This is a genomic window from Promicromonospora citrea (genome assembly GCF_013004695.1).
In the GTDB taxonomy this organism is placed as follows: domain Bacteria; phylum Actinomycetota; class Actinomycetes; order Actinomycetales; family Cellulomonadaceae; genus Promicromonospora; species Promicromonospora citrea.
Genome location: NZ_JABEMG010000017.1, coordinates 1 through 51,647, shown reverse-complemented (window position 1 = coordinate 51,647; position 51,647 = coordinate 1). Strand labels below are relative to the sequence as shown.

Here is a 51,647-nt window from a genome sequence, read left to right as displayed (position 1 = left end):
CTCTTCCGATCTCCCGGCGGCGCGGACCAGGAGGCGCCAGCCGAGCCGCCCGGGTGGCAGGCGGCCGCGGCGCCACTCCTTCTGCACGGCGTCGTCGAGGGTGGTGCCGCGCAGCACGTCGTGCAGCACCCGCTCGCCGACCGCCCAGCGGCCGAGCCCGTCGAGCTCGACGGGCAGGCCGTCGTCGAGAGGGTCCTCCTGCCAGGCCCGGCCGACGTCGAGCCGCTGCACGAGGAAGCCCCGGACCGGTGAGCGGTAGAACCTCAGCAGGTCGTCCAGCCCGACGACGTCGTCCGCGCCGCCGGCGACGCCGGGTCCGCCCGCGGGCGCCGGGGCGAGCGGCCCGTCGAGGAACGGGGGCGCCGGGGTGCGCGGGCCTGCGGCGGCGCGGGCGCCGGCCAGCGCGGCCCGGTCGAACGTGAAGGCTCTGCCGGGCACGAGGGCGCCGGGCTCGACGGTGCGCCGGTCGAAGGGCTGCAGCGGGTGCCGCACGGTCACCGCGGCCGCGACGGGGCGGCCGTCGGGGGTGCGGGCGGTCTCGTCCAGGGCGTCGAGCAGCTCACCGAGCGGGACGGCGGGCGGGCGCTCCTGGCCGGAGTACTCGTCAGCGCCGCTGTAGGTGATCACGAGGTGCTCGGTGGCGGCGAGGATCGCGTCGAGGAAGAGCTGGCGGTCCTCGCTGCGCGGGTCGCGCTCGCCGGTGCGGGGCTCGCGGGCGAGCAGGTCGTCGCCGTCGGTGGCACCGACGCGCGGGAAGACGCCGTCGTCGAGGCCCAGCAGGGCGATGACGCGGTGCGGGACCGACCGCATGGGCACGAGGGTGGCGACGGTGAGGGTGCCGGTACGGAAGTTGGCGCGCGTGGGGCGGCCGGCGAGACGGTCGGCGAGCAGCGCGCGCACGTCGGGCAGGCGCAGGGGCACGCCGTGGTCGGTGGCGTCGGTGCGCACGCGGGTGAGCTCGCGCCGCACCTGGGCGAGCTGCCACGCGTCCGCGGCCGGCACGGTGGTGAGCGTGGCGACGCCGTCCTCGAGCGTGGCGAGCCAGTGGCCGAGGGGGTGCTCGCCCGTGAGCGCGTCGGTGACGTCGCGCAGCCGCTCGACGAGCTCGGTGAGGCGTCCGACGAGCTCGACCTGCCCGCTGCCGACGTCGTCCAGCGGCAGGGTGCGCTCGAGCCAGGTGCCGGTGTCGTCGGACATCGCGACGCCGGCCAGCAGCCGGTCGACACCCTCCTGCCAGGTCCCGGTCGCGTAGTCGGCGAGCCCGACGTCGGCGCGGTGCGCGCCGTCGAAGCCCCACCGCACGCCCGTCTCGCGCGCCCAGGTCGCGAGCTGCTCGAGGTCGTCGTCCCGCAGCCCGAACCGCCGGCGCACGGGCCCGGCGTGGGCGAGGTCGAGCACGTCGCCCACGCCGGCCCGCCCGCCGGCGAGGTCGAGCAGGCGCACGACGACCGCGAGCAGCGGGTTGGTGCGGTCCAGGGCGCGGTCGGCGAGCCGCACCCGCAGCCCGTGGGCGGGGTGGCCCTGCGGCCCGACGACGTCGGCCAGGCCGAACGCGGCCGTGACCAGGGGCGCGTAGGTCTCGATGTCGGGGCACATGACGAGCACGTCGCGCGGCTCGAGGGTCGGGTCGTCGGCGAGCAGGCCGAGCAGCACGTCCCGCAGCACCTCGACCTGCCGGGCCGGGCCGTGGCACGCGTGCACCTGCACGGAGCGGTCCTCCGCGCCGAGGACGCGGGCGCCGCTGTCCCCGACCGTGTCGGCCCGCAGGTCGTCCTGCAACCAGGTCAGCAGGTTCGCCGGGCGGGCGGGCCCGGGGGCCGTGACCGGTTCGTCGCGCGGGTCGATCGCCGACAGGGTCCGCTGCAGCTCGCGCGTGTCGCGGCCGAGCGTGGCCAGCAGGCGGTGACCGACCAGCTCGTGCGAGCGGTCCTGCGCACGATCGATCGGGCCGGACGCAGGGCCGGACGCAGGGTCGGACGCCAGCGCCGACCAGAGCGCGTCCGACGGGTGCGGGAGCCACAGGTGCACGTCGCGGTGCTCACCCAGGGCGGCGACGAGCTCGACCTCCGTGGCGGCCAGGCGCGTGTGCCCGAACAGGGACAGGCGCTCGGGCAGGTCGACGGTGCCGGGGGCGGTGCGCAGCCGGTCGAGGACAGCGGCGTGGCGCACGTGCGGCGGGTCGGCGTCGACCCGCTCGGCCAGGGCCCGCCACAGGGGCGGCTGCCAGGCCAGGTCGGCCGGCACCGGGCGGCCGCACCCGTCGGTGTCCCTGCCCTGCGCCCAGTCGGCGACAAGCTGCGGGCGCTGCGCCGCGTAGCCCGCCATGAGGCGGGCGAGGCGACGTGCCACGGACAGCCGGCGGCCGCGCCGCAGATCGCCCTCCTCCCCGGGCACGCCGTGCCCCAGGTGCTGGGCGAGCAGCGCGGCCCACGGCTCGTCGAGGCTCGCGTCGATCGCGGTCAGCAGCGGCCAGGTCAGTGCGTCGGGCGCCCAGGGGTCCGTGTCCGGGCTCGTGCCTGCCTCGCCGCGCAGCCCCGCGACCTCGGCGAACAGCGACCCGGGCGAGCGCAGGTCGACCCCGGCGCAGACGCCGTCGTCCCGGCCCGGGGCCGCGCCGAGGCGGTGGCTCAGGCGCTGCGCGAGCCAGCGCTCGACGCCACGGGCGGGCACGACGACGACCTCGGTCGCGAAGGGGTCGGCCAGGGGGACGGCCAGCAGGTCCCCGAGCCCCTGCGCGAGGAGGTCGGTGCGCGGGGCCCGGTGGAGCACGACTGCCATCGGGCCAACGTATCGCTACGCCACACCGTCCGCGCGGTCCTCGGCGGCCGGCGTCCCCACGGCGGGCGCGGCCGCCGTCACCCGGTCGGCGACGACGGCGCACGCCGCCGCGGCGTACCGGCGCGGCGGCATGCCGTGGAACTCCCGGAACGCCGACGCGAAGTGCGACGGCGAGGTGTACCCGACCCGGTCGGCGACCTGCGCGATGGTCAGCTCGCCCTCCACGAGCAGCGCGGCGGCCTGGTCGAGGCGCAGGCGCTTGAGGTACTGGTACGGGCTGCAGCCCAGCGCCGTCGCGAACATCGCGGTGAGGGCCGACGGGCTCACCCCGACGTGCGCCGCCAGGTCGGCGACGGTCAGCGGCCGCGCCAGGTTCTCGCGGAGGAAGTCGGTCAGCACGGTGATGACGTCGTGGCTCGAGCTCTACCCGTCCGGCGTGCCGGGTCCCGCCGAGGCCGCAGGACGAGCCGTGCGCGCCCTCGTCGACGCGCTCCCCTGCGCACGCCCGGGGAACTGAGCCCGGCCGCCGCGTCAGGCATGCTGTACCCATGTCCGCAACGCAGCCCGCGCCCCGGCGCCTGCCCACGCCCCCCACGGTGATCACCGACGACAGCGAGGTGCGCTTCGTCTCCGGCACCGACCAGTTCGCGCTCCGTCTCAAGGACGGTCACCTGCACGTGCGCGCGATCGACGCCGACGGCGGCGAGGTCCAGCTCGCCGTGATCCCGACGTCGCGCAGCACCGTCAACCTGCAGATCGAGCGGCCCACGGCGTCCGGGCCCGTCCCGGTGGAGGGGCCGACGTTGCGCTGACGTCCGGCGTGCGGGCCGGCGCGCCGGTGCGACGTCACTCCCGGGCATCGCGCACGGTCGACGACGTCTACCCTCCGCACCACGCCCGGGGCGCGATGCCCGGGAGGAGCGGCTCACCGACGCCCTGGGCTCGCACTCCACGTCGGTGTCGCTGCTCGGGCGGCTCGCCCTGAGCAAGCCCGGCGACCCGCAGGACGACGTGACCTCGGGCGTCCCCGTCAGGCTGGCCGGCGGGGCGTGACGTCCGCGGCACAGGACCAGGGGCGCCCTGTCCTGACGTGACCGGCCGGGAGTCGCAGGCCGCTCAGTCCGGACCCTGCGCGATCGCGCGCAGGAACAGCGCCCGCTGCTCCTCGGCGGCCACGTCCCACCTGGGAGAGCCCGTCGCGGGGGCGTCGACGTCGAGCTCCACCTGCGCCACGGCGTGCCCCACGAGTTCGACTCGATCGCACCCGAGACGGACGTCGCCCGGCGGGCCGTCGCCGACCGGGTCCGGGCCCTGCGCTCGCTCTGAGCCGACGCCCCGGTTCCTGACTGCCGGCGCCCGCCGGCGGTCAGGAACCGCTCGTCAGAGCTCCAGCGTGTACCGCAGCACCGGCTGCCCCGACGGCGTGCGCCGCACCGGCCCGCCCGACGAGCGCCATCCCCTGCTCTCGTAGAGCCTGCGGGCCGGCACGTTGGACCCCAGCACGTGCAGGACGGCGCCGGTCACCCCGGTGACAGCGCGCGTGCGTCCGGTCACGGCGTCGAGCAGCCTGCCGCCCAGCCCTTGCCCCTGCGCCCGGACGGACACGGCGAGGAGGGCGAGGTAGGCGGAGGCGGGAGGGTCGCCGGCGTCGCCCCCGGTGCCCGGCCGGAGCATGAGCCCGAAGCCGGCGGGGCCGCCCTCGGCGTCGCGCGCGACGACCCAGGCCAGCGGCGGGTGCGACAGCTTGCGGGCGGCCCGTTCCCGCACCGAGGCCGGCAGGTCGGCGACCGCCGTCCCGTCCCGCTCGGCGACCGCCGCGACCCACAGGTCCAGGCACGCGTCGGTGTCCGCGGGTCCTCCGTCGTGGCAGCGCACGAACGCACCCTAGCGAAAGCCCGCTCCGCCCGGGGCGCGGGAGCCGCCACCAGAGCGTCACCGCGACGACCGCGTGACGACGCACACGACGAAGGACCCGACCGGCGTTCCCTTTGACCGGTGCACCGGAGCGACGTAGAGTGACTAGTACGTCTACATGAGAACGACGTCCACACGGGGCGACCCGCGCGGCCCTCGGCACACAGAGAGAGAACCACCATGCCCACCAAGGTCGAGATCATCATCGACAACCTCGAGTCCCCCGAGTCGTTCGAGGCCGCCCTCCCGGACATCCTCGACAAGGCCCGCGCCCTGCCCGGGATCCGCAGCCTCGAGTCGGCTCGGGTCTGGCCCAAGGAGGACGGCACCCCGACGCCGGCCTACCGCACCCTCGCCCTGCTCTTCGACGGCTACGACGAGGCGTCCGCCGCCACGGCGACGGCCGAGGGCGGCGCCTTCTTCGGCGCCGTGATCGGAGCGACCGGTGGCAAGATCACCGGCCTCTTCCTCGACGTGGAGGACACGGCGGGCCGCTGACCGCCGGGCAACAGGCGCCGGGCAACAGGCGACGGGCACCGGGCCTGCCCTGGCCCCGACGGCACGGCGGGCCCCCTGCGCACGCACGACGAGGCCCCGACCTGTCAGGTCGGGGCCTCGGCCCTACCAACCCGCCTCGTGCCGCAGTGCACTGCGCCTGACCTTGCCCGCGTCGTCCCGCACCGGCCGGTCCGTGACCCGTACCCGCGCGGGACGGCGCGCCGGGTCCAGCCGCGCGGCGGCGAAGGCCCGCACCTCGTCACCGTAGACGGTCGCGCCCCCGACGTCGACGACGGCCTCCACCCGCTGCCCGAGCTCGTCGTCGGGCACGCCGTACGCCACCGCGCCGCGGACCGCGGGGTGAGTCTCCAGGACGCGCTCGACCTCGACGGGGTAGACCTTCTCCCCGCCGCGCACGATGACGTCGTCGGCCCGGTCTGTGACCCAGAGCCACCCGTCGGCGTCCAGGTGCCCCAGGTCGCCCAGCGTGTCCCACCCGTCGGAACGCCTGCGCCCGGTGCTGCCCAGATAGCGGTAGGTCGGCTCGGCGCCGCGGCGCAGCCACACCTGCCCCGTCTCCCCCGGCGCCGCGTCGGACCCGTCCTCGCGCAGCACCCGTACCTCTGTCCCGCCGACGGGACGCCCGACGCTCCCCGGGCGCGCCAGCCACTGCGTGCCGGTGATCATCGTGAGGCCGTTGGACTCGCTGCCCGCGTAGACCTCGACGACGCGTTCCGGGCCGAGCCAGTCCAGCACGGCACGCTTGAGCGCGGGGGCGCACGGTGCACCCAGGTGCAGCACGGTCCGAAGGGTCCGGAGCCGCTCAGGGTCCCGCTCGGAGGCGGGCAGCCGCATGAGGCGGTGCAGCATCGTGGGGACCAGGAGTGCCCAGGTGACTCCGTGCCGCTCGACGGCGTCGAGCACGGCGCGCTCGTCGAACCGGGGCAGGATCACCAGCCGGTGCCCGGTGAGCAGCCCGCGGAAGGCGTAGGTGAACGTGGCCGAGTGCGTGAGCGGGCCGGCGACGAGCTGCGTGGCACGCAACGGCAGGAAGGGCGCGACCGGGCGCTCCGGGTCGAGCAGGGCGGGCGCGGTGGAGAGCACCACCTTGGGCCGGCCCGTGCTGCCGGAGGACGTCGGAGCCCTCCAGGAGCGCGCCCACGCGTCCGGCAGCGGCCCGGCGTCGGGCTCGTCGCGCGGGCCGGTCCGGTCGGGAAGGCCGCCGAGGACCGGCAGGCTGGGCACCCCGTCGGCCTCGAACCCGATGGCCAGCGCGGGCCGCGCCGCTGCCACCACCGCGGCCCGCTCCTGCTCGGTCAGGCCGCGGGAGACGGGCTGCGGCGTGGCACCGGCCTTCCATACGGCGACGCACGCCACGAGCATGTCGAACCCGTTGGGCAGCGCGACGGTGACCAGGTCGTCACGGCGCACGCCGCGTCCGAGCAGCACCCGCGCCCAGCGGGTGGCGGCCGTCTCGAGCCCTGCTGCGGTGAGCTCGCCGGCGCGCCCGGCGACGGCGACCACGCGGCCGGGGTCAGCCTCGGCGAGCCGGGTGACGATCCGTGAGATCGACAGTCTGGCCACCGTCACCTCCCCGCTCGACCACCCGCTCGTAGAAGAGCTCGTGGGCGGCGGCGGCCCGCGCCCAGCTGTGCCGCTCCGCCAGCGCCCGGCCGGCCGCCAGGTCCACGGGTGACGCCCCGGCCACGGCGGCGGCGAGCGCGGCGGCGATCTGCGGCACGTCGACGGCGTACGTCACGCGGTCGCCGAAGACCTCACGGGTGACGGGCAGGTTGCGGGCCACGACCGGCACACCGGCGGCGAGCGCCTCCATCGCGGCCAGGCCGAAGCCCTCCTTGGTGGAGACGAAGCCGAGGGCGGCAGCGGCGGCGACCAAGGACGGCACCTCGTCGTCCGCGAGCGTGCCCAGGACGACGGGGGTGATGCCGAGCTCAGCGGCCCGCCGGTCGAACGCCTCGCGGTAGGGGCGGTAGTCGAAGAGGGTCTCGCCACCGCCGAGGACCAGGCTCAGGTCGGGGTGGTCGGCGCGCAGCAGCGCGAAGGCCTCCAGCAGGTCGACCGTGCCCTTGCGGGGCTCGATGCCACCGAGGGCGAGCACGTACCGGCCGAGCCGGGCGCGCCATCGGGCCCGGTCGGCCGCGCCGTCGAGACCGGCGGCGCGTGCGAAGCGGGCGGCGTCGACTCCGTTCGGGATGACGGTGGGCGCGAGGCCGTAGTCCCGGGTGACCTCGGCGGCGACGGCCCCCGAGACGCACAGCCGAGCGTCCGGCCGGACGATCGCGTCCCGGTGGCACTCCACGAGGCGTGGCGTGGTGAAGTCGTCGAGGTGGTGCACGGTGCGCACGATCGGGGGCGATGCTCCGGGTCCGGTGGCGGACAGGGCAGCGAACAGGGCGTTGGCGGAGATGCAGTCCTGGGCGTGCACGACGTCGTGGCCCCCAGGTTCGAAGGCGGCCGCCATGGTCCGGATGGAGCGTTCGATGCGGTCGCCGACGGGCTCGTCGTCGCGCGCGTCGAACGGCACCACCCGGACCTCCACGGCCGGGTCGACGGCACGGAAGAACGCGGCGTCCCCGCCACGGCCCAGAGTCCACACGGTGACCTCGTGCCCGCGGTGGGCGAGCGCCTCGGCGAGGGCGAGGGTGTGCACGACGCCACCGCGGGGCCGGGTCGAGTAGGTGGTCAGTGCGATGCGCATCGTGCTCCGTTCAGGGGACGGTGGGGTCCGGGGCCGGCGTGGTGCGACGGGTGAGGGCGTAGGCGCTCTCGACCCGGTCACGCAGGTGGTCCATCGTGCGGCGGGCACGAGCGATGTCGGCCTCGATGTCGGCGGTCGCGACGGCGAGGCCACCCTTGGCCCAGGTCTTGGCCACGATCTCGCCTGCCGGGTCGACCACCTTGGCCTGGCCGAGGAACCGGAGCCCGCCGAGCACGCCCGTCTGGTTGGCGGAGACCAGGTAGAGCTGGTTCTCGGCCGCGCGGGCGCAGTCGTACAGGTCGAAGAGGTGGGCCTGGCGGTCGTTGCGCAGGCGGTCCGAGCGGTCGGTGACGCTCGCCGGCCAGGCGCTGAGGCAGGCGATGACCTGGGCGTCGTCCAGGGCGAGCGACCGCGCGGACTCGGGGAAGGTCTTGTCGAAGTCGATGAGCATGCCGAGCCGGCCGACGGGGGTGTCGAAGGCATCGAAGCGGGTCCCCGGCCGGTATGCCTGAGACTCGCCGAGCGGCAGATGCACCTTGCGGTGCACTCCGAGGAGGCCGTCGCCGTGCACGCAGACGGCCGTGTTGTACCGGACCTCCGTGCCGTCGTCGACGCGGACCCGCTCGGCGATGCCGAAGCAGACCACCATGTCGCCCGCCATGCCCTGGACCGCCGCGACCTCGGGCCCGTCGAGGTCGACAGCGGGCGGCAGCGAGTCGCCTCCGGGGTGGTACATGTCGTGCAGGTACCCGCCGATCGTGGCGTCCGGCAGGACCAGCAGGTCGACGCCGCGCTCGCGCGCCTGATCGATGATGCCGGGGAGCTTGGCGAGGGTGCGATCGACGTCGCGGCCGAAGTGCGCCGCGACAGCGCCCATGGTCGTCGTAGGCATGTCCGACAGCGTAGGTCGTCGGTCATCCGGCGGCGGGCAGCGGGATGGCGTCGGCGGGCCCGCCCCAGCCCGAGCCCGACCGCCAGGACGCGATCTCTGCCGCGACGTGGCCGGCGTCCTGCGCGATGCCGAGAAACCGGCCGGAGCCCCACGTGTGCAGCCACGGCAGGCCGACGAAGGCGAGGCCCGCGACCGGGCTCAGGCCCCTGGCGTGCCGGGGGTGCCCCTCGTGGTCGAGGACGGCGGGCGCCAGGTCGCCGAGCCACGACCAGTCCGCGCGGAACCCCACGGACCACACGACCGCGGCGAGCCGGGTCACGTCGAGCCGCTCCGGTTCGGTCTCCGGCCGCCAGACCGGGCGGTACCGGTCCTCGACGGGTGCGTCGATGCCCTGCTGCTCGATCCACCGGTCGATGTCGTCCTTGATGGACTCGGCGACGGAGTCGGCGTGGTCGAGGTCGTGGGCGAGCGTAGGAGCGAAGGTGAGCTCCGGGCCCGCGGTCACACCGTCGACCGTGCCGTCGGTCATGCCCGTGGCCCTGCCGTACAGGCGCATCCCCCGCCGCGCGAAGTCACGCAGGTCGATGTCGCGCCCGCCGTCGCGCCCGGTCACGTAGTGGTTGGTCGACTCCCGCTTGGCCAGGCCCCGGGCCGCGACGGGCACGTCGTACAGGCCCATCTCCGCGAGCCAGGTCATGCAGTCCTTGCCGCGGTACCGGCGGGCGACGCGCGGCGCCCGACCGACGGACAGGTGCACCTCACGGCCGGCGAGGAGCAGGTCCTCCGCGATCTGGGTACCGGACTGCCCGGTCCCGACCACGAGGACGGGGCCCTCCGGGAGGCGGTCCGCCGTGCGGTACTCGTGCGAGTGCACCTGCACGACGTGCTCGGGCAGGCCGTCGGCCCACGCGGGGACGACCGGGAGGTGGTACCCGCCGACGGCGGCCACGACGGCGTCGGCCGAGACCGTCCCGGCCGTCGTCGCGACGGCGAACCCACCACCCGCCCGGGCCGCGAGCCGGGTCACCGCGACCCCCTCCGCCACGGGCGCGTCGAACGTGTCGGCGTACCGGCGCACCCACGCGTAGACCTCGTCGCGCCCCATGAAGCCGTCGGGATCGGGGCCCTCGTACGCGTAGCCCGGCAGGCGGCACTGCCAGTTCGGCGTGACCAGGGTGAACGCGTCCCAGCGCCCGTCGCGCCACTCGTGCGCCACGGTGTCCCGCTCGACCACCACGTGGTCGACGCCGGCGCCGACCAGGTGGTGGCTCAGCGCCAGACCGGCCTGCCCGCCGCCGACGACGACCACCTCGTGGTGCGCACCGTCCACCACCTGCGCCGCCCTCATCGTGCGCCGTCCTCGGTGGGTCCGGCAGACACGGGTCCCGCCGAGGTGGTTCCCGCCGGCGCAGTCAGCGGCGGCTCCATCGCGAGCACCTCGACCTCGCCGTCCTCCTCGAACATCGACGCCGTCGTCCGGATCTCGGCCTCCTGCAGCGCGGCAGAAGCGCACCCCATGCCGTACCGGGCACGGACGCGGTCGCTCGCCTCCTGCAGGGCGCGGGAGGACCGGGCCACGAAGTCGGCCACGCGGTAGCGCCCGCCGACCTCGAGGTGGTCGTGCACCACCAGGCTCGGCGAGTAGCAGCTCGCCGTCGAACCGTCGGGCCAGCGGACCTCGAACGTCATCTCAGGCATGGGCGACCGCCTTCCACCCGGAGGACTGCGGGGTGTCCCGCTCGGTGACCGCCGCGTACACGTCCGGGCGCCGGTCGCGCAGGTGGAACATGCCGCCCCGCATGGCACGGAACGTGGCGTCGACGTCGATCTCCGCGACCGCGAGGCCTGCGCCCAGGAGGGTCGTGGCCAGCACGTTCCCGCCGGGGTCGACTATTTTGGCGTTGCCGACGTAGCGCAGCGAGCCGAAGGTGCCGGACTGGTTGGAGGCGATCCAGAACACCTGGTTGTCCAGCGCCCGCGCGGCGTCGAACAGGTTGAAGCGATAGGTCCAGCGGTCCTGCTGCAGGTCCTCCGCCGTCGCGGTACGGGCAGCAGGCCACGCCGACAGGCTCACCACGATCTCGGCGCCGTCCAGCGCGAGCGCCCGCGCGGCCTCGGGGAACGCCTTGTCGTAGCAGATCTGCAGGCCCACCCGCCCGACCGGGGTGTCGAACGCACGGTAGGTGTCGCCGGCGGCGTACGACATGTTCTCGCCCAGCGGCTGGTGCACCTTGCGGTAGGACCCGTAGACGCGGTCCCCGTCGAGGCAGACCGCCGCGTTGTACCGGGTCTCGCCGTCGTCGCCCAGCTCGCAGAAGCCGATGCAGACCACCGTGGTGCCCGCGAGCGCCTGGACGCGCTGGATCTCCGGCCCGTCCAGGCGGATCGCGGGCGGCAGTGAGCGGTTCGTCGTGCGCACCGTGTCCCCGTGGTTGCCGAGCGAGGACAGGTACCCGCCGATGGCCGCCTCCGGGAAGACGACGAGCTGGGCGCCCTGAGCGCGCGCCTCGCCCAGGAGCTGCTCGACGAGGGCGAAGTTCTGCTCGAGGTCTCGGGTGAAGTTGGCCGACACGGCGGCCGCGATGATGCTCACTGCGGGTCCTCCGGTCGGGTCAGAGGTTGTAGGTGGAGTTGATGATCGCGCCCTTGCGCGCGTAGTGGATCACGGCGTCCTGCACGTCGAGCGGGTGCGCGGGGATCACGCCCTCGATGAGGTCCTCCTCGCGGGCGCCGTGCAGCGAGAGGCCGAACCGGCAGCAGAACACGGTGCCGCCCTCGCCGATGAACGTCTTGAGGGCGTCGTTGATGTTCTGCTCGCCGGGGAAGGCGCTGTCGCCGGTGGTGGGGAACCCGCGCGTGTCGAGGGCGTTGATCGCGCCGGGGCCGTAGAAGTAGATGGCGGACTCGAAGCCCTTCCGCAGCGCACGGGTGGCCTGGAGGATGGCGACGAAGCTCACCGAGGACTCGTGTGCGATGCCGTGCACGAGCGTGAAGTACGCCTGGCCGGGCTCGGCCTGGTAGTCGGGGAAGATCTTGGTCGAGCCGTACAGGTTGCTGCCCTTGGGCAGCGACGGGTGCGGGATCTCCGCCAGAGAGGCGTCGATGCGGGCCTGGATCTGCTCGTCGAACGACATGTCTTCGTGCTCCTTGGTAGGTGGGTGCGGTCGTGCAGCCCTGCGGGTGGTGCAGCTGGAACGGGTCGTACGGATCAGGCGGGCCCGAGGCCCGTCGCGGCCCCGGGGACGGCGACGGTGGTCACGCCGTCGGGCCAGCGCAGGCGGACCCCGGGGTCGGTCGTCAGCTCGCCGCACTCGGCCGTTGTGGCGAGGGGCGAGCTCATCCGGCCGGCCCCCGGCGGGTCGGCGGTGACGACGGCGTAGCCGGGGAAGCAGGTCAGCCACTCCCCCGTCGCGGCGCCGGGCGGCGCGGGCACGGCGGCGACGTCGATGACGGCGCCGGTGCCCGACGCCTCGGCGAGCATCGCGGTCGTACCCACCATCCCGGCCATGCTCACGTCCTTGGCGGCGTGCGGGCGGGCCGCGCGGACGACGTCCGCCAGGTGCCGCAGCTCGGCCGACGTGCGGGAGGACGTGGAGTCCCACTGCCTGCCCTCGAACCCCCGGCGCCAGCGCCCGCTCAGGTCGGCGGTGAGGGACAGGGCGTGCCCGGCCCTGCCTCCCCCTCCGGGAACGGGTCGGTCGGTGCGGCCGAGTGCCGTGACCGACAGCGACGGCGGGACGCCGAGCTGGGTGTGCCCGCCGAGGACCGGTACGCCCCAGGCCTGCGACCCGCTGTGCAGGCCGTTGAGCACCCGGCGCGCGAAGGAGGCCGTGGGGGCGCCGAGCGCGTCGGTGAGGCCGACGGGCACCGCGCCCATCGCACCGAGGTCGTTGACGTTGACCAGCACGGCGCACCAGCCGGCCCACTCCGGGTCGCGTTCGACCAGGGCGGGCAGGATGGCGTCGCACGCGGCGACCAGGTCGGTGCCCGGCACCGGTGCGCCGTCGTCGCCGACGAACCCCGTGCCGCCCAGGGCGCCCGGGCCGGCGTGTGCGCGCAGCGGTTCGAGGATCCCGGCGAGCCCTGCCTTGGTGGCGGTCACGAGGTCCGCGATCCCGCTCATGGGCCACCGCATGCGCACGTGCGGCTCGCCGTGCAGGTCGTGTGCACCCCAGGCCTGCCAGCCCAGCCGTTCGAAGAGCACGCGGTTGCGGGTCTGGACGGTGGCCTCGAACCGCAGCACGCCCAGCTCTGCCGCGCGGGCGCACGCGGCCCGCACCAGCGCCGCGCCGATACCTCCCGCGCGACGCGCCCCGGGTGCGACGACGAGCCTGCTGCCGGTCCACCACCCGATGTCCCTCCCTGCCGCGTCGAGGGCGGCGGGCGCCGGGGCGATCCGGACGCCGCCGAGCACGCGGTCGTCGGCGTCGACCGCGACCAGCACCTCCGTGCGCTCGTCGTCGTCGACCCGGTCGCGGTCCTGGCCGGCGAACAGGCCCTGCTCCACGACGAACGCGTCGCGGCGCAGCGTGCGGTAGGCGGCCAGGTGGCGCCGCTCCGCGGGGCGGACGGTCCAGGCGGTGACGGCGGGCAGCGACCGGCCGGCGAGAGAGGGGACGTCGAGCACGTCAGCCGCCGACCGTCGCGAGCGCGCTGCAGGCGCCGCACGCGGCACAGCCGGCGGCCTGGTCCGACCCACGCATCCCCGCGTCCGCGAGCAGCCGGCTCACGCGGTGGGTCACGTCCGCGACCAGGGCCCGGTGCGGTGCGGGGACGTGATCGACGTCGGTCGCCAGTGTGCCGGCCAGGGGCCGGAACGGGACGACGAACGGGTACACGCCCATCGCGATGAGCTCGCCTGCGGACTCGACCAGCTCGTCCGGGTCCTCGCCGAGCCCTACGAGCAGGTACGTCGACACCTGGTTGTGGCCGAACACGCGCACCGCCTCGCGCCAGGCCGCGCGGTACTCGTCGAGCGAGACCGTCGCCTTGCCCGGCATCCAGCGGCGACGCACGTCGTCGTCCATCGACTCGACGTGGATCCCGATGGACCGCGCGCCCGCCTCGTACAGTTCGGTGACCGCGCGCAGGTCGGCGGGCGGTTCGCACTGCACCTGCACCTGCAGCTCCGGCACGGCTTCCTTCACCGCGCGGACGCACCGCGCCAGGTGCTTGGCCCCGCGGTCCCAGCCGTTGGAGGTGCCGGTGGTCATCACCATCTGCGAGACGCCGTCGAGCTCCCAGGCAGCCTTGGCGACCTCGGCGAGCATGGCCGGCGTCTTGACCGCGATCGTGGTCCCGGACCGCAGCGACGACTCGATCGAGCAGAACCGGCAGCGCTCGCTCTCGTCGTAGCGCACGCACGTCTGCACCACGGTGGTGGCCAGCACGTCCTTGCCGTGCAGGCGGGCGATCTTGTCGTAGGGGGTCCCGTCCTGGGTCACCAGGTCGTAGAATCGCGGGCGGACGACGGGTTCCACGTCCAGCCCGAGATCCGCGCCGTCGAGAGTCAGTCGGCCCTGCCTGACGAGGTACGGGCTGTCCGGGTTGAGCGGGATCGCGGCACCCGCGCCGCCGATGACGAAGTGTCCGTCGTCGCTCGGCCCCGCGCCGCCGGCACGGCGGACGGGGGCGTCGCTGCGCACCCCGAGCAGAGCGATGCTCACTCGGGTGGAGAGCTGATCGGTGGGCGTCATGCGAACCAGTACACGGGCCAGTTTTTGCCGACTGGTTTCATTCGGACGACGAATGCGTGTCGTGCTGTAAATCGTTGATCACGACCGTGTAGCCGGGAAGTATCGCCGCCAGTCGCCGCCCCGGGCGGGAGCCCGGAGCGGCGAGGCCCGCTCAGCGGCCGGCGCCCGCGAGCCACTCCTCGTGGCTCGTCGTCCCCAGCACGGCGTCGGGGCCCGGGACGAGGCTGTCGTCCGCCAGCCGGGTCCCGAAATAGGCCGCGTCCGGATCGGCGACGACCTTCCGCTCGTCACCGGTCCGGGCGAGCGCCGCGCCGATGAAGTCGGCCATGCGGACCTTCTCCGGCCCGCCCGTCTCGACGATGCCGTTCACCGGCTCGCCCACCGCGGCCCGGCCGACCGCGGTCGCCACGTCGTCGGAGGCCATCGGCTGGTAGTACGCCGTCGACAGGCGCACCTCGCCGTCGACCACCGACGAGCCTGCGATCGCCGCCGAGAACTCGAAGAACTGCGTCGCGCGGACGATCGTGTACGGGATGCCGGAGTCGGCGATCAGCTTCTCCTGGGCGACCTTGGCACGCAGGTACCCGCTGTCCGGCAGCCGCTCGGCACCGACGATCGACAGGGCGACGTAGTGCCGCACCCCCGCCGCCCGCGCCGCGGCGACCAGGTTGGTGGTCGACGTCACGAAGAAGCTCATGACGTCGTCGTCCGCGAACGACGGGGAGTTGGACACGTCGATCAGGACCTCCGCACCGGCGAGCGCCTCCGCCACCCCCTCGTTCGTGATCGTGTTGCAGCCGGTCTGCGGGGCCGCGGGGCGCGCGTCGTGCCCGCGCGCGTCGAGCTTCTCGACGACCTTGGAGCCGATCAGCCCGGTACCACCGATGACGACGACCTTCATGGGAAACACCTCTCTCGATCCGGATGGTGAGGTGCCGCGTGGTGTCGCGGCCCTCTGCCACCACTGACCGGAGAGGCGTCCCCGGTGTGACAGGTCGGTGTGACAGGTCGGTGCGACAGGCGTCAGGCAGCGCACTCCGTGCAGATCAAACTGCTGGTGCCGTCACCGGCCAGCTGGCTGCGGTGGTGCACGAGGAAGCAGCTGGTGCAGGTGAACTCGTCCTCCTGGCGAGGCAGCACGCGGATGGCGAGCTCCTCACCCGACAGGTCGGCACCCGGCAGCTCGAAGCCCTCGGCCACGTCGGTCTCGTCCGGCTCCAGGACGCCCGTGGCGCTCTCGGGGCGGCGCGCCTGCAGCTCCTGGATGGAGTCGTGCTCCACGCCCTCGTCCTCGACCGTCTTGCGGGGCGCGTCGTAGTCAGTCGCCATGAGTTCTCTCCATCAGGCACGTCGTCGGGACGCCGGGCTCGGCGCGGTCCCCCGATGCTGCCTCGTGACGCCTGAGCTCGCACCTCGCACCACCCGGACGCCGGCGCCGGCGCGGCTCGGACGCCGGTTGCGAGCGGGAACGGTCCTGCCATCGTGAGGAACGACCCAGTGACGAGACCCCCGGAGGATGGATCATGGCAACCGGAGAGACCGGATTCGATGACGTCACGTTCGACCTCATCTCGGTGCAGTACCACTCGCTCAAGGCGGGGCACGACTACGGGCAGTACGTGCGCGACGCGCGCAACGCCGGCGTCGACGAGATCGCCGAGTTCTTCGAGCAGGTGATGGCCGAGGACTCCGCGCGCGCCCAGCGATGCCACCAGTTCCTCGCCGAGCTCACGGCACGCGGGACGTCCGCGACGTCACCGCAGGGCTCGGACGAGGGGTAGGGCTGGTCAGGGTGCCGTCGGCCGGTCCGTGACGACCGGCCGACGGCTCGCGCCCCAGGACCTCATCGACCCGCCGTGACGTCCTCGACGTCCGGGTGGGCGTGGTCCTCGTGCACCGGCCCCGACCCCCGCGTGGCCCACAGGCTCGTCGCGGTGACGACGGCCAGCACCCCGACGATGACGCCGAGCGACGCCAGGGTCGGGATCTCCGGCACGCCGGCCCAGATGCCGTGCGCCCAGTGCAGCACGAGCTTCACGCCGATGAAGGCCAGGATCGTCGCCAGGCCGTACCCGAGGTGCACGAGCTTGCTCAGCGCCCCCTGGAGCACGAAGTACAGGGCGCGCAGCCCGAGCAGGGCGAAGGCGTTCGTGGCGAACACGAGGTACGGGTCGCTCGTGATGCCGTACACGGCCGGTACGGAGTCCACCGCGAAGACGACGTCGGCGGCGAAGACGGCGACCACCACCACGGCGAGCGGGGTGAGCATGCGCCGCCCCTGCTCCCGGACCGACAGCCGAGGGCCGCGGTAGTCGTCGGTGACGGGCATGAAGCGCCGGATCAGCCGGACGGAGCGCAGCGACGAGACGTCGACGTCGTGGGACCCGCCGCGGAGCTGGTCGACCAGGATCTTGACCGCCGTCGCCAGCAGGATGCCGCCGAAGAGGAGGAAGGCCCAGCTGAGGTTGGCCAGGACCGCGGCGCCGAGGGCGATGAACACCCCGCGGAGCACCAGGGCCCCGGCGATGCCGAGCAGCAGCACCCGCTGCTGCAGGGCCGGCGGCACCGCGAAAGCGGAGAGCAGCAGCATGAAGACGAAGAGGTTGTCGACCGACAACGACTTCTCGACGAGGTACCCGGTGAGGTACTCCACACCCGTGGGGGCGCCGAACACGGCCCAGACCCAGCCGCCGAAGGCGAGGGGCAGCGCGATGTAGAACGCGCTCCAGCCGAGGGCCTCGCGCATCGAGACCTCGTGGGGACGCCGCGTGATGAGGAAGTCCACGACGAGCAGGCCGACGACGGCAAGGATCGTGACGGCCCAGAGGGTCGGCGTGGCCACCGACGTCAGGGCAGGGGCAGGGACGGAAGCGATGAGGGACGAGAGCAAGGAGTCTCCAGGTCGTAGGCTCCGAGGTCTCCTTCGCCTCCGGGACGTCTGCACGTCACCGGCAAGGCCGCCGCCCGAGGTCGCTGGTGCGCCGTCATGACCGGACGATGTTCGAGAAGTACTCCCCCCGCGGCGTCGAGTCTACGGCACGTCGGGGTCGTGGTCGATGCGTGCGCAGGCAGTGCCGCGCCCGAGAGATGCCAAGGGCCCCGGACCGGATCGGTCTGGGGCCCTGCGTGGTGTCCGGAGGGGGACTTGAACCCCCACGCCCGATAAAGGGCACTAGCACCTCAAGCTAGCGCGTCTGCCATTCCGCCACCCGGACAGGTGGACCGTTCGGGGCGTTTCCGCCCTCCCGGTGCGTGGAAAAACATAGCACGCAGAAGCGGTCGGTTCCGAATCGAAAGGCGTGTGACCTGCGCTGCCCGCGTCCGGCGCGCGCCGGGGGCCGCTCAGGAGCCGCGGCACGACGCCGCTCAGCCCGGTTCGGCACCCGGTTCGGCGTCACGTGCGCTCCCCCGCGCGAGCACGCCGGAGACGAGCAGGTCCGCCATGCGGGCGGCGTCGTACCCGGTGCCGTCGCGCCCGCCGATGGACAGGTTGCCGATGCCCCGCATGAGCATCACGCCCGGCACCCGCCCCGACTCCAGGGGGCCGACGGCGGCGTCGAGCAACGCGTCGCAGACGGGAGCGAGCCGCTCCACGAAGTACCGGTGCAGGGCGCCGGCCCCCTCGTCGGCGCCGAGCACGCCCGCGAGGCCGTGCTTGGTGACGAGGAACTCGACGAACCCCGCGGCCCAGCGGCGCAGCGCCTGCCCCGGGTCCGCCTCCTCGGCGAGGAGGGCCGGGCCCGCCTCCGCGAGCGCCTCGACCTGGTGGCGGTAGACGGCGACGACGAGCTCGGGGCGGGTCGGGAAGTGCCGGTAGATGGTGCCCATCCCGACGCCGGCCTCCGCGGCGACGAGGCGCACCGGCGCGTCGACGCCGTGCGTGACGAAGACGGCGGCGGCGGCGTCGAGGAGCGCCTGCTCGTTGCGGCGGGCGTCGGCGCGGCGGGCGCGGCGGGGCGCCTGCCCGCCCGGGGCCGGCTCGGGGGTCTGCGGGGTGGTCGTCATGGGTCGCCTTCGTCGGGTCCGTCACAGGGGCTTGTCTAAGCGGAACAGCGCTCCGTACGATTCGGAACGGCGCTCCGATTCATTCTCGCGGGCGGAGGCCGCTCATGCAAAGGACGGCATTCCCATGACCACATCCACCACCACCGACTCCCCGGTCGTCCGCGCGCTCGACGGCGTGGTCGGCGCGGGCGACGCCGTCGTGTCCGTCGCGCCAGTGACCCTGGGCTCCCCCGGCCGTGCCCGGCCGCTGCGCGTCCGTGTCTCCGCGCCGGCGAGCGGGACCGGCCTGCCCGTCCTGCTGTTCTCGCACGGCAACGGCTGGTCGCACGAGGGGTACGCGCCTCTGGCGGCGTTCTGGGCCGCGCACGGCTTCGTCGTGGTCCAGCCCACGCACCTGGACTCGCGCCGTGACGGCATCCCGTTCGAGGACCCGCGCTTCGGCGAGGTCTGGTCGTCGCGCCGCGAGGACCTGGTCCAGGTCCTCGACCAGCTCGACACCGTCCTGGACGCCGTGCCGGGCCTGGCCGGGCGTGTCGACGCCAGCCGGGTCGCCGCGGCCGGGCACTCCTGGGGCGGCCAGACCGTGCAGATGCTGCTCGGCGCCCGCGTCCTGGACGACGCCGGCCGCCCCGGCCCCGACCTCTCGGACACGCGGGTGCGCGCGGGCGTGCTCCTGGCCGCCACCGGGCTGGGCGACGAGCTGGTGCCGTTCGCCCGGGAGCACTTCCCGTTCATGCGCCCGTCGTTCGCCGAGCTCGCGACGCCGACGCTCGTCGTGGCCGGTGACGCCGACCGGTCGCAGCTGTCCACCCGGGGCCCGGACTGGTTCACCGACGCCTACACGTACGGCCCCGGCGCGACCGACCTGCTCACGCTGTTCGGTGCGGAGCACGGCCTGGGCGGCATCGTGGGCTGGGACGCGGCGGAGACCACGGACGAGAACCCTGAGCGGGTCGCCGTGCTGCAGCGGCTCACCACCGCATACCTGCGCACCGCGCTCGACCCGGCGGACCCGGCGTGGACCCTGGCCACGGCGGCGCTCGGCGAGCTCGGTGGCGAGGTCGGGCGCGTCGACACCAAGGCGGCAGGCACGACGACCGACATGACGACCGGCACGACGACCGGCACGCCCGCGCGGGCGTGACGACCGGGGCGGGTGCCGTCGTCCACAGGACGGCGCCACCCGCCCACGCCCGTGTCAGCGGCACCTGGCACACTGGCCGCCATGACCGAGCCCGACGCCGCACCGACCGCCCCCGCGCTCGCCGTGGCGCCGACGCCGCTGGAGGTGCTGCGCACCGTCTTCGGCTACGAGGCGTTCCGTGGAGAGCAGCAGCAGATCATCGACACGGTCGTCGCGGGCGGCGACGCCCTCGTGCTCATGCCCACGGGCGGCGGCAAGTCGCTGTGCTACCAGATCCCCGCCCTCGTGCGTCGCGGCACGGGCGTCGTGGTCTCCCCGCTCATCGCCCTCATGCAGGACCAGGTGGACGCGCTGGAAACGCTCGGCGTCCGGGCCGGGTTCCTCAACTCGACCCAGAACCCCGACGAGCGCCGCGAGGTCGAGCGCGCGTACCGGGCGGGCGAGCTCGACCTGCTCTACCTCGCCCCCGAGCGTCTCGGCGTCCCGTCGACGGCCCGGCTGCTCGACGAGGGCACGATCGCCCTGTTCGCCATCGACGAGGCGCACTGCGTCTCCCAGTGGGGCCACGACTTCCGGCCCGACTACCTGCGGCTCGGCGAGCTGGCCGAGCGGTGGCCCGGCGTGCCGCGCATCGCGCTGACCGCGACGGCCACGCGTCAGACGCACGAGGAGATCGCCACCCGCCTCGCGCTCACCGAGGCCAGGCACTTCGTGGCGAGCTTCGACCGGCCCAACATCACCTACCGGATCGTCCCCAAGGACAACCCGTTCCGGCAGCTGCTCGACCTGCTGCGTGCCGAGCACGCGGGCGACGCGGGCATCGTGTACTGCCTGTCGCGCGCCTCGGTGGAGAAGACCGCGCAGCAGCTCGTCGAGAACGGTGTCCGCGCGCTGCCCTACCACGCGGGCCTGCCGTCCGACGTGCGGGCCGCCCACCAGGCCACCTTCCTGCGCGAGGACGGCGTGGTCATGGTCGCGACCATCGCGTTCGGCATGGGCATCGACAAGCCCGACGTCCGGTTCGTGGCGCACCTCGACCTGCCCAAGTCCGTCGAGGGCTACTACCAGGAGACCGGCCGCGCAGGGCGCGACGGCCTGCCGTCGACGGCGTGGCTCGCGTACGGGCTGTCCGACGTGGTGCAGCAGCGCCGGATGATCGCGGAGTCCGACGGCGACGCCGCCCACCGCCGCAGGCTCGCGGCCCACCTCGACGCGATGCTCGCGCTGTGCGAGACCGTGGAGTGCCGCCGTGCCCAGCTGCTGCGGTACTTCGGCCAGGACCACCCGGGCGGCTGCGGTGCGTGCGACACGTGCCAGAACCCGCCCCAGGCCTGGGACGGCACGATCGCGGCGCAGAAGCTCCTCTCGGCGGTCTACCGGCTGGAGCGCGAGCGCAACCAGCGGTTCGGCGTCGGGCACGTCGTCGACATCCTGCGTGGTAAGGCCACGCCCAAGATCACGCAGTGGCGGCACGACGAGCTGACGGTGTTCGGCGTCGGCGACGACCTGCCGGAGGCGCAGTGGCGGTCGGTGGCGCGCCAGCTCCTCGCCCAGGGCCTGCTCGAGGTCGACCCGGCGCACGGCACGCTGCTGCTCACCGAGGCCAGCGGCGACGTGCTGGGCCGACGGCGCGAGGTGCCCCTGCGGCACGACCCACGCCCGCAGGGCCGCACCACGAGCCGGTCGGGCGGCGCTCGCGCCGAGGCCGCGGCGCTCTCGGACGGCGACCAGGCCGTCTTCGAGCGCCTGCGTGCCTGGCGCGCCGCCACGGCCAAGGAACAGGGTGTGCCCGCCTACGTGGTGTTCCACGACGCGACGCTGCGGGCCGTCGCGACCGAGCGCCCCGCGGACCTGGACGCACTGGGCGGGATCAGCGGCGTCGGCCGGGCGAAGCTCGACCGCTACGGCGAAGGAATCCTGGCGGCGCTGCACGCGCCGGACTGAGGCACGCGCTCACAGGTCGCGCTCACAGGTCGTGCTCGGCCAGCTCGCGGAACTCGTCCGGCACGGCGCCGCCAGGGCGCAGGACCGCGGGCAGGTAGCCCACCGAGTCCGCGCCGAACCGTGTCCGGATCGCGTCGACCGACTCGTCGACAGCGCTGCGCGCCGCCCCGGGTCGGGAACCCGGCCGCCACGGGTCGGGCGGTTCCAGGTCGAGCTCGAGCTGGACCGCCGTCTGGTCCACGACGTTCGACACCGAGACGCCCAGCAGCGTGATCTCGCACGGACCGGCGTCGTCGATCGCCGACCAGGCCAGGCGTACCGCGATCTCGGTCAGGGTGAGCGTGGCGCAGACGGGCACCGGCAGCGTGAGCGCGCGTGTCGAGCGCCGCATGCCCGTGAACCGCACCGCGACCGTCACGGTGCGGCCCGCACGACCCTTGGCCCGCAGGCGCCGGGACACGCGGTCGGCGAGGTGCGCGAGCACCGCACGGACGCCGTCAGGATCGGGCGCCCGGCGGCTCAGGGCCGACTGCGCCCCCACCGAACGCGCGCGCCGGCTGGTCACGACCCGGCGGGCGTCCTCGTCGCGCGCCATCGCGCTGATCTTCTGCCCGACGCCGCGCCCGAGGATGTGCTCCACGGCCGACGACGGCGTGCGCGCCAGCTCGCCGATCGTCCGGATGCCGAGGTCCGCGAGCCGCTGCTCGTTCACCGGCCCGACGCCCCAGATCAGCTCGACGGGCAGGGGGTCGAGGAAGGCCCGCTCGCCGCCCGGGTCGACGACCACCAGACCGTCCGGCTTGGCCACCTGGGAGGCGATCTTCGCCAGGTGCTTGGTCCGCGCCGCGCCGACCGAGATGGGCAGCCCCACCTCGGCGCGGACGCGCTCACGGATCCGTGCGCCGATCGCGGCCGGCGGGCCGAACAAGTGCGTGGCCCCCGAGACGTCGAGGAACGCCTCGTCGATCGAGATGCGCTCGAGGGCCGGTGTGACGTCGGCCAGCACGTCCATCACCGCGTCGCCCAGCCGCTGGTACTCGCCGAAGTGGCCCCGCACGAAGACGAGGTCCGGGCAGAGCCGGGCCGCCCGCCAGCCCGGCATCCCGCCCTGGACCCCGCGCGCCTTGGCCTCGTACGACGCGGCGAGCACCACGCCGCCCCGAGGACCGCCGCCGACCGCGACCGGCCGCCCGCGCAGCGCGGGGTCCAGCAGCTGCTCGACCGACGCGTAGAACGCGTCCAAGTCGGCGTGCAGGATCGTGGCACCGGGCGCGGCACCGGGCAGGGCGGCCGACATACCACCATGGTACTCGAACGCGTGTTCGAGTCGATGTGCGGGCCGGCGGCGGGGACCGTCAGGGGTTGGCGTAGAGCTGCACGAGCACCCGGTCGAAGCGGCACGACTCGAGGTCCTGACGCGGGATCGTCCAGTAGACGACGCCCATCGGCACCCCGTACCACTGCGCGAGCAGGACCCAGTCCTCCGGGCGGGTCCCGGCCCCGGAGGGCCCGTGGCTCGCGGAACGGCGGGCCGGGTCGCCGTAGTCGTCGAAGTTGTCGGCATGGCCACCGAGCTGCCACTCGCCGCTGTCCTCGGTCAGCTCGGCCCAGATCTCCTGCAGCGTCTCCGCGAAGGGGTGCGCGGCCTCGATCTCCGGGTCGAGCGAGCACGCGGGAAGTGACACCGAGGGGACCAGCCGCAGGTCGGGGCTGCGGCGCAGCTCCTCGTCGACGGCCTGCGGGGAGTCGTACCCGTACGGCTCGTAGTCGGGCTCGACGTCGCGCTCCTCGACCGGCGCACCGGCGGGCACGTGCACGGCGCCGCCCTCCAGCAGGTCGTCCTCGAGCTCGAGGTTCGCGAACAGCAGCAGGTGGCCGTCCCGGGGCAGCGGCAGGTCGGTCGCGCCCGGGGCGATCGCCGCGAGGTCGAGCGTCACGACGAGCTGGTGCTCGGTCCGCAGGCCCGAGCCGTACACCGTAGCGGGCGTGGGCGCGTCAGGCGGCAGCAGCACCGGGCTGCCGAGCCGGCCGACCACGGTGCCGCCGCCGTCGGGCGCCGAGCGCATCGCCGGTCGCGCCAGCGCGAACCACCGGTCGACGTCGTCCTCCGGGACGCCCTCGTCGAGCGCCTGCTCGCGGAACCGGTCCAGCCAGCCCAGCGCGGCATGAGGCAGGCCGCGGACAGCGGCGGGCAGCACCTGTGCCCCTGCCGCGGCAGGTCCGTCCACCTCCTCGCCCACGGCATCCCCACCCACAACTTTCCCACCCAATGTGTTCATAGCGGGAGTTTATGGGCGTTCACGGTCCTGCCCGCGCAGAGGTACCGCGCCGGAGTCCCGTGGCTCCGGACGCCAGACGCTCCTACCCTGGGAGAGAGACCATTCCGCGACGACGACGTGGCGGTGACCCGCATGACCTGGCCCTTCCGAGCGCGCAGACCCGCGCCCGACCCGCTGGCCACCCTCCGGCTGCAGGTCCGGCTGGGTGAGCTCGCCGACGAGCTGCGCCGCATCGAGAACGACACCGACCTCTACGCACGCGCCCACCACTGGCTGGCGGTGCAGAGCGCGTACGACTCGCTCCTGCGCGAGGCGTGCCGCCTGGCCGGTCTGCCCGCCGACGTCGCCCCGCTGCGCGCCGGCGGCCACGCCGGGGCCGGCGAGCGGCTGCGGGAGGAGCTGGAGCTCAGCTCCCGAGGCTGGTCGTGGTGAGGCCCGACCCGCGGTTCGCCTAAGGTCGGGGCATGCTCCCCTGGCTCGAGATCGGCGGGTGGGTCGGTTCGGCCCTCGTCGTGCTGTCCCTCACGCAGGCACACGTGCTGCGCTTCCGCTGGCTCAACCTCACCGGCTCGCTCGTCGCGACCACGTACAACGCGATCCTCGGCATCTGGCCGTTCGTCGCCATGAACGCCGCCATCAGCCTCATCAACGTCTACTGGCTGTGGCGGCTCGGTCGCGAGCGGCACGACGCCGCCGTCTACGAGGTCGTCGAGGTCGCCCCCGACGACGCCTACCTGCTGCACGTGCTGCGCACCCACGCGGCCGACATCGCGCGGTTCGCGCCGCAGTTCGAGGCCGAGCCCGGTCCCGGCGAGGAGCGGTCGGCGTTCCTCGTGCAGCGTGGCGACGAGACCGTCGGTGTCGTGGAGGTGCGCGACGGCGGGGACGGCGACGCCGTCGTCGCGCTGGACTGGGTGACCCGGCGCTTCCGCGACCTGACACCCGGCGAGTTCGTGTACCGGCGCAGCGGCATCTTCGCGGCCAAGGGGTTCGACCGCGTGGTGGTGCCGCACGCGGCGCACGGTGACGAGGCCTACCTGCGCGGGGTCGGCTTCCGCCCGGAGGGCTCGTCCTGGGTGCGCGACGTCGCGGCAACCACGAGCTGACGCGCCCACGGCCGCGACGACCCGGCCACGACGACACGGCCACGAACCGGAGAGGGCACGCCCCGCGGCCCCGCCGTCGTCGTCACCGGCTCACCGCGGGCGATCCCCGCTCGGTGGCCCGCGGACCGACCCGACGCCACTCCTCGCCGTCGCGGTGTCCGACGTCGCCGCCCGCGTCCAGCAGCTCTCGGAAGTCCTGCGGGAGGCGGCTCTCCGGCGCCTCCTCCACCTGCTCCCCGTCGTACGGCTGCGCCGGCGGAACCAGTCCACCTGCGGCGATCAGCTCGTCGGCGCTCGCCGTCGGCCTCGCCGCGGTCACACCGCGATGCCTCCGGCACGGGACACGACGTCCTGCGGCGTGACATCGGCGATCCCGGGGAGATCATCCGGCAGGAGACCGGTCAGCACGGTCAGGAGGTCCTCACCGCCCGCGACGACGAGCCCGCCCCACGGGTGGTTGTCCAACGGGAGGACGGCGGCGAAACCCGCCGCGTCCGCGGCGGCGAGATAGCTGAGCGACGCATTCCGGTCCGCCAGCCCGCGATCGTCACCGGCGAGCCCGCCCAGAGCCAGCAGTCCGCGGTGCAGGATCGCCGTGGACGCCGCATACCAGGTGCGGGCGGAGGCGTCGTGCGCCAGGACGGCGAGCGCGGAGCCGCTGCCGCGAGCGTTGCGGGCCGCCGAGACGAAGTCGTGCAGGCGCCCCGACCCGGGGTCGAGCGCACCCCACTCGGACCGGACCCGCAGGCCGCGCGGTGTGGTCAGCGATGCCTCGGCGATCAGCTCCCGTGCGAGACCGTCGTACCGGTCGGCAAGACCGGCCGGACCCTCCGGAGCAGAGACGGGCGCGAACCACGAGCCCAGGCCGTACCAGCCGAACGAGCCCCACGCCGCACCCAACGACGCGAGCAGCCGTGGTTCGTCGTCGGGGTCTGCCGGCAGCCACAGCGCGGGAGGCAGGCTCTGCCACGTGTGCTCCGGCCAGTGGAGCAGCCTGCCCAGGGCGTCGCTGTCGATCCGCATGTCGGTCACCATATCCGCGTGTCTCCGTAGAAGTAGTGGCCCTCGGGCGCGTGGTAGTGCGGGAGCGCGTACTCGTTCGTGTCGGAGAAGTAGTGCCCGTTCGAGTGATGGTCGATCTGCACGAGATTTCCGTTGTCGTCGATGGCCTCCAGCCGCTCCCACGGCTCACCCTTGGGCCCTCTGATGTTCGGGTAGTTGCCGTACATGACCTGACTCTCGACCAGCGACTTGTCGCTGACGTTGTGCGCATCCAGCACGGCGTTCCGCGCGTCGTCCTGGGTCGTGAACCACTTGTCGGCCTTCTTCGAGACGATCTCGGTCGCGTCGTCGGCGACGCCTCCCGCGTGGTTGTTGTGGACCAGGACCGGGAGGTCTCCGGCCAGGACGTAGTAGGTATGGGTGTTCTCGACGTGGAAGTTGTAGACCTGCTCGATGTCGACCAGATCGCGCTCCTCGACCTCGACGGCCTGCACGGTCGCGGTCCCCTCGACAGTGACCAGGACGTCCCCCACACGCAGGTTGCCCGCCATCTGCCACCCACGATCCGGCGTCATGAACGGGTGCTCGGCCGTGGTCGAGACAACCTGCCCGCCGATGGTCAGGTGGTACAGCACCAGGGTCTGGTGCACGAACGTCTCGGCCACCAGCGCCAGCTCGTCCGTGCCGGTGTCCAGGTTGCGGGTCCAGACCTTGTCCCCGACCCGGATCTCCTCGATCGGCCTGGGACCGTCCACGGTCAGCACCGGGGTCCCGGCCACGAAGCAGGCCCCGAACCCGAGCTTGCACCACCCCTTCTTCATCCCCTGCTTGAACGCCCCCTTGGCGATGGACTTCGACAGCCCCATCGCAGCCTTCGCCGCACCACCCAGACCGATCAGAGACAACGCCGCACCCGCGATCGCGATCCCCGCCTCGGCCCACGACCGCTCACCCGTGGCCGCCAACGTGATGTTCGCCACCGCACTGACGATCGCCGCGACCGCCGCGATCACGATCAACACCCCCGCCAACGCCTGCCCCACCACCGGGATGAACGCCACCACGATCGCCAGCACCCCCGCGATCGTGGAGACCATGTCCGCGATATCCGCGATCGCCGCAACCAGCTTCGAACCCCAGTTGTCCCACCAGCTGTCATTCAGATCATCAGACGAGGTGATCTCCTCGATCCGATCCATCGCCGCACCCGCCGCCCGGTCCCGGTCCGAGACCGCCGACTCGATCGTCGACCTGGCCCCAGAGACCACACCCTGCGCCTGCGCGGCCTGATCACCCGCCTGGGACGCCTTACGCGCAAACTCCTGCTTCTCCACCGGATCCTTCGCACCATCGGCCAGCTCCTGCCACCGATCCCGCGACCCACTGGCAGCCTGCGCCTGATCCTGCGCATCCCGCGCCCGACCCAACGCCGCCAGAGTCTCGGCCTGCACCCGCTCCAACGCCCCCGCATACCCCACCAACGCCTCACCGGCGGCCACATACCGCGCATGCGCCTGACGGATCTCGCTGATGGTGTCCTCCTTGGCACCCATCAACGCATCCACCGCCTTGGACACCGTCCCGGCCACATCAAGACGACTCATCGCCCCCGCGGCGTTGTCGATCGAGCGGGCCACCTCCTGGTACTCCTGCCCACCCGCCAGCACCAGCACCGGATCACCCGGCGTCGGATCCGCATCCAACCCCACCGGCGACCAATCCGACGGCCTCACTCCTTACCCTCCATCGCCTTACCCAGCTCGGAGTCGACCTCGGTGAACGCCTGCGCCACCTGCGTCGAGGCCTCAGCCAGCTTGCGCAGGTTCTCGGTCATCTTCCCCCGCGTGTCATCCCACTTGTGCGCGAAATCGCGCACCACACCCGCCAGACCCTCATGACCCACCGCACCCGCGATCCGATCACTGTTCGCGTTCGCACCCTCGAACTCGTCCGCCACCACCGTCAGACTCGAACCCAGCTCCCGCACCGCATCCAGATCAACCCGCAGATCAGCCATCGCCAGCCTCCTGTCCGGTCCGACGCCACAGTGGCGCCCCCACCTCTTCTGGACGGAGAGTAGCGACGTCCTCGCAGGTCAGGCGATGGACAGAACTCCCCATCGGTCGGCCGGCGCTCAGCCGGCCAGCTCTCGCAGCGCCTCGACGACGAGAGCATGGTCGTCCTGCTGCGCGAGCCCCGAGACGGTCACGACGCCGACGATCCCGACGCCCCGCACGCGCACCGGCACGGCGCCGCCGTGGGCGGCGTACTCCTGCAGCGGCAGCCCGTGGTCGGCGTTGAAGTCGCCGCCCTTCGCGCGCGCCCGGAGCCCCACCAGGTAGGACGACGCACCGAACCGGTAGACCACCCGCACCTTGCGCTCGACCCACGTGTCGTTGTCGGGCGTCGTCCCGGGCCGTGCCGCGTGGAACACCTGCTGGGTCCCCTTGCGGATGTCGACGGTGACGGGCAGGTCACGCTCGGTCGCCAGCTCCACGAGCCGCACCCCGAGCGCCCAGGCCTGCTCGTGCGTGAACTCGGGCAGCACGAGTGCCGCCTCCTGGGCCTCGACCTCGGCGACGACGGCGGTCACATCAGCTTCGCTCATGCCCCCATCCTGCCCTGCCGAGGTAGTCACGTGGCGAAGTAGTACTACCTCGCCACGTGACTACCTCGGCAGGGTGGGTGGGGTCAGGGGGTGGTGTAGGTGGCGGTCACGTGGTAGACGCCGCCGCCCCAGCCGTCGGCCGGGAACGCGTCGGTCACGCGGACGTAGACCGCCTTGTCGTCGCCCAGGTACGGCGTGAGGTCGAGGGTGTGGTCGGCCCGGTTCGAGCCGTCACGGATCTCCTCGTCCTCCTCGAGCACCACGGTCCAGTCCTCGCCGTCCCCGCTCAGGGCGACGACGTACTGGTTGTCGACGGTGAGCGTCGCCTCGGCGGCGGTCGTCTCGGCCGGGAACGGGAACCGGTAGACGAACCGGCTCGTGCCGTCGGCGAACCGGCTGCCGGCCTGGCTCAGGCCCGACCCGCCCGCGTCCCACAGCCACGCGACCTCCTGCGTGCTGCCCGCGTCGAAGTCGACCACGCTCGCGACCTGCACGGTCGCGCGCGTCGTCCACGTCAGGCCCGGGCGCGACGTGACGGTGACGGTGAGCGGGTAGCTCCCGTCCGGGGTCCCGGCGGGGATCGTCACATCGAGCGGCACGGTCGCCCGGGCCGGCGTGCCGTCACCGGTGGTACGCAGCACGACGTGGCTGCGCGCGGGCCGCACCGCCCAGCCGCGGGGGGCCTCGACCCGCACGTCGACACGCGTCGGGCGGCGGTGGTCCGAGGTCGCGGCGACCTCGACGGCCGTCCGCACGGCCGACCGCGCGCCCGGGCTGGGCAGGACGGCGAGCTGGTCCGGGGTCATGGTGGCCGAGAGCGACCGGCCCGGGGCGTCCTGCGGCACGTCCGCGATCAGGGCGCTGAGGGCGCTGGCCTGGGTGCGCCAGTCGAAGACGTTCGGGTGCTCCGCGCTCGTGCCACCCGCCCAGCGCTGGCCGAGCCGCTCGGAGGAGTCGCGGTCGTTTGCCCAGACGGTCTCCGCCTGCGCGGCGGCGAACGTGCGGTACCGGTCGTCGCCCGTGGTGTCGGCGAGGTCCATGAGGTACCGCATGAAGATGCCCTTGAACTGCTTCTGGTTGTCGTCGCAGGAGCGGTCCAGGGCGTCGCACGACTCGGTGAGCACGCCGTCGACGACCAGCGGAGAGTCGAGCGCGGCGTCGGCCAGGCGCCGGGACTCGGCGAGCAGGTCGGCGTCGCCCGTGGCCCGGTACAGCTCCAGCGGAGCGCCGATCGCCAGGCCCTGGTTGTAGGTCCACACGGTGTCGCCGTTGCTCGCGCAGTCGTCGGTGAGGCCGTCGTTGACCAGACCGTCGTCGTTGATCATGCCGCTGGCCTGGTACCAGTCCCAGGCCTCGAGCGACCGGTCGAGCCAGGCGGTGTCACCCGGGATGCGGTTGTGCAGCTCTGCGGTGAGCCGCACCCACTGCCCGTTGGTCACGGCGTTCTTGTAGGTGCGCTCCTCGTTCCACCAGATACCGCCGCCGCACGTGCTCGGGTCCCAGAACCCGAGCATGAACTCGCCGATCGTCTCGGCCATGTCGAGGTACTTCTGCTCGCGGGTCAGGTCGTAGGCGGTGACCCAGTTGAGCGCCCACCATCCGGCGTCGTCGATCGCGCGGCTGGTGAAGTTGCCGTAGATCTCGTCGGTGGACCGCTCCCCCGCCGGGAACGGGCCCTTGTTGGTCTCGAAGCTGTGGTCGAGCTCGTCGACGTAGCTCCGGTCGCCCGTGCGCAGCATGTAGTCGCCCAGGGTCTGCAGCGCGACGGCGGAGTTCCACCAGCTCGACGGGAACCAGGCCTTCTCCGGGTCGTAGGAGTCGAGCAGCACCTCCGACGCCACGCGGGCGCGGGCGACGTCGGTCGCCGCCGCTATGTCAGCGCTGTCATCCGGGCGGCCACCAGGTGGTCCGGCGTACGCGGTGGGTTGCAGGCCTGCGATCACGGCCAGCGTGAGCGTCAGGGACATCAGGACGTGCTTGGTTCGACGCGACATCGACATCGACGAGCTCCTCCCCCTGGGCGCGCCACTGCCCCCAGGCTCGTGAATTCACCCAAAACCTACAGGAGGAATGAGCGGAATACACCCGTCTACGGCTGCGGATCCGCCGGGCACTCCTGCTCGGCGAGCGGCGGCGGGTCCGCGGGGCACTCCGCGACGGCCGGCGCCGCCGGCCGAGGGTCGGCGGGGCACTCCTCCCCCGCCGCGCGCTCCGGGTCCGCCGGGCAGTCGTCCGCCGCGGTGACCGCCAGCCGCCGGTCCGGGTCGAGCCGGGTCAGGACGGCGAGGGCGAGCCGCGCGAGCTCGCCGACGTCCCCGTCGTCGAGCCCGTCCAGGACCATCGTCGACACGGCCTGCGCGTACAGCGGCACCGCCGCGGCGTGCACCCGGCGCCCCTCGTCGGTGAGCACGGCGTTCGTCGCCCGGGCGTCCTCGGCGCACGGCGCCCGCCGGACCAGGCCCTTGCGCTCCAGGCCCGTGACGACACGGGACAGGCGCGGGAGCGTCGCGTTGGTGCGCGACGCGAGCGCGCTGAGGCGCAGCACGCCCTCGCCGGACTCCGCGAGCGCCTCGAGCAGCGTGAACTCGAACGACGTGAGGCCTGCCCGGTGCATCTGCTTGTCGAGCGCGGTCGGCAGCAGCTCGAGGAGCGCGTGCAGGCGCGCCACGGCCACGCGCTCCTCGTACTGCAGCTGTCGCTCGCTCATGTCCCCGACCCTACCAGTTAGTTGCACCTACAACCAAAGTGGTCTACAGTCTTTACTTGTAGGTACAACCATCACCACACCGGACACGAACGCAGAGGAGCTGCACCATGGCCCGCATCACGATCATCGGCACCGGAGCGATGGGGACCGCCATCGGCGGCGTCCTCGCCGAGGGCGGCAACGACGTCGAGCACATCCGGCACAGCGAGGTCGGGACGGCCCCGGTGACCGGCGAGATCGTCGTCCTCGCCGTCCCCTACCCCGCGCTGGCCGAGATCGCCGAGACCTACGCCGGCCAGCTCGCGGGCCGGACCGTCGTCGACATCAGCAACCCGCTCGACTTCGAGACGTTCGACTCGCTGGTCGTGCCCGCGGACGGCTCCGCCGCCGCAGAGCTGCAGGCCCGTCTGCCCGAGAGCCACGTCGTCAAGGCGTTCAACACCACCTTCGCCGCCACCCTCGGCGCCAAGGAGGTGGGCGGTCTGCCGACGACGGTCCTCGTCGCGGGGGACGCCGCCGCCGCCAAGGAGGCTCTCGCCGCCGCCGTCCGGGCGGGCGGGCTGACGGCGCTCGACGCCGGCCCGCTCAGCCGCGCTCGCGAGCTCGAGGCCGTCGGCTTCCTGCAGCTCACCCTCGCCGTCGGCGAGCTCGTCCCGTGGACCGGCGGCTTCGCCGTCGCCCGCTGAGCCGGGCTCGCCGCCCGAGACACCCGGCACACCCGCCCGAGATATCAGCACCCCCGACCTGGAGCACCCATGACCGACGCCCAGCCCGCCGACGAGCGGGTCCTGCCCTCCGACCTCGCCATGGACGCGGTGACGCTGCGCGTCGGCGACCTCGAGACCATGTCCGGCTACTACACCGGGGCGTTCGCGCTCGAGCCGCTCGAGGAGCGCGGCACCGGACGTACGGTGCACCGCGTGCTCGGGCGCGGCACGACGCCGATGCTGCGGCTCGCGCACACGCCGGACCTGCCGGCGGGCGACCGGCGGCAGGCCGGCCTGTTCCACACGGCGTTCCTGTTCGACGACGCCGCCTCGCTCGCGGCGACCGTCTACCGCGCCGCGCAGGACTCCAGGGGCCGGTTCACGGGCTCCGCCGACCACCTGGTCAGCGAGGCGTTCTACTTCACCGACCCGGAGGGCAACGGTGTCGAGCTCTACACCGACCGCCCGCGCGAGCAGTGGGTGCGCCGCGGCGGCCAGATCCTCATGGACACGCTCCGCCTCGACCCGAACGCGTACCTGCGCGGGCACCTCACGGAGGCCGACCTCGCAGCGGACCGCACAGCCAGGCCCCGCCGGTCGGGCCGGGTGGGGCACGTGCACCTGCAGGTCGGCGACGTCAGCACGGCGCGCCGGTTCTACGTCGACGCGTTGGGCTTCGAGGCCACGTACACGGACGTGCCCGGCGCGCTGTTCGCGTCAGCCGGCGGGTACCACCACCACGTCGCGATGAACACGTGGAACAGCGCGGGCGCCGGGCCTCGCGCCGCCGGGCTCGGGCTCGGCGAGGTCGCGGTCACCGTGCCCCGCCGGGACGACCTCGACGCGCTCACCGCCCGCCTGGGTGCGATCGGCCTGCCGTTCGCCGACGACGGCCGCTCCGTCACGGTCGACGACCCGTGGGGCACGCAGGTGACCGTGTCGGTGCCGGGCACCACCGTCGAGGAGCTGCTCGACCGCCTCACCGCCTGACCGGGCGTCTCAGCGCGTCGAGCTGCCCGGCACGAGCTCGGTCGGGAGCGTCACCTTGGTGACCTGTCCCCCGCCACGCAGCTGCTCGAGCACCAGGGCGACCGCCTCGCGGCCCATGCGCGTCTCGTCCTGCCGCACGTGCGTGAACCGGTAGCGGGCCTGGTCGTAGAACGCGTCGGGGTGGTCGAAGCACACGATCCCGAGGTCGTCGGGCACGCTGCGCCCTGCCCGTCGCGCCGCCTCGCGCAGCAGCACCGCGATGTTGTACTCCGTGGCCACCACGCCCGTGAGCCCCGGGTTGGCGCGGAGGAACGTCTCGAGCTCCGCGACGTCGTCGTCGGGCTTGACGCCGCTGCCCGGCACGGTGGACCGCACCCGCCGGAACTGGTGCGCGGGGTCGAACGGGACGTGCCGGGTCGCGTGCGCCGCGACGACGCCGTCGAGCCGGTCCTGCACCGTCGAGACCGTGCTCGCCGCCGACACCAGACCGATGCTCTCGTACCCCGAGGCGAACAGGACCTCGGCCGCCTGCCGGCCGGCCGACACGTTGTCGGAGCACACCGACGACACGGGCACCCCGTCGAACACCCGGTCGAGGATCGCGACGGGGAACGACCGCGCGACGAGCTCGAGCACGGCGGGCGGCACGTACTGCGACGAGCTGGGCTCGAGGATCAGGCCCTGCACGCCGTCCGCGACCAGGGCGCGCACGAGGTCGCCCTCGGCCGCGCCGTCACCCAGGCTGCGCTTGACCACCAGGTTGGCCGCCGTGCCCGACGCGTCGAGCAGACCGGCCAGCACGCGCGTGCCGAAGGTGTCGTCGAAGTCGGTGAGCACGCAGCCGACCAGCGGCGCGGGACCGCTCTGCTCGCCGGGACCCGCGGTCGCCGTCGTGCTGACGACCACCGTGCCGAGCCGCGGCCGCCGCGTGATGTAGCCGTCGGCGCGCAGCAGGTCCATCGCGCGCTTGAGCGTGATCGCGCTGACCCCGAGCTGCTTGGTCAGCTCGGCCTCCGGGGGCATCCGGTCGCCGACACCGTACGTGCCCGCGTGGATCTGCTCGCGCAGGCGCTCGTACACCTCGACGTACAGCGGTTGGCTCACGGATGCCCTCTCACCGGTGGATGACGTGCGGAGAATCTATCGCGCCGCCGCGCCGGTCACCGGGGCCACGGCCTCGAGCGCGGCGCGCAGCTCGAGCGCCATGACCGCGCTGAGCTGGGTCGAGTAGTGCACGGGCAGCCGTGCGGGCTCGCGCCAGTCGTCCCCGGCCAGCAGGTGGTCGCCGTGGCGACCGGTCCGCGCGAGCAGGTCGGTGCTCCTGCGGACGAAGGCGAGCAGGGGCGCGGCCTCAGGCGCGTCGTGACCGAGGCGGTCGAGCAGCGTGCCCAGGTAGCGGTAGAGCACGCCCTTGAACAGGCCCTCGTCGCCCCCGCCGCCCTCCTTGCCGACGACGCCGTCGGGCGCGAGCTCGCGCAGCGCCGTCGTCGCGGTGCGCACCGCGCGGTCGACCAGGTCCTGCTCGGGCGCGACGGCGTCCAGCGCCACCGCGGCGCCGACGTACAGGCCCTGGTTGTAGGTGAACCGCCACGGGGTGTCGACGCGCCCGTCACCCTCGCGGTTGATGCCGTCCTCGACGAACCCGTCCGGGCCGACGAGCGTGCGCGTGATCCAGTCGAACGACGCGCGCCCGTGCGCGAGGTACCGCGGCTGCGCGTCGTGCGCGTGCAGCCGCGCCGAGAGGATCACGAACGGCCCGTTGGCGGGCGTGTTCTTGTAGTACGGCTGCTGCTTGCGCCACGCCACGCTCGCCCCGAGCGTGTCGTTCCACCCGTGCTCGACGACGTGCTCCCAGATCGCGCGGGCGTCGTCCAGCGGCCCGCTGCGGCCCGTGGCCCGCGCCAGGCGCTCCAGCGCGAGGGCGTACCAGAGCATGTCGTCGAAGTAGTCGTTGAACAGCGACCCCCCGTTGCGGCCGCGCAGGTTGGCGTCGGTCGCCTCGGCGAGCGCCAGCCACGCGGGGTCGCCGGTGCGGTGGTAGGCGTCCAGGCGGACGTCGATGACGTGGGCCAGCCACCAGTAGTTGAACGTCGAGTCGTCGCCGGCCGGGTAGGTGTTGTGCAGCAGCTGCGGCTCGGGCGCGCCGAAGAAGTGGTCGAGGCTGCGCTGGGCCAGGTCGGCCGTCTCGGACCAGGGTCCGGGCGAGGGGGTCGCGTCGTTCATGGGCGGTGGGTGTTTCCTCACGTGCGAAGGGAGACGGGGGACGTGCGACGGGTGGGTCCGGTACCCGCCCGGGCCCCGAGGGGCGGTCGGGGCAGGCCGGGCGGGTACCGGGGTCTGCGGGCGGGGTGGCTACCCCGCGTTGTCGGCGAGGATGCGGTCGCCGAGGTCCTGGGCCTCCTGCAGCGCGGTGGCCGCGTCGGTCTCGCCCGCGAGGAACTTCTCGAGAGCGGGGATGAGCGCCTTGCCCTCGACGTCGGACGCGCCGGGGATGTTCGACCGCACCTGGGCGTACTCCATCGTCTCGATGAACGCCTTGTAGCGGTCGTCCTCGGTGAAGTAGGGGTCGTTGGCGGCCTCGATGTTCGCGGGGATCCAGCCCGAGCTCCGGGCGAACTCGACCCCGTTCTCGGGCTGGGTCGTCCACCACTTCATGAACTCCCAGGCGCCGTCGGCGTTCTTCGCTCCCGCGGGGATGACGAGGCCGAACCCGCCCATGCCGGCGCCCTGGTCACCGTCGGGGCCGACGGGCGGCTGGGTGATCCCGTAGCCCACCTCGGCCTCGTCGAGGGCGGTCAGCGCCCACGGGCCGTCGTACTTCATCGCGACGCTGCCCTCGGCGAAGGCGTCGACACCCTCGCCGAAGCCGGGCTCGTACACCCCGGCGTCGAGCAGGCTCTGCCAGAACTCGAGCACCTCGAGGCCCTCGGGGCTGTTGAACGCCGTCGCGGTGCCGTCGTCGGTGAACATCTGCCCGCCGGCCTGGCGCAGCCAGATGTTGAACAGGCCCGGGTCGTCCAGGGCGAAGCCCGCGACCGTGAGCCTGCCGTCGCGCCGGGTCGTGGCCTCGGCCGCGGCCTTGAGCGAGTCCCAGTCGGTGGGCGGCTCGACCCCGGCCTCCTCGAGCAGCTCGGTGTTGTAGAACAGCGAGCGGTTGTCGACCAGGAGCGGCAGGCCCCAGGTCTGGTCGTCGACGACGAGCTCGCCCATGGCCTGGTCGTAGAACTGGCCGAGGTCGACGCCGTCGGCCTCGATGTACTCGTCGAGCGGCGTGAGGGCGTTCTTCGGCACGTACAGGGGGGTGTTGTAGCGGTCCCACAGGACGACGTCGGGCACGCTGCCGGACGCGAGCGCCGTGAGGAGCTTCTCCTCGACGAGCTCCTGGCCCACGTACGTCACCTCGTACTCGTCCTGGGCCTCGTTGAAGGCGTCGGCCTGCTGCTGCAGCTGCTTGGCCTGCGCGCCGGACCAGGAGCCCCAGAAGGTCACCTCCTGCGGACCGTCACCGGACCCGCCGCCGTCCGACCCGCCTCCGCAGGCGCTCAGGGCCCCCGCGAGGACGGCCGCCGCGGCGAGCGCCCCGGTGATGCGTGCTGCACGCTTCATTGCTCTGCTCCTTTGCAGTGGTTACTTGCAGTCGCGTCGTGTCACTTGGTGCCCGAGTGGGCGAAGTTCTCGACGATGTAGCGCTGGGCGAGCACGAACACGACCAGGACCGGCAGGCTCGCGAGGATGGTGCCGGCCAGGAGGGGCCCGTACTCGGTCTGGTACTCGTTGACGTACCCCGCCAGGCCCACCTGGACGGTGAGCATCTGGGGGTCGTTGAGGGCGATGAGGGGCCACAGGAAGGAGTTCCACCCGGCCTGGAAGGTGAGCACGCCGAGCACGGCGAGGCCGGCCCTGGCCAGCGGCAGGTAGACGCTCCAGAAGATCCGGAACTCGCTCGCGCCGTCGATGCGGGCGGCGTCGCCGAGCTCGTCGGGCAGCGCCTGGAAGAACTGGCGCATGAAGAAGACGGCGAACGGGCCGGCGGCGAAGGGGATGAGCACGGCACCGTAGCTGTTGATGAAGCCGGTCCCGCCCTCGCCGAAGAGGTCGTTGCCGCCCGCGAGCGGGAAGTGCCGCAGGACGAGGAAGGTGGGGACCATGGTGATGATGCCGGGCACCATCATGGAGCCGAGGAACATCCCGAAGACGACGCCGCGGCCGCGGAAGCTGAGCTTGGCCAGGGCGTACCCCGCCAGGCCGCCGAAGAACAGGTTGGTCGCGACGCCGCCGAGCGCGATGATCGCGGAGTTGGCCAGGTAGCGGCCGAAGGGTCCGTCGGTGAACAGGGCGAGGTAGTTCTGGAGCGTCGGGGTGGACGGCAGGAGCTGGAGGTAGGACGAGAGGATCTCGCTCTCGGGCTTCAGCGACGTGGACAGGGTCCAGACCAGGGGCATCACGGTCGTGAGGCTGATGAGCACCACGGCGAGGACCCACACGACCTTGCCGACGACGGCGCGCGGCGTGGGCGGGCGGGGCGTGGCCTCGACGGGTGCGGCCGCACGGGCCGCGACGGCGGTCGCTGCGGTCATCGGTCGTTCTCCCGTCCGGTCACGCGGGCGTTGGCCACGGAGAAGACGAGGATGGCGAGGAAGAGCACGAACGACAGCGCCGAGGCGTACCCCATCTCCAGGCGGCCGAACCCGCGGTCGTAGATGTAGTAGACGAGCGTCAGGGTCGAGTTGCCCGGGCCGCCCTTGGTGAGCACGTAGGCCTGGTCGAACACCTGGAAGGCCGCGATGAGCAGCAGCGTGAGGATGAGGAACGTGGCCCGTGAGATCGCGGGGCGGGTCACGTGCCAGAAGACACGGAACGTCCCGGCCCCGTCGACGCGAGCGGCGTCGACGAGCTCGCCCGGCACGCCCTGCAGGGCGCCGAGGTAGATGATCATGTTGGCGCCGAACCCGGCCCAGACGCTCATCATGACGATCGCGACCATGGCCCACTGCGAGTCGTACAGCCACGCGGGCCCGTCGATGCCGAACCAGCCGAGCACGGCGTTGAGCAGGCCGTACTGCGGGTTGAGCAGCCAGAACCAGATGGCCGCCGTCGCGACGGTCGAGGACACCACGGGGATGTAGAACAGGGTGCGGAAGACGCGCGCCGTGCGGGTGCTGCGGTTCAGCAGCAGCGCCGTGCCGAGCGCGACGAGCAGGCCCGCGGGCACGTACAGCGCGGTGTAGAGGGCGGTGTTGCGGACGGCGACCCAGAAGATCGGGTCGTCGACGATCCGCGCGTAGTTGTCCAGGCCCACCCACTCGAAGTCCCCGATGACGGAGTAGTCGGTGAGGCTCAGCCCGATCGCCATGACGACGGGCAGGAGCAGGAAGACGGCGAACAGCACGACGGGGACGGCGAGGAAGACCCAGGCGCTGATCGTCTGCTGCCGGCGGGTGGCGCTGACCGGCGTCGCCCGCACGGGGGCCGAGGTGGCGCTCATCCGACGGCCCTCCGGTACGTCCGCAGCCCCGCGACCTCGAGCGCGAGCTCGCAGAACATGGAGTTGGCCCAGGAGAACCACTCGCGCGTGTACGTCCCCGGGTCGTCCACGTGGAAGGACTCGTGGACGGCGCCCGTGCCCGCGTCGGTCGCGAGGATCTGGCGCAGCAGCGCGGCGCTCTCGGCCGGGTCGCTCGCCGTCAGCCCCTGCACGGCCAGGGCGATGGGCCACACGTGGTCGGGCGGCGTGTGCGGGCTGCCGATGCCCGACGCCGCCGAGCCGCTGTACCAGTACGGGTTGGCGGGGCTGAGCACGAGCTCACGGGTCGCCGTGTACAGCGGGTCGTCCGGGGCGCACCAGCCGAACAGGGGCAGGGCGAGCAGGCTCGGGGTGTTCGCGTCGTCGGCGAGGAGGACGCCGCCGCGGCCGTCGACCTCGTAGGCGTACACCCGCTGCCCGGACGGTCCGGTCACGGTGCCGTGCTCGGCGATGCCCGCGACGATCTCGTCGCGGAGCGCGGTGGCCCGGGCGGCGAGCGGTGCGTCGTCGAGCACCTGGCCGGCCAGCTCGGCGAGACAGCCGAGCGTGACGGCGGCGAACGCGTTGCCCGGCACGTTGTAGCCGTACCGGCAGGCGTCGTCGCTGGGCCGGAACCCGGCCCACGTCATGCCCGTGACGGCGACCTCGGGCCCGCGGCCGTCGCGCACCAGCGTGTCGGACGGCGGGCAGTCGGTCCGCTCGAACGTGTACGGCGAGGCCGCGTGGTCCTGCTCGGTGCGCCACAGGTCGATCACGACCGACCCGACCTCGGCCAGCCGGTCGAGGTGGTCCGTGCGGCCGGTCGCGCGCCACAGGTCGTGGGCGAGCTGGAGCGGGTAGGCCAGGGAGTCGATCTCGTACTTGCGTTCCCAGACCCACGGGGACTGGCCGTCGGGCCCGCCCGTGCGGTCGCGGTGGCCCGCGCCGGTGGGACCGTCGTTGAACGCGTTGGCGTACGGGTCGCGCAGGATCGAGGCCTGCTGGCGCCGCGAGACGGCCGCGAGCGTGTCCGCGAGCAGCGGGTCGGAGCCCGCCAGGTGCAGGAACGGCGCGAGCTGCGTGGTCGAGTCGCGCAGCCACATCGCGGGGATGTCGCCGGTGATGACGAACGCGGTGCCGTCCGCGTGCCGGGTGATGGTGCGCGTCAGGGTGTCGGCCATGCAGCGGCCGACGGCGTCCGCCACGTCCTGGCCCAGCCGTGCGCCCACGGCGGTCACGAGGCCGGCCAGCACCTCGGGGTCGTACAGGGGTGTGGTCGCAGTGCTGCCGTGACCCGGTGTCTCCGTCGCCCGAACCATCGTGGCGGACCTGCCCTTCGTCGTGCCCGCGCGGACGTCGTCGTCCCGCGCCGTCGCGTCCACGTCGGCGCGACCTGGGGCGAGCGTAGGGACACCATTACCCCTATGTCAACGTATAGCAATAGTGGTAATGCGCCCGACCGTCGTCGCCTCTGCCCGACCTCCGTCACCCAGTCCCGCGCAGCCCGTCGTGTTCGGTCCGTCGTTGCCAGTTCGGTCCGTTGAATGACCGAAGTCGACACGACGGACCGAAGACGACGCGGCGGGCTGGGCATGGTGCCGGTGTCGGCGCAGGGCGGGAGTGGTCCGGGCGGGAGTGGTCCGGGTGGGAATGTCGTGAGCCTGCGCGTCGTTCGTGCGGACGTGAATCAGCCCTCCCCACGTCCCGGCGACACCGCCGCGACCGACCCAGCGCTCGACCTCGTGCTCGACAACCCCGCGTGGGCGTCCCTGACCGGCGCGCACGCCCACCTCGGCGAGGGCAACGACCTCGCGCGCCGGTTCCGGTCCGACGTCTCGCCTTTCTCCGCCGTGCGCGACTGGTCCGACCCGGACGTGTGGGCCGCGATCCTCGACCTGGTCGGCTACGACGCCGACTTCCTCGCCGCGCCGCACGAGGACGTGCCGGTGCCCGCCGGCTGGGCCCACGGGAACACCCTGCACGGCGTCCAGCTCGTCGAGACCGCCCAGGTGGCCGCCCGGCCCGACGAGGAGGCCGTCGTGCTCGGCGCGGCGGACGTGCCCGAGATGATCGACCTCGTGGAGCGTGCCCAGCCCGGGCCGTTCCTGACGCGCACGCACGAGCTAGGCCGGTACGTGGGCCTGCGTCGCGACGGGCGCCTCGTGGCCATGGCGGGCGAGCGGCTGCGGCCGGGCGGCTGGGTCGAGCTCAGCGCCGTCGCGACCGACGAGCGCTACCGCGGGCAGGGCCTGGCGTCACGCCTCGCGCTCGACGTGGTGCACCACGCGCGCGAGCGCGGCGAGCGCACGTTCCTGCACGCCACCGCGGACAACACGACCGCGATCCGGCTCTACGAGCACCTCGGGTTCGCGCTGCGCCGCGGCGTGACGTTCGGGTCCGTGCGCACGCCCGCCGCACCCTGACGGGGGCGGACACGCTCCGACCCGGCCGGCACGACCAGACAGACCCGGCCAGACCCGGGCGGGCGCGCGACACGGTTCAGTGCGCCGCCGGCGCGTCCTGGGCCGTCCTCCGCTTCGGCAGCAGGTGCATCACCAGCACGACGAGCGCGCCCACGACCAGGCCGACGACGGCGGAGCAGAACGTGTTGAACAGCCACCCGAGAGTGCCGCCGAGGGCGCCGGTGGCGTCGTGGATCGCGACCTCGAGGTGGTGCACCCACTCGTAGGGCGCCGGGATCCAGCCCGTGCCGTCGGCGCCGAGGTTGACGAGCAGGATGTGCCCGCCGACCCACAGCATGGCGACCGTGCCCACCACCGAGATGACGGCCAGCACGCGCGGCATCGCCTTGACCAGGCCCCGGCCCACGCGCTGGGCGAACCCGGAGTCCCGCTCGGCCAGGCGCAGGCCGACGTCGTCCATCTTCACGATGGCGGCGACGACGCCGTACACGATCGCGGTGATCACCACGGCGACGACGGCGAGGATCGCCAGCCGTGACCAGAACGACTCGTCGGCGACCTCGTCGAGCGCGATGACCATGATCTCCGCGGACAGGATGAGGTCGGTGCGGATAGCGCCCGCGACCATCTTCTGCTCGGCCTCGGGGCTCACCTCCGTGGCGGGCACCTCGGCGTCGTGGTGACCGGAGACCTTGTGCCAGATCTTCTCGGCGCCCTCGTAGGCGAGGTAGGTGCCGCCGACCATGAGGACGATCGGCAGCAGCCACGGCAGGAACTGGCTGAGCAGCAGCGCGACCGGCAGGATGAACACCAGCTTGTTGCGGATGCTGCCGATCGCGATCTTCCTCACGATCGGCAGCTCGCGCTGCGCCGCCACGCTGCGCAGGTACTGCGGCGTCACGGCGGTGTCGTCGACGACGACCCCCGCGGCCTTGGCGGTCGCCCGGCCGGTGGCGGCGCCGACGTCGTCGATCGACGCCGCCGCCAGCTTGGCCAGCGCCGCGATGTCGTCCAGCAGTCCCATCAGGCCACCCACGGCGCACCCCGCTCAGGTCGGTATGTCGTCATGGCGGCAAGCCTATGCGGGACGGTGCACGTCTCGCGTCAGGGACCGCAGGTCACGCGCGCGTCCGCCCAGTCGGCGTGGTCGAAGTTCTTGCCGTCGCCACCCTCGTCGGCGACCAGGCGCAGCCGCCGCACCCCGGTGACGTCGACCTCGAGCGGCACCCCGCCGTCGTCGTTGGACAGCACGGGCGTGCTCGCGAGCAGCACGCCGTCCCCGTACACCTCGAACCGCACCGAGCCGACGCCGGTGTCCCCTGGCTTGTCGAGCACCTCGTCGTCGATGCCGACCACGGCGGACAACGCCGTGCACGTACCGCCGAGCCACGCGGTGACGTGCCCGCTCGCGTGCATGCCCAGGCCCTTGTCGTACGTGACGCCCGCGATGCGCAGCGGGTTCCCGTCGCCGCCCGCCGCCTCGCCGACCGACCGGTCGCGCTCGACCGGGCCCCAGCCGTTGGACTCGTCGACCCACTCGAGGTCCGAGACGTACGCGTCCCCGGTCACCGGCGGCGGGGTGACCCAGAGGGTCGCCTGGCTCGCCGCCTCGTACGTGGTGCGCCCCGCGCGGTAACCGACCTCGACGGGCAGCTCGACCGTGCCCGTCGGACCGTCTCCGGGCACCCGGACCTGCCACGTCGCGTGCGCGGTGCGGCCGGCGGACAGCCGCGGGACCGTGACCGCGCCGTGGTCGGCGACCCAGCCCTCCGGCAGGTCGGGCGTCAGTCGCACGCGCGTCACGTCGCGGTCCGCGACCGTGAACGACGCGCGCACCTCGACCGTGCCGCCCGGGTCGACGTCGGCCTCCGCCGGCTCGACGTCGAGCGCCACCTCCGGCCAGGCCTCGGCACCGTCCAGGCACGTGCCACCCCGCGGCGCGGCGCACACGACGGCGAGGAAGCCGCCGTTGTCCGCCGTCGGCACCGCGAGCGTCTCCCCCGCGCCGGCGCGCACGGTGGAGTGCACCGTCGCCGACCCGTCCGCGCCGTCGTCGGTGAGGAGGTCCACCGTCGCCCGGCCGCGTACGAGGCCGGCGAGCGGGAGGCGCAGCGGCTCGCCCGAGCCGGCCCGCATCCCGCCCACGAACCACCGGTCACCCGACCGGCGCGCGAGCACGACGTCCTGCCCCGGCGTGCCGCCGAGCAGCCGCACCTCGTCCCAGCTCGCGGGCACCTCCTGCAGGAACGGCGCGGCGGCCGGCTCGTCCGCGTACCCCTCCGGGCGGTCGGACATGTGCTGCCAGCCCGACTCGTACACCACGCTCATCGCGGCCTGCTGGGCGCGCGACGTCTTCTCGTTGTCCCGCGAGAACACCACGGGCGTGAAGTCCATCGACCCCACCACGTTGCGCGTGAACGGCACCACCACGTTGCGCTCGGGGCGCACGCCGTTCTCCATGCCCCGCACCGACTCGTACGTCATGACGTGCGGCCACGTGCGCTGCAGGCCGGTCGGCAGCGCCGACCCGTGGAAGTTGAGCATGAGCCGGTGCCGCGCGGTGTCCCGGGCGACGTCCTCGTACCAGCCGTGGACCTCCTGCGAGTCGGAGTCCATGAAGTCGACCTTGAGCCCGCTCACGCCCCACGCCGCCAGGCGCGGCAGCCACTCGTCGCGCTGCTCCTGCGTGCGCAGGTCACGGTTGTGGAACCAGACGATCACGTCGACGCCGCGGGTGTGCGCGTACCGGACCGTGCGCGGCACCCAGCTCGCGTCCCAGCCCTCGTCGAGCAGCACGTACTCCCAGCCGTTGCGCGCCGCCAGGTCCACGAAGTCCCGCTGGCGCGCCTCGTCGCGCGGGCTGCCCGGGTCCGTCAGCCAGCTCCAGCTCGACCGACCCGGCCGGATCCAGTCGGCCCGCGGGTCCAGCTCGGCCGGCGCCGCGAGGTCGTCCACCAGCGTCGAGGCGACCACGCCCGGCAGGTCCCCGACGACCGCCACCCGCCACGGGCTCGCCACCGCGCCGTCGGCGGTCACAGGGGCGCCCTCGAACAGCTCGACCTCGTACCGCAGCGTGCCGGGCTCGTGCGCCAGGTGCGTGCCCGACCACTGCCCGCGGACGTCCGACTCCGTGACCAGCGCGTACCGGTCCCCCTGCCCGAACAGCACCGGGTAGCCGACCTCCGCGGCCCCGTGCCCGTCCGCCGCCGTCGTGGTACCCCACTCGGCCTCGTAGTTCACCGCGTACCCCTGCTGCATCCACGCCGGGCCGTCGGCGGCGGGCTCCCACGCGCCCGACTCGTCGTCCACCCGGTGCTCCCCCGGGCCGTCGAGCAGGTACCGGTAGGCCACCCCGTCGCGGGCCACGCGGACCGCGATGTCGAAGCGCTCGCCGTCCGCACCGGCGAAGGTGAAGACCGACTCGCGGTGGTCGTAGGACCGCTGCCGGGTCTTGCCGGTGGCGGTCCGGTAGGACTCGGCGACCCGACGGTCGGCCCGGTCGACGAGCGCGAGCCCGGTGGTGAGGTCGCCGTCGGAGCCCCGCAGGCCCAGGCGGGTCGCCGAGAGCACCGTCGCGCCGTCCGCGACGACGTCGAGGGAGACCTGCCCGGCGTCGTCGAGGTGGAGCACGCCGTCGAGGCCGGAGCCGGGCGGGCCCGGGACGCGCCACCCCGAGCCGGCCGCCGGGTCGGCCGCCGGCTCGGTCGCCGTGGCGCCGCCCGGTGGCGCGGCGCTCGCGCTGCTGCTGCCGACGACGAGTCCGCTCGCGACGAGGGCGACCGCTGACACCGCTGTCATCAGGTGGTGCCACGGCGCACGGTGCGCAGGACGGGATACGGGGATGAGCTGCACGAGGTCTCCTTCGACGTCGTTCGGCTGCCCGGCGGCGGGAGGCCCCCGCCGCCGGTGTCGTGCTCAGGACCGTGGCCGCAGGTCCAGCCGGCGCAGGAGCTGCGCGTTGAGGGCCACCACCACGGTCGAGAGGGACATCAGGATCGCACCCGCCGAGATCGGCATCACGAACCCGACCGGTGCGAGCACGCCCGCCGCGAGCGGGACGGACACGAGGTTGTACCCGGCGGCCCACCACAGGTTCTGCTTCATCGTGCGGTAGCTCGCGCGGGACAGCTCGACCACGGACAGTACCGACCGCGGGTCGTCGCTGGCCAGGATGACCCCGGCCGATGCGATCGCGACGTCGGTGCCTGCGCCGATCGCGATGCCGACGTCGGCCTGCGCGAGCGCCGGGGCGTCGTTCACGCCGTCGCCCACCATGGCGACCTTGCGGTGCTCGCGCTGGAGCTCGAGCACGGTCGCCGCCTTGTCCTCGGGCCGCACGCCGGCGAACCAGCGCTCGATGCCGAGCCGCTGCGCGACCGAGCGGGCGACGGCCTCGGCGTCGCCGGTGACCATCACGACCTGGACGCCCTGGTCGCGCAGCCGCCGGACGGCGTCGGCGGCCTGCGGCCGCACCTCGTCGGCGAGCCGGAGCACGCCCGCCACGACGCCGTCGCGCAGCACGTGCAGGACGATCGAGCCGTCGGTGCGCCACTCGTCGGCCGCGGGCAGCTCCTCCTGGCGGGACTCCTCCAGCAGGCGCGGACCGCCGACCCGGATCTCGTAGCCGTCCACGCGGGCCGTCACGCCCACGGCCGGCGACGACGTGAAGCCCGACGCGGGCGGGACGCTCAGGCCGCGCTCCGTCGCGGCGCGCACGATCGCGCGCGCCAGCGGGTGCTCGCTGTCCTGCTCGGCGGCTGCCGCGAGGGCCAGCAGCGCCCGGTCGTCGAGGTCGGCGCCCTGCGCGGTACGCACGCCGGTGACGACGGGGCGGCCCTGGGTGAGGGTGCCCGTCTTGTCGAACAGCACGGTGTCGACCGTGCGCATGCTCTCCAGGGCGAGGCGGTCCTTGACCAGGACCCCGCCGCGGGCGGCGCGCTCGGTCGCGATGGACACGACGAGCGGGATCGCGAGGCCGAGCGCATGGGGGCAGGCGATGACCAGCACCGTGACGGTGCGGATCACCGCGTCGTCGGGGGCCCCGACGACCGACCAGACGACGGCGGTGACCGCCGCGACGCCCAGCGCGAACCAGAACAGCCATCCGGCGGCGGTGTCCGCGAGCCGCTGAGCGCGCGACGAGGAGGCCTGCGCCTCGGCGACCAGCCGCTGGATGCCCGCCAGGGCCGTCTCGTCGCCCGTCGCCGTGACCTCGACGCGCAGACCCGAGTCGGTCGCGACGGTGCCGGCGGTCACGGTGTCGCCCGGCCCGCGCGGCACCGTGCGGGACTCGCCCGTGATCATCGACTCGTCCATCTCGGCGCGGCCGTCGACGACGCGCCCGTCGGCCGGGACGCTCCCGCCGGGCCGCACGACGACGACGTCGCCCACCACGAGGTCCGCCGGCGCGACCGGGACGACCCTGTCGCCGTCGACCCGCTCGGCCTCGTCGGGCAGCAGCGCGGCCAGCGAGTCGAGGGCTGACGTGGTCTGCGCGAGCGAACGCATCTCGATCCAGTGGCCGAGCAGCATGATGACGATCAGGAGCGCGAGCTCCCACCAGAAGTCGAGCTCGCGGTGCAGCACCCCGAGGCTCGAGCCGAGCGACGCGACGAACGCGACCGTGATCGCCAGGCCGATGAGCAGCATCATCCCGGGCTTGCGGGCCCGCAGCTCGTCGACGGCGCCGGTGAGGAACGGGCGGCCACCCCCGACGTACATCACGGTGCCGAGCACGGGCGAGACCCAGGCGACCCAGGCGGCGTCGGGCAGCTCGTAACCGAGGATCATCGCGAACATGCGGGAGAAGCCGACGACGGGGACGGCGAGGACGAGCATGATCCAGAACAGGCGGCGGAACTGGTCGACGTGACCGGCATGGCCTCCGTGACCGGCGTGGTCGCCGTGACCGGCGTGGTCGCCGTGACCGGCGTGGTCGCCGTGGGCCGCATGGGCCGAGTGGTCCGCGTGGCCGGAGTGGTCGGCGTGCTCCGCGCGCTCGGCCACCGCGTGCGCGTGGCCCGCGTGCTCGTGGCCCGCGTGCTCGTGGCCGACGGAACCGCCGGGCGGCGCGGGGTCGTGCCCGTCGTGGACGTTCTCGGGGGACGTGCGGTCGTGCGCCATGGGGTCATCCCTTCCTGCCGGAACCCAGCGTGCTCCGGCACGAACAGTCATACCCCCCGAGGGTATTCCCGTCAACCGTTGCGCAGGACGGAGAACCCGCCCCGCCCTACGCGGCGCCCGTCCGCCGTCCACCGAAGGACCGCAGCCGCAGGCTGTTGCCCACCACGAACACGCTCGAGAAGGCCATCGCGGCCCCCGCGAGCATCGGGTTGAGCAGCCCCAGCGCCGCGAGCGGGATCGCGGCGACGTTGTACCCGAAAGCCCAGAACAGGTTGCCCTTGATCGTCCCGAGCGTGCGGCGCGCGAGCCGGATCGCGTCGACCACGGCCTCGACGTCACCGCGCACGAGCGTGATGTCGGCGGCCTCGATCGCCACGTCGGTGCCGGTGCCCATCGCGAGGCCCAGGTCGGCCTGCGCGAGCGCCGGGGCGTCGTTGACGCCGTCGCCGACCATGGCCACGACCTTGCCCTGCGCCTGCAGCCGGGCCACGACCTCCGCCTTGTCCTGCGGCAGCACCTCGGCCACGACCTGGTTGATGCCGACGGCGTCGGCCACCTGCTGCGCGACGGCCCGGTTGTCGCCCGTGAGGAGCACGGGGTGCAGACCCAGCGCCCGCAGCCGGGAGACGGCCGCCGCACTCGTGGGCCGCACGGTGTCGGACACGACGAGCAGACCCCTGGCCCGGCCGTCCCACCCGACCACGACCACGGTGCGGCCCTCGACCTCGGCCCGCGCCTTGGCCCGGGCCAGCGCCGCGGGCAGCGGCTGGTCGCCCAGCAGGCTCTCCCGCCCTGCGACGACGGCGTACCCGTCGACGAGGCCCCGCACGCCCACGCCCTGCACGGACTCGAACGACTCCGGCGCCGGCAGGGTGCCGACCTCCTGCGCGGCGCCCGCGGCCACGGCCCGCGCGACCGGGTGCTCCGAGGCGTGCTCGAGCGCGCCGGCGAGGCGCAGCAGGTCGGCGCGCGCGACGCCGTCGTCCGGCACGACGTCCTGCAGCGTCATCGCGCCCGTGGTGAGGGTGCCCGTCTTGTCGAGCACGACGGTGTCGACGCGCCGCGTCGACTCCAGCACCTGGGGCCCCTTGATGAGGATGCCGAGCTGGGCGCCCCGGCCGGTGCCGACCAGCAGCGCCGTCGGCGTGGCGAGCCCCAGCGCGCAGGGGCACGCGATGATGAGCACGGCGACGGCGGCCGTGAGCGCCGAGGTCGCGGGGAACCCGCCGCCCAGCCACGCTCCGAGCGTCACGACGGCGATCCCGATGACCACGGGCACGAAGACCCCGGCGACCCGGTCGGCGAGGCGCTGCACCTCGGCCTTGCCGGACTGCGCGTCCTCGACCAGCCGCGCGATGCGCGCGAGCTGCGTGTCGGCGCCCACCTGCGTCGCCCGCACGACGAGCCGGCCGCCCGCGTTCACCGTGGCCCCGGCCACGGCGTCCCCGGCGCCGACCTCGACCGGCACCGACTCGCCCGTGAGCATCGAGGCGTCGACGGCGGACGACCCCGACACGACGACGCCGTCCGTCGCGATCTTCTCCCCCGGGCGGACGACGAACTCGTCGCCCACGGCGAGCTCGGCGACCGGCACCCGCGTCTCGACGCCGTCGCGCAGCAGGGCGACGTCCTTGGCGCCGAGCTCGAGCAGCGCCCGCAGCGCGGCGCCCGCGCGGCGGCGGGACCGCTTCTCGAACCAGCGGCCCGCGAGCACGAACACCGTGACGCCCGCCGCGACCTCGAGGTAGATGTTCGCCGCACCGTCCGACGGCGCGACCGACAGCTCGAACCCGTGCGTCATGCCCGGCTCTCCGGCCGTACCGAGGAACAGCGCGTACAGCGACCAGCCGAACGCCGCGAGCACGCCCATCGAGATCAGGGTGTCCATGGTGGCCGCACCGTGCCGCAGGTTGACCCACGCCGCCCGGTGGAACGGCCACGCGCCCCACAGCGCGACGGGCGCGGCCAGCGCGAGCGACGCCCACTGCCAGTACGTGAACTGCCACGCCGGGACCATCGCGAGCAGGACGACGGGCACCGCCAGCACCGCCGAGACGACCAGCCGGTCACGCAGGGTGCGCAGCTCGGCGTCGCGGGGGTCCGTGCCGCCGTCGTCGCCGGCCTCCGGTTCCTCCGGCGGCGCGGGCAGGGCGGCGGTGTACCCGGTCCTCTCCACCTCGGCGACGACGGTCTGCAGGTCGTACCCGGCAGGCGCCGTCACCGTGGCCTTCTCGGTCGCGTAGTTCACGCTCGCGGTCACGCCGTCGAGCCGGTTGAGCTTCTTCTCGATGCGCATGGCGCACGACGCGCACGTCATGCCGCCGATCTCGAGGTCGACGGTCTCGAGGTCGACTGGCTCCAGGTCGGCCGTCTCCCGGTCGACGGGCTCCTCCGTGCGGGACGGGGCGTCGGACATCAGGCGGCTCCTCGTGCGTCGTGCGGTGCTGAACATGCGGTGCTGAACGTGCTGTGCTGCTGTGCCGGCCGTCAGGCCGGGGCGTCGAGGACGAGGTGCGCGGTGCGCACCTCCCCGTCGACCTTGAAGTCCAGGTAGAGCAGATACCTTCCAGGAGTCGGGGCGCTCGTGACGAAGGTCACCTCCGGCCCCGACGCCTCACCCGGCCGCGGCTCGGCGCCGTCCGGCTGCGCCTCGGGATGCACGTGCAGGTATCCGAGGTCGCCCTCGCGCAGCACGACGAGGTGCCCGAACGCGCCCAGGTACGGCTCCAGGTCGGTCACGGGCTCGCCGTCGCGCGTAACCCGCGCCGTGAGCACCGACTCGCCACCCGCCACGAGCGCACCGTCGAGCGTGACCGTGTACCCGTCCACGGTGTCGGACTCGGTGCCGGACGCGGTGCCGGACGCGGTGGGCACCGGCACGAGGTCGCCCGCGACCTCCACCGTGCGGCCGAGGGTCACGTTCTCCCCCGTCCGCTCCGGCACGAAGTCCGCGAGCACCCGGTAGGTGCCCGCCTCGGCCCACGTCCACGGCAGGGACCACACGCCGTCGTCGGACATCGTGGGGTGCACGTGCCGGAACAGGGCGCCGTCGCTGCGGACGACCACCAGGTGCAGCTTCTTGTCGTGCTCGGTGGCGAAGTCGGTGACCGGCTCGCCGTCGGCCGTCGTGACCTCGAACGAGAGCACGCCGGCTCGGCCCGTCCCACCGGGCGCGCCCACCGGGCCGAGGAGCAGGCCGTCCTGCTCGAGCCCGAGGCCGCGCACGTGCGCCGCGCCGTCCCCTCCGTGCGTGCCCGCGCCCGCCTCCGCGGCGCCGTCGGCGCCCGGACCCCCGTGGTCGCCGGTCACCGGCGCGTCGCCGGCGTGCCCGCCCGACTCCTGCGCGGTGGGCGCGTCCGCCCAGGCCGCGGCGGCGCCGTCGGGCACCACGAGGCCCGCGACCGCGAACGAGAGCGCGAACAGCGCCGCGAGGCCCGCCCCGAACAGTCCCAGCCGCTGCGCCGCGGTGATCTCGCGCCGTCGACTCGCCGTCATGCTGCTGTCCTCACTGCCACCCTCGCTACCCCCAGGGGGTAACCGTCCGAGGACCACCGTATACCCCTGCCCCGTATATCACCACCAGCGGTCCGGTCGGTGCCGTCCGTCAGGGCGAGCGGGTCAGGGCGAGCGGGTCGGGGCGAGAGTCAGAGCGACGACGCCGCCGACCGCGCCACGGCGACGGCGTCCTCACACAGCGTGTCCCGGTCGCTCTCTCCGGTGAGGTGCACGCGCAGCAGCTCGGTGACCGGTCCGTCGCCCTCGGGGCTGGCCCCCTCGGCCGCGACGACGTCGACCAGGCAGCCCTCCCCCCAGGCGTCGCCGCGCTCGTACACCGCGTGCCCGGGAGCCGACACCTTCGTGCCCTCGTGGCCGTACCCCTCGTCGCGCTGGAACAGCAGCCGCAGGTCCCTGCCGTCGTCGCCGTCCCACTTGCAGTCCCACTCGGCGAACTCGCGCTGCGGGCCGACCAGGTCGTCGACGGCCAGGGCGGTCCGCAGGGCGTCGTCCGAGGGCAGGTCGCACGTGTTGCGGCCGATGACGGAGCCGCGCAGCGGGGCGGCGGTGCGGACCGGCAGGTCGCCGGAGGCGGCGCGCGCGGCGGCAGGCTCGGCGACGGCCTCGGCGAGGTCGCACAGGTCGGGTCCGGAGCCCTCGAGCGGGCGTGCCTCGAACGAGAGGTTGTAGCGGTCGCCGGGCCCGAAGACGACCTCGCGCGAGCACTCGGAGCCGCCGTCGGAGGAGTACAGCGTCACGCCCCCTGCCTGCGCGGAGCCGCTGCCGTCGGGGTCCTCGTCCACGTACATCGTGAGCTCGACCTCGCTGGTCGCCGACCCGGAGGCGACCGTCGCGTGGCACGTCTCGAAGCCGTCGCGGTCGCTGTCGGTCCGCACGTCGCCGAGCTGCCGGAGCGCGCCCGTGCGCAGGAGCGCGCACGGGTCCCACGTCGCCTCCTGCGCGGCGGCGCCCGTCTTGGCGGGGAACGTCAGCGGCGGGCGAGCCTGCTCCGGGTCGGCAGGTGCGCGGTCCTCGCCCGCGTCGGAGCCCCCGGTGCCCGTGCCCGCCCCGCCCGCGACGGGCTGGGCCGGGCTCGCCGACGCCGCGGGCTCCG

At 73.7% G+C, this 51,647-nt stretch carries 48 protein-coding genes and 1 tRNA gene; 10 read left to right on the top strand and 39 right to left on the bottom strand.

All coding sequences use genetic code 11. The features are described from left to right. Together recC and HLB15_RS05625 are read right to left on the bottom strand one after the other, a co-directional pair. Positions 1–2,778 (bottom strand): exodeoxyribonuclease V subunit gamma (recC, locus tag HLB15_RS05630; protein ID WP_171104323.1); only part of this gene is annotated, 2,778 nt, incomplete at its 3' end. Positions 2,779–2,793: 15 nt separating this feature from the next. Then, positions 2,794–3,177, bottom strand: a complete 384-nt coding sequence (locus tag HLB15_RS05625) for a helix-turn-helix transcriptional regulator (RefSeq protein ID WP_171104322.1) — start codon at positions 3,175–3,177, stop codon at positions 2,794–2,796. A 149-nt stretch (positions 3,178–3,326) separates the two neighbouring features. Here HLB15_RS05625 and HLB15_RS05620 point away from each other — a divergent pair, with 149 nt between their 5' ends. Then, entirely contained in the window at positions 3,327–3,590 is a 264-nt protein-coding gene (locus tag HLB15_RS05620) for a hypothetical protein (RefSeq protein ID WP_171104321.1), read from the top strand. 304 nt (positions 3,591–3,894) lie between these two features. Here HLB15_RS05620 and HLB15_RS24485 read toward each other — a convergent pair whose 3' ends face one another. Together HLB15_RS24485 and HLB15_RS05615 are read right to left on the bottom strand one after the other, a co-directional pair. Continuing rightward, positions 3,895–4,023, bottom strand: coding sequence for a hypothetical protein (locus tag HLB15_RS24485; RefSeq protein WP_268241009.1), 129 nt, complete (start codon positions 4,021–4,023; stop codon positions 3,895–3,897). A 135-nt stretch (positions 4,024–4,158) separates the two neighbouring features. Next, positions 4,159–4,653 (bottom strand): GNAT family N-acetyltransferase, encoded by a 495-nt coding sequence (locus tag HLB15_RS05615; protein ID WP_171104320.1) that lies wholly within the window; start codon positions 4,651–4,653, stop codon positions 4,159–4,161. A gap of 219 nt (positions 4,654–4,872) precedes the next feature. On the opposite strand from HLB15_RS05615, the gene HLB15_RS05610 reads away from it, so the two are divergent. Next, the gene (locus HLB15_RS05610) at positions 4,873–5,190 is read left to right on the top strand and encodes an EthD family reductase (RefSeq protein ID WP_171104319.1); all 318 of its coding nucleotides are present in this window, start codon (positions 4,873–4,875) and stop codon (positions 5,188–5,190) included. A gap of 123 nt (positions 5,191–5,313) precedes the next feature. Here HLB15_RS05610 and HLB15_RS05605 read toward each other — a convergent pair whose 3' ends face one another. From HLB15_RS05605 to HLB15_RS05555, 11 genes are all read right to left on the bottom strand, one after another. Then, entirely contained in the window at positions 5,314–6,774 is a 1,461-nt protein-coding gene (locus tag HLB15_RS05605) for an AMP-binding protein (protein ID WP_171104318.1), read from the bottom strand. After that, a complete protein-coding gene (locus HLB15_RS05600; protein ID WP_171104317.1) occupies positions 6,725–7,909 on the bottom strand; it encodes an MSMEG_0565 family glycosyltransferase in 1,185 nt (394 codons plus the stop codon). The genes HLB15_RS05605 and HLB15_RS05600 overlap by 50 nt, the downstream gene beginning before the upstream one ends. A 10-nt stretch (positions 7,910–7,919) precedes the next feature. After that, entirely contained in the window at positions 7,920–8,801 is an 882-nt protein-coding gene (locus HLB15_RS05595) for a carbon-nitrogen hydrolase family protein (RefSeq protein ID WP_171104316.1), read from the bottom strand. Positions 8,802–8,823: 22 nt separating this feature from the next. Then, a complete protein-coding gene (locus HLB15_RS05590; RefSeq protein WP_171104315.1) occupies positions 8,824–10,149 on the bottom strand; it encodes an MSMEG_0569 family flavin-dependent oxidoreductase in 1,326 nt (441 codons plus the stop codon). After that, on the bottom strand, positions 10,146–10,499 hold the full coding sequence (locus HLB15_RS05585) for an MSMEG_0570 family nitrogen starvation response protein (RefSeq protein ID WP_171104314.1): 354 nt from the start codon (positions 10,497–10,499) through the stop codon (positions 10,146–10,148). The genes HLB15_RS05590 and HLB15_RS05585 overlap by 4 nt, the downstream gene beginning before the upstream one ends. Beyond that, on the bottom strand, positions 10,492–11,394 hold the full coding sequence (locus HLB15_RS05580; protein WP_229785748.1) for a carbon-nitrogen hydrolase family protein: 903 nt from the start codon (positions 11,392–11,394) through the stop codon (positions 10,492–10,494). Before HLB15_RS05580 ends, HLB15_RS05585 begins: the two co-directional genes overlap by 8 nt. Before the next feature lie 19 nt (positions 11,395–11,413). Then, positions 11,414–11,935 (bottom strand): MSMEG_0572/Sll0783 family nitrogen starvation response protein, encoded by a 522-nt coding sequence (locus tag HLB15_RS05575; protein WP_171104313.1) that lies wholly within the window; start codon positions 11,933–11,935, stop codon positions 11,414–11,416. Between the two features lie 74 nt (positions 11,936–12,009). Further along, entirely contained in the window at positions 12,010–13,428 is a 1,419-nt protein-coding gene (locus HLB15_RS05570) for an MSMEG_0567/sll0787 family protein (protein WP_171104312.1), read from the bottom strand. 1 nt (position 13,429) lies between these two features. Next, a complete protein-coding gene (locus tag HLB15_RS05565; protein ID WP_171104311.1) occupies positions 13,430–14,497 on the bottom strand; it encodes an MSMEG_0568 family radical SAM protein in 1,068 nt (355 codons plus the stop codon). Positions 14,498–14,648: 151 nt separating this feature from the next. Further along, positions 14,649–15,398, bottom strand: coding sequence for an SDR family oxidoreductase (locus HLB15_RS05560; protein WP_171104310.1), 750 nt, complete (start codon positions 15,396–15,398; stop codon positions 14,649–14,651). A 122-nt stretch (positions 15,399–15,520) separates the two neighbouring features. Further along, a complete protein-coding gene (locus tag HLB15_RS05555; RefSeq protein ID WP_171104309.1) occupies positions 15,521–15,826 on the bottom strand; it encodes a DUF4193 domain-containing protein in 306 nt (101 codons plus the stop codon). 194 nt (positions 15,827–16,020) lie between these two features. On the opposite strand from HLB15_RS05555, the gene HLB15_RS05550 reads away from it, so the two are divergent. Further along, positions 16,021–16,278, top strand: a complete 258-nt coding sequence (locus HLB15_RS05550) for an acyl carrier protein (RefSeq protein ID WP_171104308.1) — start codon at positions 16,021–16,023, stop codon at positions 16,276–16,278. Between the two features lie 62 nt (positions 16,279–16,340). On the opposite strand, the gene HLB15_RS05545 is transcribed toward HLB15_RS05550, so the two are convergent. The 3 genes from HLB15_RS05545 to HLB15_RS05535 all read right to left on the bottom strand — a co-directional run bounded on the left by HLB15_RS05545 (position 16,341) and on the right by HLB15_RS05535 (position 18,502). Then, complete coding sequence (locus tag HLB15_RS05545; protein ID WP_229785750.1) at positions 16,341–17,348, bottom strand: TerC/Alx family metal homeostasis membrane protein; 1,008 nt, start codon at positions 17,346–17,348, stop codon at positions 16,341–16,343. A 276-nt stretch (positions 17,349–17,624) separates the two neighbouring features. Continuing rightward, positions 17,625–17,712: transfer RNA gene (locus HLB15_RS05540), tRNA-Leu, on the bottom strand. 151 nt (positions 17,713–17,863) lie between these two features. Further along, a complete protein-coding gene (locus HLB15_RS05535; RefSeq protein ID WP_171104306.1) occupies positions 17,864–18,502 on the bottom strand; it encodes a TetR/AcrR family transcriptional regulator in 639 nt (212 codons plus the stop codon). A 124-nt stretch (positions 18,503–18,626) separates the two neighbouring features. Here HLB15_RS05535 and HLB15_RS05530 point away from each other — a divergent pair, with 124 nt between their 5' ends. Together HLB15_RS05530 and recQ are read left to right on the top strand one after the other, a co-directional pair. Continuing rightward, positions 18,627–19,646, top strand: coding sequence for an alpha/beta hydrolase family protein (locus HLB15_RS05530; protein WP_171104305.1), 1,020 nt, complete (start codon positions 18,627–18,629; stop codon positions 19,644–19,646). 81 nt (positions 19,647–19,727) lie between these two features. Then, positions 19,728–21,590, top strand: coding sequence for a DNA helicase RecQ (gene recQ, locus HLB15_RS05525; protein ID WP_171104304.1), 1,863 nt, complete (start codon positions 19,728–19,730; stop codon positions 21,588–21,590). Positions 21,591–21,612: 22 nt separating this feature from the next. Here recQ and dinB read toward each other — a convergent pair whose 3' ends face one another. Next, the gene (gene dinB / locus HLB15_RS05520; RefSeq protein WP_171104303.1) at positions 21,613–22,887 is read right to left on the bottom strand and encodes a DNA polymerase IV; all 1,275 of its coding nucleotides are present in this window, start codon (positions 22,885–22,887) and stop codon (positions 21,613–21,615) included. Positions 22,888–22,945: 58 nt separating this feature from the next. After that, a complete protein-coding gene (locus tag HLB15_RS05515) occupies positions 22,946–23,869 on the bottom strand; it encodes a DUF1963 domain-containing protein (protein WP_171104302.1) in 924 nt (307 codons plus the stop codon). Positions 23,870–24,001: 132 nt separating this feature from the next. Between HLB15_RS05515 and HLB15_RS05510 the strand changes: the two genes are divergently transcribed. Together HLB15_RS05510 and HLB15_RS05505 are read left to right on the top strand one after the other, a co-directional pair. After that, positions 24,002–24,301 carry a hypothetical protein gene (locus HLB15_RS05510; RefSeq protein ID WP_171104301.1) on the top strand — a complete coding sequence of 100 codons (300 nt, stop codon included), beginning with the start codon at positions 24,002–24,004 and terminating at the stop codon, positions 24,299–24,301. Between the two features lie 32 nt (positions 24,302–24,333). Then, positions 24,334–24,975, top strand: a complete 642-nt coding sequence (locus HLB15_RS05505) for a hypothetical protein (protein WP_171104300.1) — start codon at positions 24,334–24,336, stop codon at positions 24,973–24,975. 82 nt (positions 24,976–25,057) lie between these two features. On the opposite strand, the gene HLB15_RS05500 is transcribed toward HLB15_RS05505, so the two are convergent. From HLB15_RS05500 to HLB15_RS05470, 7 genes are all read right to left on the bottom strand, one after another. After that, complete coding sequence (locus HLB15_RS05500; protein ID WP_171104299.1) at positions 25,058–25,294, bottom strand: hypothetical protein; 237 nt, start codon at positions 25,292–25,294, stop codon at positions 25,058–25,060. Beyond that, positions 25,291–25,998: a hypothetical protein gene (locus HLB15_RS05495; protein WP_171104298.1), complete on the bottom strand. Its 708-nt coding sequence runs from the start codon at positions 25,996–25,998 to the stop codon at positions 25,291–25,293. The genes HLB15_RS05500 and HLB15_RS05495 overlap by 4 nt, the downstream gene beginning before the upstream one ends. A gap of 5 nt (positions 25,999–26,003) precedes the next feature. Next, positions 26,004–27,710 carry a polymorphic toxin-type HINT domain-containing protein gene (locus HLB15_RS24710; RefSeq protein ID WP_171104297.1) on the bottom strand — a complete coding sequence of 569 codons (1,707 nt, stop codon included), beginning with the start codon at positions 27,708–27,710 and terminating at the stop codon, positions 26,004–26,006. After that, the gene (locus tag HLB15_RS05485) at positions 27,707–27,994 is read right to left on the bottom strand and encodes a hypothetical protein (protein ID WP_171104296.1); all 288 of its coding nucleotides are present in this window, start codon (positions 27,992–27,994) and stop codon (positions 27,707–27,709) included. Before HLB15_RS05485 ends, HLB15_RS24710 begins: the two co-directional genes overlap by 4 nt. 117 nt (positions 27,995–28,111) lie before the next feature. Continuing rightward, entirely contained in the window at positions 28,112–28,585 is a 474-nt protein-coding gene (locus tag HLB15_RS05480) for a heme-degrading domain-containing protein (RefSeq protein WP_171104295.1), read from the bottom strand. 83 nt (positions 28,586–28,668) lie between these two features. After that, positions 28,669–30,585, bottom strand: coding sequence for a glycoside hydrolase family 76 protein (locus tag HLB15_RS05475; protein WP_171104294.1), 1,917 nt, complete (start codon positions 30,583–30,585; stop codon positions 28,669–28,671). A gap of 89 nt (positions 30,586–30,674) precedes the next feature. After that, complete coding sequence (locus HLB15_RS05470) at positions 30,675–31,292, bottom strand: MarR family winged helix-turn-helix transcriptional regulator (protein ID WP_171104293.1); 618 nt, start codon at positions 31,290–31,292, stop codon at positions 30,675–30,677. Positions 31,293–31,399: 107 nt separating this feature from the next. Between HLB15_RS05470 and HLB15_RS05465 the strand changes: the two genes are divergently transcribed. Next, on the top strand, positions 31,400–31,978 hold the full coding sequence (locus tag HLB15_RS05465; RefSeq protein WP_171104292.1) for an NADPH-dependent F420 reductase: 579 nt from the start codon (positions 31,400–31,402) through the stop codon (positions 31,976–31,978). A 69-nt stretch (positions 31,979–32,047) separates the two neighbouring features. Further along, positions 32,048–32,989 (top strand): VOC family protein, encoded by a 942-nt coding sequence (locus tag HLB15_RS05460; RefSeq protein WP_171104291.1) that lies wholly within the window; start codon positions 32,048–32,050, stop codon positions 32,987–32,989. Positions 32,990–32,998: 9 nt separating this feature from the next. On the opposite strand, the gene HLB15_RS05455 is transcribed toward HLB15_RS05460, so the two are convergent. The 6 genes from HLB15_RS05455 to HLB15_RS05430 form a co-directional block, all read right to left on the bottom strand. Beyond that, positions 32,999–34,093 (bottom strand): GntR family transcriptional regulator, encoded by a 1,095-nt coding sequence (locus HLB15_RS05455; RefSeq protein WP_171104290.1) that lies wholly within the window; start codon positions 34,091–34,093, stop codon positions 32,999–33,001. A gap of 36 nt (positions 34,094–34,129) precedes the next feature. Next, positions 34,130–35,212, bottom strand: a complete 1,083-nt coding sequence (locus HLB15_RS05450; protein ID WP_171104289.1) for a glycoside hydrolase family 76 protein — start codon at positions 35,210–35,212, stop codon at positions 34,130–34,132. 129 nt (positions 35,213–35,341) lie between these two features. Continuing rightward, a complete protein-coding gene (locus HLB15_RS05445; protein WP_171104288.1) occupies positions 35,342–36,595 on the bottom strand; it encodes an ABC transporter substrate-binding protein in 1,254 nt (417 codons plus the stop codon). 41 nt (positions 36,596–36,636) lie between these two features. Then, positions 36,637–37,566, bottom strand: a complete 930-nt coding sequence (locus HLB15_RS05440) for a carbohydrate ABC transporter permease (protein ID WP_229785735.1) — start codon at positions 37,564–37,566, stop codon at positions 36,637–36,639. Then, complete coding sequence (locus HLB15_RS05435) at positions 37,563–38,474, bottom strand: carbohydrate ABC transporter permease (protein ID WP_171104287.1); 912 nt, start codon at positions 38,472–38,474, stop codon at positions 37,563–37,565. Before HLB15_RS05435 ends, HLB15_RS05440 begins: the two co-directional genes overlap by 4 nt. After that, positions 38,471–39,874: a glycoside hydrolase family 125 protein gene (locus HLB15_RS05430; RefSeq protein WP_229785734.1), complete on the bottom strand. Its 1,404-nt coding sequence runs from the start codon at positions 39,872–39,874 to the stop codon at positions 38,471–38,473. The genes HLB15_RS05435 and HLB15_RS05430 overlap by 4 nt, the downstream gene beginning before the upstream one ends. Positions 39,875–40,174: 300 nt before the next feature. Here HLB15_RS05430 and HLB15_RS05425 point away from each other — a divergent pair, with 300 nt between their 5' ends. Then, entirely contained in the window at positions 40,175–40,915 is a 741-nt protein-coding gene (locus tag HLB15_RS05425) for a GNAT family N-acetyltransferase (protein WP_229785733.1), read from the top strand. Positions 40,916–40,991: 76 nt separating this feature from the next. Here HLB15_RS05425 and HLB15_RS05420 read toward each other — a convergent pair whose 3' ends face one another. The 6 genes from HLB15_RS05420 to HLB15_RS05395 form a co-directional block, all read right to left on the bottom strand. Further along, positions 40,992–41,939 (bottom strand): DUF808 domain-containing protein, encoded by a 948-nt coding sequence (locus HLB15_RS05420; RefSeq protein ID WP_171104286.1) that lies wholly within the window; start codon positions 41,937–41,939, stop codon positions 40,992–40,994. A gap of 80 nt (positions 41,940–42,019) precedes the next feature. Continuing rightward, positions 42,020–44,713 carry an NPCBM/NEW2 domain-containing protein gene (locus HLB15_RS05415; protein WP_171104285.1) on the bottom strand — a complete coding sequence of 898 codons (2,694 nt, stop codon included), beginning with the start codon at positions 44,711–44,713 and terminating at the stop codon, positions 42,020–42,022. Between the two features lie 117 nt (positions 44,714–44,830). Next, on the bottom strand, positions 44,831–47,038 hold the full coding sequence (locus HLB15_RS05410) for a heavy metal translocating P-type ATPase (protein WP_171104284.1): 2,208 nt from the start codon (positions 47,036–47,038) through the stop codon (positions 44,831–44,833). A gap of 106 nt (positions 47,039–47,144) precedes the next feature. Further along, positions 47,145–49,355: a heavy metal translocating P-type ATPase gene (locus tag HLB15_RS05405; protein ID WP_229785737.1), complete on the bottom strand. Its 2,211-nt coding sequence runs from the start codon at positions 49,353–49,355 to the stop codon at positions 47,145–47,147. 170 nt (positions 49,356–49,525) lie between these two features. Continuing rightward, positions 49,526–50,533: a DUF8832 domain-containing protein gene (locus HLB15_RS05400; protein WP_171104282.1), complete on the bottom strand. Its 1,008-nt coding sequence runs from the start codon at positions 50,531–50,533 to the stop codon at positions 49,526–49,528. A 149-nt stretch (positions 50,534–50,682) separates the two neighbouring features. Then, a partial coding sequence (locus tag HLB15_RS05395; protein WP_171104281.1) for a hypothetical protein occupies positions 50,683–51,647 on the bottom strand: 965 nt, incomplete at its 5' end.

What these genes read in the sequence shown, in the direction of transcription:
- HLB15_RS05620 (WP_171104321.1), top strand. Translation starts at nt 3,327, where the DNA reads ATGTCCGCAACGCAGCCCGCGCCCCGGCGCCTGCCCACGCCCCCCACG.
- HLB15_RS05610 (WP_171104319.1), top strand. Translation starts at nt 4,873, where the DNA reads ATGCCCACCAAGGTCGAGATCATCATCGACAACCTCGAGTCCCCCGAG.
- HLB15_RS05600 (WP_171104317.1), bottom strand. Translation starts at nt 7,909, where the DNA reads ATGCGCATCGCACTGACCACCTACTCGACCCGGCCCCGCGGTGGCGTC.
- HLB15_RS05595 (WP_171104316.1), bottom strand. Translation starts at nt 8,801, where the DNA reads ATGCCTACGACGACCATGGGCGCTGTCGCGGCGCACTTCGGCCGCGAC.
- HLB15_RS05590 (WP_171104315.1), bottom strand. Translation starts at nt 10,149, where the DNA reads ATGAGGGCGGCGCAGGTGGTGGACGGTGCGCACCACGAGGTGGTCGTC.
- HLB15_RS05585 (WP_171104314.1), bottom strand. Translation starts at nt 10,499, where the DNA reads ATGCCTGAGATGACGTTCGAGGTCCGCTGGCCCGACGGTTCGACGGCG.
- HLB15_RS05575 (WP_171104313.1), bottom strand. Translation starts at nt 11,935, where the DNA reads ATGTCGTTCGACGAGCAGATCCAGGCCCGCATCGACGCCTCTCTGGCG.
- HLB15_RS05565 (WP_171104311.1), bottom strand. Translation starts at nt 14,497, where the DNA reads ATGACGCCCACCGATCAGCTCTCCACCCGAGTGAGCATCGCTCTGCTC.
- HLB15_RS05560 (WP_171104310.1), bottom strand. Translation starts at nt 15,398, where the DNA reads ATGAAGGTCGTCGTCATCGGTGGTACCGGGCTGATCGGCTCCAAGGTC.
- HLB15_RS05555 (WP_171104309.1), bottom strand. Translation starts at nt 15,826, where the DNA reads ATGGCGACTGACTACGACGCGCCCCGCAAGACGGTCGAGGACGAGGGC.
- HLB15_RS05550 (WP_171104308.1), top strand. Translation starts at nt 16,021, where the DNA reads ATGGCAACCGGAGAGACCGGATTCGATGACGTCACGTTCGACCTCATC.
- HLB15_RS05535 (WP_171104306.1), bottom strand. Translation starts at nt 18,502, where the DNA reads ATGACGACCACCCCGCAGACCCCCGAGCCGGCCCCGGGCGGGCAGGCG.
- HLB15_RS05530 (WP_171104305.1), top strand. Translation starts at nt 18,627, where the DNA reads ATGACCACATCCACCACCACCGACTCCCCGGTCGTCCGCGCGCTCGAC.
- recQ (WP_171104304.1), top strand. Translation starts at nt 19,728, where the DNA reads ATGACCGAGCCCGACGCCGCACCGACCGCCCCCGCGCTCGCCGTGGCG.
- dinB (WP_171104303.1), bottom strand. Translation starts at nt 22,887, where the DNA reads ATGTCGGCCGCCCTGCCCGGTGCCGCGCCCGGTGCCACGATCCTGCAC.
- HLB15_RS05515 (WP_171104302.1), bottom strand. Translation starts at nt 23,869, where the DNA reads ATGAACACATTGGGTGGGAAAGTTGTGGGTGGGGATGCCGTGGGCGAG.
- HLB15_RS05510 (WP_171104301.1), top strand. Translation starts at nt 24,002, where the DNA reads ATGACCTGGCCCTTCCGAGCGCGCAGACCCGCGCCCGACCCGCTGGCC.
- HLB15_RS05505 (WP_171104300.1), top strand. Translation starts at nt 24,334, where the DNA reads ATGCTCCCCTGGCTCGAGATCGGCGGGTGGGTCGGTTCGGCCCTCGTC.
- HLB15_RS05495 (WP_171104298.1), bottom strand. Translation starts at nt 25,998, where the DNA reads ATGCGGATCGACAGCGACGCCCTGGGCAGGCTGCTCCACTGGCCGGAG.
- HLB15_RS05485 (WP_171104296.1), bottom strand. Translation starts at nt 27,994, where the DNA reads ATGGCTGATCTGCGGGTTGATCTGGATGCGGTGCGGGAGCTGGGTTCG.
- HLB15_RS05480 (WP_171104295.1), bottom strand. Translation starts at nt 28,585, where the DNA reads ATGAGCGAAGCTGATGTGACCGCCGTCGTCGCCGAGGTCGAGGCCCAG.
- HLB15_RS05475 (WP_171104294.1), bottom strand. Translation starts at nt 30,585, where the DNA reads ATGTCGATGTCGCGTCGAACCAAGCACGTCCTGATGTCCCTGACGCTC.
- HLB15_RS05470 (WP_171104293.1), bottom strand. Translation starts at nt 31,292, where the DNA reads ATGAGCGAGCGACAGCTGCAGTACGAGGAGCGCGTGGCCGTGGCGCGC.
- HLB15_RS05465 (WP_171104292.1), top strand. Translation starts at nt 31,400, where the DNA reads ATGGCCCGCATCACGATCATCGGCACCGGAGCGATGGGGACCGCCATC.
- HLB15_RS05460 (WP_171104291.1), top strand. Translation starts at nt 32,048, where the DNA reads ATGACCGACGCCCAGCCCGCCGACGAGCGGGTCCTGCCCTCCGACCTC.
- HLB15_RS05450 (WP_171104289.1), bottom strand. Translation starts at nt 35,212, where the DNA reads ATGAACGACGCGACCCCCTCGCCCGGACCCTGGTCCGAGACGGCCGAC.
- HLB15_RS05445 (WP_171104288.1), bottom strand. Translation starts at nt 36,595, where the DNA reads ATGAAGCGTGCAGCACGCATCACCGGGGCGCTCGCCGCGGCGGCCGTC.
- HLB15_RS05440 (WP_229785735.1), bottom strand. Translation starts at nt 37,566, where the DNA reads ATGACCGCAGCGACCGCCGTCGCGGCCCGTGCGGCCGCACCCGTCGAG.
- HLB15_RS05435 (WP_171104287.1), bottom strand. Translation starts at nt 38,474, where the DNA reads ATGAGCGCCACCTCGGCCCCCGTGCGGGCGACGCCGGTCAGCGCCACC.
- HLB15_RS05420 (WP_171104286.1), bottom strand. Translation starts at nt 41,939, where the DNA reads ATGGGACTGCTGGACGACATCGCGGCGCTGGCCAAGCTGGCGGCGGCG.
- HLB15_RS05415 (WP_171104285.1), bottom strand. Translation starts at nt 44,713, where the DNA reads ATGACAGCGGTGTCAGCGGTCGCCCTCGTCGCGAGCGGACTCGTCGTC.
- HLB15_RS05410 (WP_171104284.1), bottom strand. Translation starts at nt 47,038, where the DNA reads ATGGCGCACGACCGCACGTCCCCCGAGAACGTCCACGACGGGCACGAC.
- HLB15_RS05405 (WP_229785737.1), bottom strand. Translation starts at nt 49,355, where the DNA reads ATGACGTGCGCGTCGTGCGCCATGCGCATCGAGAAGAAGCTCAACCGG.
- HLB15_RS05400 (WP_171104282.1), bottom strand. Translation starts at nt 50,533, where the DNA reads ATGACGGCGAGTCGACGGCGCGAGATCACCGCGGCGCAGCGGCTGGGA.